Origin of the sequence: Herbidospora solisilvae, from assembly GCF_009901565.1 — a bacterium.
Lineage (GTDB): Bacteria > Actinomycetota > Actinomycetes > Streptosporangiales > Streptosporangiaceae > Herbidospora > Herbidospora solisilvae.
Genome location: NZ_WXEW01000006.1, coordinates 1 through 56,731, shown reverse-complemented (window position 1 = coordinate 56,731; position 56,731 = coordinate 1). Strand labels below are relative to the sequence as shown.

Genomic DNA, 56,731 nt, shown 5'->3' with positions numbered 1-56,731 from the left:
TGTTCCTCGACGAGGCGCCGGAGTTCCCGGCCAGGGTGCTCGACTCGCTGCGCCAGCCGGTCGAGTCGGGCCAGGTCACGGTCTCGCGGGCGAGCGGCTCGGTGACGTTCCCGGCCCGCTTCACGCTGGCGCTGGCCGCCAACCCCTGCCCGTGCGGGCTCAGCGGCGAAGCCGGGCGGTTCTGCACCTGCACCCCGGCCGTCCGGCGGCGCTATCTGTCCCGTCTGTCGGGGCCGCTGCTCGACCGGGTCGACGTGAAGGTACGGCTCTCGCCCCCCACCCGGGCCGAACTCCTCGCCGACCGCGCGCTCACCGAATCCAGCGCCACCGTCGCCGAGCGGGTCGTGGAGGCCCGGGAACGTGCGGCCCGGCGCCTGTCCGGCACCCCGTGGCGGCTGAACGCCGAGGTCCCCTCGTCGCTGCTGCACGGCGGATGGCGCCTCGACCACAACGTGCTGGCCCCGCTGCACCGGGCCGTCGACCTGGGCACCCTCAGTGCCCGCGGGGTCGACCGCGTGCTCCGGGTGGCCTGGACGATCGCCGACATCAGCCGGCGTCCCCGGCCGTCGGCCGACGAGATCTCACTGGCACTCACGATGTGGATGGGAGAGGAACTGTGACCGGTGACCGGGCCGCACGCGCGGCCTTGACCCGGATCGCCGAGACCGGCGACGAGACCATGGGCCGCCAGATCGCCGCTCACGGCGCGGAGGCCGTGTTGGCCGGGATCCGCGCCGGGACCCTGGAGGGGGTCGACGAACGCAAGGCGGCGGCCTGGCGGATGAGGGCCCTCGCCGCCGGCGACCCCGACGACGACCTGGCGCGGTTCCGCTTCGTCGTCCCCGGCGACCCCGACTGGCCGGAGCAACTCGACGACCTGCGCGACGCCCGTCCGACCGGCCTCTGGGTGGACGGCAACGGCGATCTACGCCGGGCCTGCGCCCGCTCGATCGCACTGGTCGGGTCGCGGGCGGCCAGCGCCTACGGGGTCAACGTGGCCTCCGAACTGGCCTGCCGCCTGTCCGACCGGGGCTACTCGGTGGTCTCCGGGGGCGCGTACGGCATCGACGCCGCCGCCCACCGAGGCTGCCTGGCGGGTCCGTCGCCGACGGTCGCGATCCTGGCCTGCGGCGTGGACGTCCCCTATCCGGCCGCCCACCAGGAGCTGTTCGCCGCCATCCGTGAGGAGGGCCTGGTGATCAGCGAATCGCCGCCGGGGGTGAACCCGACGCGGTTACGCTTCCTCGTCCGCAACCGCGTCATCGCGGCGCTGTCGCGGGGGACCGTGGTCGTGCAGGCCGCCCCGCGCTCGGGCGCGCTGAACACCGCTCACCACGCCTTCCAGCTGAACCGGCAGCTGATGGCCATACCGGGCCCGGTGACGAGCGACGTCTCGGTCGGCTGCAACAACCTGATCCGTCTCGGAAAAGCCGTGTGCGTGACGTCGGCCGACGAGATCCTGGAACAGGTCGGCCAGGCCGGAGACGACATCGCCCCCATCCCCCGAGGCGCGGTCACCCGTCGCGACCTGCTCAGCCTGGAGTCCAAGCGCGTCCTCGACGCGATGCCGGGCGGGGCGGCCGTGATCGGCCCGGCAGAGGTGGCGCTCAAGGCCGGTCTGCCCCTGCCGGCGGCACTGGGCTGCCTGGGCAACCTGGAGGCCGGCGGCTACCTGAAGCGGGAGGGGAACGGCTGGCGGCTGACCGCCAGAGGAAGGGGAAGATAGACGGATATGTCGGGAGATCTTGAGGACGCGATCCAGGCCTTCGAACGCCACCTCCGGGTCGAACGCGGCCTGGCGGCCAACACCGTGCGGGCCTACATGGGCGACATGTCGTCCCTGGCGGACCACCTCATCGACGTGGGCGTCGACCGGGTCGAACTGATCGACGTGCGGGTCCTGCGCGACTGGCTGGGCGAGCAACACGAGACGGGCAAATCCCGCGCGACCCTGGCCCGCCGCACCGCCTGCGCCCGGTCATTCACGGCCTTCTGCCACCGCGCGGGCTGGCTGACGGCCGACCCGGGCCTCCTCCTCGGCACCGCCAAGGCCAGACGCACCCTGCCGAAGGTCCTTGACCAGGCCGAAGCGATCCGGATGCTGGATCCGCGGTTTGGCGCAGCCCAGGCGGCCGCTGGATCTGACGGCCCTCCCGTCGCCGGCGACGATCTCGGTTTTCGGCCGGCTCCCCCTGCTTGGGAGGGTGAGGGGCCGCTTTCCAGCAGCGGGCGGACCGCTTCCCACGGTTCTTCTGGTCATGGAGGGCCGGTCTCTGGGAGTGGGTGGACCGCTTCCCACGGTTCTTCTGGCCGTGGAGGGGCGGTCTCCGGCAGTGGGGGGACCGCTTCCCACGACGCTTCTGGCCGTGGAGGGCCGGTCTCGGGCAGCGGGTGGAGCGCTTCCCCCGGTTCTTTTGGCCATGGAGGGCCGGTCTCTAGGAGTGGGGGGACCGCTTCTCACGGTTCTTCTCGTGATGGGGGGCTCGTTTCCGGCAGTGGGGGGACCGCTTCCCACGATTCTTCTCGCCAGGCGAGGCCGGTCTCGGGCAGCGATTCGGAGCCGGTCCACGACGACCCCCTCGTCGTGGCGAAGGAGCTCCGGGATCAGGCTCTCCTGGAGGTGCTCTACGCCACCGGAATCCGGGTCGGCGAACTCTGCGGACTCGACGTGGACGACGTCGACCGGGAGCGGCGCACCATCCGCGTCCTCGGCAAAGGCGGCAGGGAGCGGGTCGTGCCGCTGGGAATGCCCGCGCTCGACGCGGTGGACGCCTGGTGCGTACGCGGGAGGCCGAGCCTCGTCGGCGGGCGCTCCGGCGCGGCGCTGTTCCTCGGCGTCAGGGGCGGTCGCATCGACCAGACCGCCGTGCGGCGAGTGGTGCACGCCCGGCTGGGCGCGGCGGGGGTGCCCGACATGGGACCCCACGGCCTGCGCCACACGGCCGCCACCCATCTCCTGGAAGGCGGCGCCGATCTCCGCAGTGTGCAGGAACTGCTCGGCCACGCCTCTCTGGGCACCACCCAGATCTACACGCACGTCTCGATCGAGCGCCTCAGGGCCGCCTACCAGCAGGCCCACCCCCGGGCTTGATCCCTGAGCACTCGCCGCGACACGTCAGCTCGGCAGCAGCCTGACCTGGCCCAGGCCCAGCAGGAGCAGCGGATCCAGATAGAGGTCTCCGCTCACCAGCCCCCAGTGCAGGCACGTCGCCGGACAGTGCCCATCAGGCCCGCCCACCCTCCCCAGCACCTCGCCCGTCCGCACCCGCTGCCCCTCGGTCACGGTCGCGTCGACCGGCAGGTACGTCGTCCGCAGCCCGTCGGCATGCGTCACGGTCACCACCCCGCGCCCGGCCACCTCGCGGGCCACCGTCACCACCCCCTCGCCGGCCGCCAGCACCTCCTGTCCTGCCACCGCGGGCAGGTCGACCCCGCGATGGCCGGACAACCAGCGTTCCGGCGGGGGAGTGAAGAGGCGGACGGGCCGGGGTTCGCCCGCCAAGGGCCACCCCCACTGGGCCGCGATCACGAGCGCCATGGAAGCTGGGAACAACATGGACCACAGCTTGGCGAAATCGTCGCGCTCGGCGACTCCCCGGCGACCGTCTGTGGAAAAACCCGTCCCACGTATGGCCGTAGGTGAGGAGTCGCGAGCTTCCGCGCGGCCCCTTGGCCCGCCACCAGATGAGAGACGACATGGGATGCGATGACCGGCCACGTCATCCTGCGGAAACCCGTCGCACGTATGGCCGGAGATGAGGAGTCGCGAGCTTCCGTGCGGCCCCTTGGCCCGCCATCAGATGAGAGACGACATGGGATGCGATGACCGGCCACGTCATCCTGCGGAAACCCGTCGCACGTATGGCCGGAGATGAGGAGTCGCGAGCTTCCGTGCGGCCCCTTGGCCCGCCATCAGATGAGAGACGACATGGGGATGCGATGACCGGCGACGTCATCAGGGAGCTGGGGCGGCTCGCCGGGGTGGACCTCGGCCACGTCACGGTCACCGGCCGGGAGCCGGTAATGCCCTCGCCGTTCCGCATCGGGACCGCCGCCGCGGCCGCCGTCGGGGCGGCGACGGCGGCCGTCGCGGCGCTGACCGGGGAGCACGGGCGGGCGGAGGTCGACGTGAGGCACGCCGCCGTCGCCTTCCGCAGTGAGCGGCACTTCCGGATCGGCGACGAGGCGATCCCGCTGTGGGCGCCGCTCAGCGGTGACTACGCCTGCGCCGACGGCCGGGTCAGGATCCACGCCAACTTCGACCACCATCGGGACGCGGCGCTGGTCGCTCTCGGCCTGCCCCTGAACGCCACCAGGGAGGAGGTGGAGAGGGCGTGCACAACACGTACAGGCCTGGAGATCGAGGAGACGGTCACCCGGGCTGGGGGATGCGCGGCCGCGATGCGGAGCGGGCGCGAATGGGCGCGGCACCCGCACGGGCGGGTGGTGGCCGGGCGGCCGCTGCTCACGCTCGACCGGCTTCCCGGGCCGCCGCCGGGCGAGACGGGGATGCGGGTGGTCGACCTGACCCGGGTGATCGCGGGGCCGGTCGCGAGCCGGTTCCTCGCCTCGCGCGGGGCCGAGGTCATGCACGTCTGCGGGAGCCGGATCCCCGAGGTTCCGGGGCTGGTGCTGGAGACGGCCGCCGGGAAGCGGTCGTGCCTCGTCGATCTGCCCGCCGACGCCGAACGGCTCAGGGAGCTCGTCAGGGGGGCCGACGTCGTCATCCGGGGCTATCGCCCGGGGGCGCTCGACCGGCTCGGGTTCGGGACGGCCGATCTCTTCCGGCTGCGGCCCGGTCTCGTCGTGGTGGACGTCTCCGCCTACGGGCCGGGGCCGTGGCTGGGGCGGCGCGGGTTCGACAGCCTCGTGCAGACGGCGACGGGGATCGTGGCCGAAGCGGGTCCGCTGCCGTGTCAGGCGCTCGACCACGCCACCGGCTATCTGGCCGCCTTCGCGGCGGCCGCAGGGCTGCTCCGACGACGGCGGGAGGGCGGGTCGTGGCACGCGACCCTCTCGCTCGCCGCCACCGCCCACTGGCTCGACACCCTGGGCCGCACTCCGCCCGGCGGCGAACCCGAGGTGGACGACCTGCTGGAGACGCGCGACGGCTACACCTTCGTCAGGCCACCCGGTCTCATCGCCGGGCGTCCTCCAGCGTGGTCGCCTCCGCCGCGTCCCGGGGAGCACGAGCCCGTCTGGTGACCTGGCCCACCAGCGGCGACAACCACAGGCACGGGATGGTCAGCAGCGCACCCGCGAAGCACGCCCACATCGCCGGCCGCAGGCCCAGGAGTTCTCCCGCCACCCCGCCGAGCAGGCCGCCGATCCCCAGCGCGCCCTGCGTCAGGAAGTTGATCGAGGCGTTCACCCGGCCGATCAGCCCGGGGGCCGTCTCCTGCAACGACATCGCCCCGGAGCACACGCTGAAGCAGACCACGGCCACGCCCACCACGGCCTCGGCCGCGCCGATCAGCAGCACGCACCACCACACAGGGCCGCTCACGGCCGCCATGACCAGGAACCCGAGCGGGAAGAACAACACGGCCCCGAGCAGCACCGCCGGGCCTCCATAACGCCGCGACAACGTGGGGGCCACGAACGCCCCCACGAGCCCGCCGGCGCCGAAGCCCATCATCATGATCCCGACGAGCCCGCCCGGCAGCCCGAGCACGTGGACGGCGTACAGGACGTAGACGGCGAGCTGGGCGGCGGCGAACAGATTGACCGTCATCCCGCACAGGGCCAGCGCCCGCAGGACCGGGTGGCGGGCCAGCGCGGACATGCCCTCGGCGACCTCGCGCCGCAGCGACCGTCTCGGGGAGGCCGGGCGGGGCGGCTCCTCGGCGCGGATCGAGCGCAGGAGCAGGGCCGAGGTCACGAACGTCACGGCGTTCACCACGAGGGCCAGCGGCGCCGACAACACGCTCACCAGGACGCCCGCCAGGCCCGGGCCGCCGAGCTGGGCGATGGAGAAGACCGACTGCATGCCGGCGATGGCCTCGGTCCGCTGCGGTTCGGCGACGACGCTGGTCAGGTGGGGCATGGTGAAGTTCCGGAAGGTCACCGTGCAGGCGCCGACCACCAGGGCGACGCCGATCAGCCAGTGGACGGTCAGCAGGCCGAGCAGCCAGGCGACGGGGACCGTCGCGACGGCCGTACCGGAGATCAGTTCACACAGCACCAGGACCGGGCGGCGGCGGCGGACGCGGTCGGCCCAGACCCCGACGGGGAGGCCGACGAAGAGGAACGGCAGAGAGGCGGCGGCGGTGAGCACGCCCATCTCCATCGGCGAGGCGGCGAGCAGGGTGACGGCGGTGAGCGGGACGGCCAGGCGGGAGACCTCGCTGCCGGCTTCGGTGACGGCCCGGGCGGACCAGAGGAGGCGGTAGTCGCGCTGACGGCGGAGGGGGATCATATTTATGAAAGTACTCTTTCAGAGTTATGAAGGCAATGCTTCACATCTGCCGACGCCCTACCGTGGAGCCCCATGAAGAGCCATCGGATGGTCACCGACGACGTCGGGCTGCTGCGCGCCATGGCCCACCCGGCGAGGCTGGCGATCCTCGGCCGGCTCCAGGAGGAGGGCCCGGCGACGGCCACCGAGTGCGCCGAGGTCGCCGGGTTGTCCCCGAGCGCGTGCAGCTACCACCTGCGCACCCTCGCCAAGCACGGCCTCATCGAGGAGGCGCCGGCGCGGGGCGACGGCCGCGAGCGCGTGTGGCGGGCGCTCCAGAAGGGCTGGGGCATGAAAGACCCCGAGAGCGGCGAGCTCACCGCCGAGCTGCTCGCCGCCCAGAGCGCCGTCATCCAGACCGTCCTCGACGAGGCGTCCCGTCGCCTGTCGGAGTACCTGGCCCAGTCGTCGCGGGAGTCGGCCGACTGGCGTCAGGCCACCCGGCTCGCCCACATGGTCCTCTACATGGACCCCGACGAGATCCGCGCCCTGGCCGGGCGCGTCGACGAGCTCGTCGCCCCCTACCGCATCGCCGACCGCGACCCGGAGACCGCCCCCAACGGCGCGCGCGTCACGGAGTTCCAGCTGCGGATCTTCCCCCGGGCCCCGAAGAGGTCCTGAGGGCCCGCCCGGGTGCGCGGGCAGGTCAAGTCGTCCACCGGTTCCGGGTAGACTGTCCGGTGGTCTCCGTTGGTGAGGCCGAATTCGCACGCCCGTTCACGAAACGTCCTCTCGGTCCGCCGGTAAGGCGGCTGGAACGGTTCGGGGCGTCAGGGCGCGGGCCGCCGGCCCGTGCGTATAACCGAGATCGTGGAGGACCATTTCATGGCCACCCCCGTCGTCACCATGCGACAGCTCCTGGAGAGCGGCGTTCACTTCGGCCACCAGACCCGCCGGTGGAACCCGAAGATGAAGCGCTTCATCTTCACCGAGCGCAACGGCATCTACATCATCGACCTCCAGAAGTCGCTGTCCTACATCGACAGGGCCTACGACTTCGTCAAGGAGACGGTCGCCCACGGCGGCACGATCATGTTCATCGGCACCAAGAAGCAGGCGCAGGAGTCGATCGCCGAGCAGGCGGCGCGCGTGGGCATGCCCTACGTGAACCAGCGCTGGCTCGGCGGCATGCTGACCAACTTCTCGACCGTCCACAAGAGGCTCCAGCGCCTGAAGGAGCTCGAGGAGCTCGACTTCGAGAACGTCGCCGCCTCCGGCCTCACGAAGAAGGAGCTGCTGCTCCGCCGTCGTGAGAAGGAGAAGCTCGAGCGCACCCTCGGCGGCATCCGGGACATGTCCCGCGTCCCGAGCGCGGTCTGGGTCGTGGACACCAAGAAGGAGCACATCGGGATCTCCGAGGCCAAGAAGCTCGGCATCCCGGTCGTCGCGATCCTCGACACCAACTGCGACCCCGACGAGGTCGACTACCCGATCCCGGGCAACGACGACGCCATCCGCGCCGTCAGCCTGCTGACCCGGGTGATCGCCGACGCGGTCGCCGACGGTCTCATGACCCGCGCCGGCGCCTCGCGCGGCGGCGACGACAAGCCGGCCGGTGTGGCCGCGGCCGAGCCGCTGGCCGAGTGGGAGCGCGAGCTGCTCGAGGGCACCCCCGCCGCCGAGGCCGCGGCTGAGACCCCGGCCGAGGCCGCTGCCGAGGCGCCCGCCGCCGAGGCCCCCGCCGCCGAGTCGCCGGAGGCCCCGGCCGACGGTGACGAGTCGAAGGCGTAGTCCTTCCCCAAAGCTCTTCCGGGTGGGCGTGTCGGCACGATGACACGTCCACCCGCTCCACGACGAAACCCATGAGGAAATGACAATGGCTTCCGTGAACATGGCCGACGTCAAGCGGCTTCGCGAGCTGACGGCCGCCGGCATGATGGACTGCAAGAAGGCGCTGGAGGAGTCCGAGGGCGACTTCGACCGCGCGGTCGAGCTCCTGCGTCTCAAGGGCGCCAAGGACGTCGGCAAGCGCGAGGCCCGCACCGCCTCCAACGGCCTGGTCGCCCTCAAGCAGGACGGCGACTCGTCCGCCGCCCTCCTTGAGCTCAACTGCGAGACCGACTTCGTCGCCAAGGGCGAGCGCTTCCAGGAAGTGGCCGCCCAGGTCGTCGCCCACATCCTCGCGACCAAGCCGGCCGACGTGGCCGAGCTGCTCGAGTCCAAGCTCGACGGCAAGACCGTCAAGGAGCTGCTCGACGAGACCAACGCGGCGCTCGGCGAGAAGATCGAGATCCGTCGCTTCTCGGTGCTGGAGGGCGGCTACATCGGCGCCTACATGCACAAGACCGACCCGCAGCTGCCGCCGGCCGTGGGCGTCCTGGTCCAGCTCGACTCGGCCAACGCCGAGGTCGCCAAGGACATCGCGCAGCACGCCGCCGCGATGGCGCCGAAGTACCTCGACGCCGACGCCGTGCCCGCCGAGGTCATCGAGAAGGAGCGCGCGCTCTTCGAGGAGATGACCCGCGAGGAGGGCAAGCCCGAGGCCGCGATCGCCAAGATCGTCGAGGGTCGCGTCAACGGCTGGTACAAGGACTTCACGCTGCTCCAGCAGGCGTTCGTGAAGGACAACAAGAAGTCGATCAAGAAGTACGCGGACGAGGCCGGCGTCAAGGTCCTGGCCTTCACCCGCTTCAAGGTCGGCCAGGCATAGTCTGGGGCTGTCACCCGAGGTCGTCCCGTAATCATGCGGGACGACCTGTTCAGCCCGAAATCCACTGAGGAGGCCGCCGCCGTGCAGGAGAACACCGAACCCGCCCCGGCGGCTTCGTCGTATGACGGGCCGCTGCGCTGGAAGCGGGTCATGCTGAAGCTTTCCGGCGAGGCGTTCGCCGGCGGGGATTCCCTCGGCATCGACCCGGTAGTCGTGGCCAAGATCGCCGACTCGATCGCGGAGGCGGTCCGTGACGGCGTCCAGGTCTCGGTGGTCGTCGGCGGCGGCAACATGTTCCGGGGCGCCGCGTTGTCCGAGCGCGGCATGGACCGGGCCCGCGCCGACTACATGGGCATGCTGGGCACCGTCATCAACTGTCTCGCGCTGCAGGACTTCCTGGAGAAGCGCGGCGTGGAAACGCGCGTGCAGACCGCCATCACGATGCAGCAGGTCGCCGAGCCGTTCCTGCCCCGCCGGGCGATCCGCCACCTGGAGAAGGGCCGCGTGGTCATCTTCGGGGCCGGGCTGGGCTCGCCCTTCTTCTCCACCGACACCTGCGCCGCCCAGCGCGCGCTGGAGATCGGCGCGGAGGCCCTGCTCAAGGGCACCCAGGTCGACGGCGTCTACGACGCCGACCCCCGGAAGAACCCCGACGCGGTCCGGTTCGACCGGCTCGAATACGGCGAGGTCCTCACACGTGACCTCGCGGTGATGGACGCCACGGCCATCAGCCTGTGCAAGGACAACGGCCTGCCCATCGTGGTGTTCGAGCTGATGGGCGAAGGCAACATCCTGCGGGCGGTCCGCGGAGAGAAGATCGGCACGCTGGTGAGTCCGGCAGGGAAATAGGGAGCCAACAGTGATCGAGGAAACCCTCTTCGAGGCCGAAGAGAAGATGGACAAGGCGGTGACCGTCGCGAAGGAGGACTTCGCGGCCATCCGCACCGGCCGGGTCACCCCCGCGATGTTCAACAAGATCAATGTTGACTACTACGGGTCGCTGACCCCGGTCCAGCAGCTCGCCTCCTTCCACGTCCCCGAGGCGCGCATGGTGCTGGTGCAGCCCTACGACAAGGGCTCGATGAGCGCCATCGAGAAGGCGATCCGCGACAGCGACCTGGGCGTCAACCCCGGCAACGACGGCAACGTCATCCGCGTGGTGTTCCCCGAGCTCTCGGGTGAGCGCCGCAAGGAATACATCAAGATCGCCCGAACCAAGGCCGAGAACAGCCGCGTGTCCATCCGGAACATCCGGCGCCACGCCAAGGAAGTGCTCGACAAGCTCGTCAAGGACAGCGAGGCGGGCGAAGACGAGGTCCACCGCGCGGTGAAGGAGCTCGACGACCTGACCCAGAAGCACGTCGCCAAGATCGACGAGCTGCTCAAGCACAAGGAAGCCGAGCTGCTCGAAGTCTGACGAGCACCATCGCGATCCTTGCCCCGATGACGCAAGGGGCAGGGATCGCGCGCATGTAGGGAGTAGGACATCTTGGACGGAACGGTGTCACCCCCGGCGGGCGGGAGCCGTACCGGCCGGAACCTGCCGGCGGCGATCGCGTCCGCGCTCGGGCTGGCGGCGGTGATCCTCGGATCGCTCTACCTGTACAAGCCCGCGTTCCTCGTGGTCGTCATCGCCGCCGTCGGCGTGGGGATGCACGAGCTGGTGAAGGGGCTGGCCACCCGCGACATCCACGTGCCGCTGGTCCCCGTGCTGGCGGGCATGGCGGCGATGGTGTCCGGTGCCTACTACTTCGGGCCGGGGGTGTTCCTCGGCATCTTCGCGATCACCGTCATGGGCGTGCTGGGGTGGCGGCTGTTCCAGGGGTCCGACGGGTTCGTCCGCGACGCCACGGCGACGGTGTTCATGGCGGTCTACCCGGCGCTGTTCGCCGGGTTCGTCGGCCTGCTGCTGGCGCCGCCCGACGGCGCCAACCGGGCGCTCATCTTCGTGGCCGTGACGGCCTCCTCCGACATCGGCGGGTACGCCGCCGGGGTCCTCTTCGGCCGCCACAAGATGTCGATCATCAGCCCGAAGAAGACCTGGGAGGGCTTCGCCGGTTCGGCCATCGCCTGCGTCGCGGTCGGCGGCTGGCTGGTCGCCTGGTTGCTGAAGGGTCAGATCTGGCAGGGCGCGCTGCTCGGCGCCGTGGTCGTGATCTGCGCCACGGTGGGCGACCTGATCGAGTCCGTCATCAAGCGCGACCTCGGCGTCAAGGACATGGGCTCGGTGCTGCCGGGCCACGGCGGCATGATGGACCGCATCGACTCCCTGCTGTTCACGCTGGTGCCCTGCTGGCTGCTGCTGGCGGCCTTCGTCCGCTAGATGCGGTGAGCGGCGCTCAGCCGCGCCGCGATGACGTCGTGGCCGCGCTCGGCGGCGACCTTGAGCTCGCCGTCGGTCACCGGGACCAGCCAGAGCCACCGCACCACGTCTCCGGCGACCTGGAACCCCGACAGGTCGGGCAGGCCGTGCGGCGCCGCCAGCATCATCACACCTTCGTAGCCGCCGGGTATCGGGAAGGTGCCGGGCTGGTGATACCAGCGGGCCGTGTGGCCGTCGCCGAGCCAGGTGACCGAGCGCCACGGATACTGGCCCAGCCAGAGGAACAACCGGGCCGCCGACCGGGGGTCGCCCCGGGTGGCGACGGCGAGTTCGACGCGGGTCGGGGTGTCGTAGAGCTCGGCCGAGGGCATGCGCTGGCAACTCATCCCGACCGTCGACAGGACCGTGAAGTCGCGGCCGTAGGCGGGCGGGCGCTCGGTGACCCCGAGGGCGGGCAACCGGCCGCCGCTCGCGTCCCAGAACCGGCCCGGAGGGCCCAGCCGCCCGTCGAGGTGGCCCATGACGAACTGCTGGAACGACGCCCACGACGCCTCGCCGGCCCGCCACTGCCAGTAGGCCTCGGCCTTGGCGACCCGGGGGCTCAGGCCTTCGAGCGCCTCCGACAACGCCCAGGCGAACGGCCACTCGCCGACCGCGTCGCGCGCGTAGCCGGGCATGCCGCGTTCCAGATCGGCCCAGCCGGGGATGACGGCCAGCAGGCCCTCGTCGTCGTAGAGGGCGACGCCGTCGCCCTCCTCGAACCACAACACGCGCAGCCGGGCCGCGTCGAGGTGGGCGGTGCCGAAAGGGCGGCGGGTGCCCGCTCTGGGCATGACCGGGGGGCGGCCGGTGTTGAGACGGGCGAGGTCGAGTGACATCGGGGCCGTCACGTGGTTGCCGAGCCAGACGGCTCCACGGACGGATCCGGCCGGGTCGCGCAGGTAAGCTACCGAGGACACCTGATCGCGCTCGACGGTAAGGACGCGGCTCCCGTAGGGATTGGTGCTGGTGAGCACGATGGTGCTGTCCACGCCTCACCTCCCAGATCAGGACTCTAAGCCCGGTGCCGCCCGGCCGTAAGAGCAGTCGTCGTTTTGAGATCGTGAGGGTTCGTTATGTCCGAGGCCGCCCCCAAGGCCGGTCAGCTCACGTTCGTCGCACCGCGACGGGCGAAGCCGCAGCGCCATCTGGCCGACCTGACCATGGCCGAGCGCCGTGCCGCCGTCGCGGAACTCGGTGAGAAGCCGTTCCGGGCCGACCAGCTCTCGCGCCACTACTTCGCCAAGCTGACCGAGTCGCCGGATGACATGACCGACCTTCCGGCCGCCTCCCGCGAGACGCTCGGCCAGCTGCTGCCGTCGCTGCTGACCTCGGTCCGTGAGATCACCTGCGACGACGGCATGACCCGCAAGACCCTCTGGAAGCTGTTCGACGGCTCCCTGGTCGAGTCGGTCATGATGCGCTACCCCGACCGGGTCACGATGTGCGTCTCCTCGCAGGCCGGCTGTGGCATGAACTGCCCGTTCTGCGCGACCGGCCAGGCCGGGCTGACCCGCAACATGTCGACCGCCGAGATCGTCGAGCAGGTCGTCGCCGGGCAGCGGGCGCTGGCCAGGGGCGAGGTGCCGGGCGGGCCCGGCCGGGTCAGCAACATCGTCTTCATGGGCATGGGCGAGCCCATGGCCAACTACAAGGCCGTGATCGGCGCGGTCCACCGTATGGTCGACCCGTCGCCCGAGGGCCTGGGCATCTCCGCGCGCGGCGTGACCGTCTCCACGGTCGGCCTCGTCCCGGCGATCGAGAAGTTGTCGAACGAGGGCCTGCCGGTGACGCTGGCCGTCTCGCTCCACGCCCCCGACGACGAGCTGCGCGACACGCTGGTCCCGATCAACACGCGCTGGAAGGTGGCCGAGGTCCTCGGCGCGGCCTGGGACTACGCCGCCAAGACCAAGCGCCGGGTCTCGATCGAGTACGCCCTCATCAAGGACGTCAACGACCAGGAGTGGCGGGCCGACCTGCTCGGGAAGCTGCTCAAGGGCAAGCTCGTCCACGTCAACCTGATCCCGCTCAACCCGACCCCGGGCTCGAAGTGGACGGCCTCCCGGCCGGAGGACGAACGGGCCTTCGTCCGGCGGCTGGAGTCCCACGGGGTCGCGGTGACGGTCCGCGACACCCGGGGACGTGAGATCGACGGCGCCTGCGGCCAGCTCGCCGCGGCTAACCCCTGACCCGGCGCACCGCCGCGTAACCGGCCAGCCCGGCCGCGCTCCAGGCCAGCGCCGAGGCCACGATGACCCCCAGCCGGTCGGGCAGTTCGTGGTGGTGGGCGGCGTTCATCCAGTCGAGGACCGGCACCGACGCCCACGGGCCGGCCGAGCTGAGCAGCAGGATCGCCATGTAGCCGCCGACCAGCACGGCGGCCGAGGCGGCGGGGGAGGCCAGCACCGGGCGGCTCGTCAGCGCGCCCAGAGCGGTCCCGGCCAGCACGGCCAGCAGGTGCAGCCCGGCGCCGTAGCCGAGGTCGGCCCCGCCGGGCGTCTCGGCGAAGCCCACGAACAGCGGGAACACCACGGCGACCAGTGCCAGCGCGCCGGTCAGCAGCAGCGCCGCGAGCAGCCCGGCCACGAGTTCGCGGCGGCGGCCCACGGCGGTGATCGCGATGAGGCGCTGTTCGTCGGGCTCGTTGTCGAGCAGGCCCCGGGCCGCCCACGCGAAGACCAGCATCAGGATGCCGGCCGAGTCGGAGTAGCTGGGGAGTTCGCCGCCGGCGGGCACCCCGGTGGCGTAGATGATCGACAGCACGGCGAGCAACCCGAGCACGGGCTGGAAGATCCGGTGCGACCGGACATAGCCCGAGAGCCGGAACGTGACCAGGGGAATCATGAGACCTCGTGGCCTTCCGCCCGCAGCCGGGCCGCCAGCGCGTCCGCCTTCGACTGCGGCAGCTTGATCGTCAGGGTGGTCAGGGGATCGTCCACGACGATCGGAACGGCTTCGGCGATCTTCCCGTCGCGCACCTCGTAACGGGTCACGCCCGGCACCGACCGGAGGTCGCCCTGGTGGTCGCTGGCGACGACGATGCCGCCACGCGCGGCGACCTCGGCGACGATCACCGACAGTTCGGCTCGGGCCGTCGCGTCGAGCCCGGCGAACGGCTCGTCGAGGATCAGCAGTCCCGGCTCCCCGGCGAGGGCCTGGGCGAGGCCGACCTTGTGGGCGCTGCCCTTCGACAGGTCGGGCAGCTTCTGGCCGAGCAGGTGGTCCATGCCGAGCCGCGCGGTCAGCTCCTCGGGCACGGCCACCCGGCGGACCGCCGCCATGTGCCGCAGGTAGGCCGCCACGGTGAACGGCTGGGCCGAGGGGAACCGTTCGGGGGCGTAGCCGATGACCGCCGGACGCTCCTCGATCCGGCCCCTGACCGGCCGCAGCAGGCCCGCGAGCAGTCGCAGGAGGGTCGACTTGCCGGTGCCGTTGGGCCCGGTGATCTCGGCCACCGAGCCGGGGGCGAGGTCGAGGGAGGCGTCGGAGAGCACCCAGGGATCGCCTCGCCGGTAACGGAAGGAGACGTTCGTCGCACGCACTTCACCGATATTAGGTTGATTGTGTCCGTTGCCGGATTCATCTCGATAATGTGCGGCATGCTTCGCACACGAATCTCCGGCGCGGCGCTGCTCGCGGTGGCCGCGTTAGTCGCCCCCTCAGCCCCGGCATGGGCCGACGCCCACTCCCCGGGCTCCTCCGGTGTGGGCGACCCCTACTTTCCGCACGCCGGCAACGGCGGTTACGACGTCCAGCACTACGACCTGAAGCTGCGCTACACCCCCAAGTCCGGCCGGCTCGACTCCACCGCGACGATCACCGCCAAGGCCACCAAGGGCCTGTCGCGCTTCAACCTCGACCTGTCGGGGCTCACCGTCCGGTCGGTCGCCGTCGACGGGAAGAAGGCCAAGTGGTCCCGCAAGGGCCAGGAGCTGACCGTCACCCCGAAGAAGGTCATCGACGACGAGGCCTCGTTCACGGTGGTCGTCGAGTACGACGGCACCCCGAAGCCGGTCGACGACTCCGACCTCGGCGTCACCGGGTTCATCCGCACCAAGGACGGCGCCGTCGTCGTCTCCCAGCCCGACGGCGCCCGCACCTGGTTCCCCGCCAACGACACCCCGCGCGACAAGGCGACCTTCTCCTACGAGATCAGCGCCCCCGTCGGCCTGACGGTGCTGGCCAACGGCGAGCCGCAGAACTCCGGCATCGTCCGGGTCAAGAAGGGCTACGTCGTCTCCCGCTGGAAGATGAAGCAGCCCATGGCCCCCTACCTGGCCATGATCGCGATCGGCAAGTACAAGGTCAGCGAGGGCACGGCCGGGGGCGTCCTGAACATCACCGCCTACGACCCCGCCCTGGCCAAGACCTCCAAGCACCTCCACAAGGAGACCGCCGAGGCGACGAAGTGGGGCGTCGAGCACTTCGGCCCCTACCCGTTCGACTCGACCGGCGGCATCGCCGACAAGCTCGACGTCCACTACGCCCTGGAGACCCAGGGCCGCCCGGTCTACGACGGCGACGCCAGCGACGACCTGCTGATCGTGCACGAGATCGCGCACCAGTGGTTCGGCAACAGCGTCGGCCTGGAGTCGTGGAACGACATCTGGCTGAACGAGGGCCTGGCCAGCTACGCCGAGTGGCTCTACGAGGAGACCCACAACGGCCCGAAGGCCCAGACGACCTTCGACAAGTACTACAAGAACACCGGAAAGTTCTGGGACGTCAAGACCGGCGCCCCCGGCAAGAAGAACATGTTCGACTGGGAGGCGATCTACCTGCGCGGCGCGATGACCGTCCACGCCCTGCGCACCGAGATCGGCGACGAGACCTTCTTCGGCCTGCTGAAGGAGTGGGCGGCCCGCAACCGGCACGAGACCGCCACCACCAAGGACTTCATCGCGCTCGCCGAGGAGCTCAGCGGCAAGGACCTCGGCCCGCTGTTCAAGAAGTGGCTGTACACGGCCAAGAAGCCCGCGCTGTAGCGCGCACGGGGGCGGGCCGCCGGGAAGGGGCCCGCCCTCAGCCGGTCAGCTTGCCGATCTGGTCGATCAGCGTGAGCACCGAGAAGAACCCGAAGAAACCGAAGGCCAGCAGCACCGCGACCATGCGGTAGCCGCGGATCCTGATCGCCTGGGGCAACATCTTCCGGTTGAGGACGGCCAGCAGCGCCGAATAGACGAACATCATGATCCCGCCGACGCTGGAGGAGATCACCAGCAGCGTGATCGGCTGGTCGAAGCCGATGGTCAGCATCACGATCCCGAAGATCACCATGAACCAGACGACGAGCGAGTAGATCCGGCTCTCCGTCCACCGCGCCGAGGCGGGCAGGTAGACGGTCTTCACCACGTCGGCGACCATCCGCCCGACGTAGTCGCAGATGCCCATCGACGCGGCGAACAGCGACAACGCGCCGATGGCCCAGAAGAACGTGCCGAACCAGCTCAGCCGCTGGTTCAGCACCTCGCCCTCGGCCTTGAGGAAGGTGATGTCGTTGGTGGCGCCCGAGCCGAAGACGGTCGAGTAGGCCAGCATCGACATCAGGAAGATCGTGAAGATGGTGATCGCGACGAACGAGACGAGCTGCTCGGCGTTGGCCACCTTCCACCAGCTCCGCCACCGCGACAGGTTCTCCTCGGTCGGCTCGAAGGTGTAGCCGGTGGCGGGCGCGGCCTGGTCCTCTCCGGTCACCGGCGAGACCAGCCGGGGGATCCGGGCGCCCATGCCCATGTTCTTGTCGCGGACCCAGTTGCTCTGCACGAGGTTCTGCCCGCCGCCCGCCCCCGCGAAGGCCAGCGCGCCCAGCACCAGCGCCGTGCCGAGCTGGCTGGGCACCGTCCCGATGCTCGTCACCGCCTCGCCCAGTCCCCGGTACGCCTCTCCCGAGATCGCCACGAACAGCGCGACGACCAGGAACACGAGCACGGCCGCGACCTTGACGAACTGGGTGGCCTCGACGGTCCGGTAGACGACGGGGGAGAGGGTCAGCGCGATCCCGATGATCACGAGCTCGATGACCGCGATGACCGTGACGTTCCCCTGGCCGACCGCGTAGGTGAACACGGTGGCGCTGGAGGTGGCCCACCCCGGCCAGATGTTGGCCAGCAGCGCCATCAGGGCGAACACGATCCCCCAGTGGCGCCCCAGCCGCGAGAACCCGGTGAGCGCGGTCTCCCCGGTGGCCAGGGTGTAGCGCTCGATCTCCATGTTCAGGAAGAACTGCGCCACCACCCCGACGACGGCCGCCCACAGGAACACCAGGCCGACGTTGGCGGAGATGTAGGGCCAGATGACGAACTCACCCGAGGCGAGCCCGACCCCGGCCGCGATCACTCCAGGACCGAGGACGCGGCGGAGCGGCTGGGGCTCGGGTAACTGCGCGACCTTGAACGCGGGCATGCTGCTCATGGCCGCCGTCGCTACCCGCACAGACGCCTTTCAGGCGTGCCGGGAAGGTGCGGTCAGTGGGTTCCCCAGGAGTACGTTTGTTTGTGCAGCTTCAGGTAGACAAAGGTCTCGGTGGCCCTGACCGCAGGGATCGCCCGGATTTTGCCAAGAATTTCCAGGAGGTGTTGATCGCCCTCACACACGACCTCGACCATGATGTCGAGCGAGCCGGCCGTCAGGACGACGTAGTCGACCTCTTCGATCGAGCCGAGCTCGTCGGCGACGGCCTCCAGGTCGCCTTCGCACTTGATGCCGATCATGGCCTGCCGGGGGAACCCCAGGGTGAGCGGGTCGGTTACCGCCACGATCTGCATGACACCGGCGTCGAGCAGGCGCTGGACGCGCTGGCGGACGGCCGCCTCGGAGAGCCCGACGGCCTTCCCGATGGCGGCGTACGGTTTGCGGCCGTCGGCCTGCAGTTGCTCGACGATCTGCTTGGAGATCTCGTCGAGCACCACGGGGCCGTTCCTGGTGGTCCGAACCTTCGGCGTGGTCATCCCCGCATAAGCCCTTCATGTTTCCGACATGTTGCCGCCTAGGTGCGACATGTTGTCAGTTCAGCGTCCCTTGTCAAGCGATTCCGTAGCAATTTGATATCTTTCGCTACGAAATCCCTTGTCGTTGTCTGATATGTCTGTCAGAGTCGCGACAACTTTGAACACCTTCACAGGAGGTCGAAGTGACCACCCGCCTGCAGAACTACATCAACGGGAAGTTCGTCGACGCCCGGAGCGGGCGCTTCTCCGACGTGGTCGACCCGAGCACCGGCGAGGTCTACGCGCAGGCCCCCCTGTCCGGACAGGAGGACGTCGACGCGGCCTACGAGGCCGCCGCGGCGGCGTTCGAGACCTGGGGACAGACGACTCCGGGTGAGCGTGCGAACCTGCTGTTGAAGATAGCCGACGCCATCGAGGCGCGCGCGGACGAGATCAACCAGGCCGAGTGCCGCAACACCGGCAAGCCCTACGCCCGCATGAGCGAGGACGAGACCCCGGTCGCGGCCGACCACTTCCGCTTCTTCGCGGGCGCGGCGCGCACGCTGGAGGGCCCGACGGCCGGGGAGTTCCTCGCCGAGCACACCTCGGTCATCCGGCACGAGCCGGTCGGCGTCATCGGCCAGGTCACGCCGTGGAACTACCCGATGATGATGGCCGTCTGGAAGATCGCCCCGGCGCTGGCCGCGGGCAACACGATCGTGCTGAAGCCGTCGGACACCACCCCGGTCTCCACCGTCAAGCTCGCCGAGATCATCGGCGACGTGCTCCCGGCCGGCGTCTTCAACGTCGTCACCGGCGACCGCGAGACCGGCTCGCTGGTCGTCTCCCACCCGACCGCCTCGATGGTCGCCATCACCGGCTCGGTCGGCGCGGGCATGGCCGTCGCCAAGAGCGCGGCCGACGACCTCAAGCGGGTCCACCTGGAGCTGGGCGGCAAGGCCCCGGTCGTGGTCTTCGACGACGTCAAGGACATCAAGGCCACCGCCGAGGCCATCGCCGGCGCGGGCCTCTACAACGCCGGGCAGGACTGCACCGCGGCCTGCCGCGTGCTCGTCCAGGAGTCGATCCACGCCGAGTTCGCCGAGGCCCTCAAGGAGGCCGCCGCCGCGACCGTCACCGGCACCGGCGAGGACGCCTTCTACGGCCCGCTCAACAACCCCAACCAGCTCGCCCGGGTGCAGGGCTTCTTCGAGCGCCTCCCCGAGCACGCCACCGTGCTCACGGGCGGCGAGCGGGTCGGCGAGGCGGGCTACTTCTTCGCCCCGACCGTGGTCGACGGCCTGAAGCAGGACGACGAGATGATCCAGACCGAGGTCTTCGGCCCGGTCATCACCGTCCAGACCTTCACCGACGAGGCCGACGCCCTGGCCAAGGCCAACGGCGTGCAGTACGGCCTGTCGGGCTCCGTCTGGACCTCCGACCACGGCCGCGCGATGCGCATGTCGAAGCGGCTCGACTTCGGGGTCGTGTGGGTCAACACCCACATCCCCTTCGTGTCGGAGATGCCCCACGGCGGCTTCAAGCACTCCGGGTACGGCAAGGACCTGTCGGTCTTCGGCCTGCACGACTACACCCGCGTGAAGCACGTCATGCACTACATCGGCGAATGACAAGCGAGACGCGGCCGGCCGGAGGCCGGCTGTGTCTCGCGTTCTGAATCTGCCCAGAATGAAGCGAGAGGTGATATGCCCGAGGATGTCCCCGCCATCGAGCTTGACGGCGTCGTCAAGGAATACCTCGCGCACGGCGAGACGGTTCAGGCGGTAAAAGGTGTCAGCCTGACGATCGGGGAGGGTGAGTTCTTCTCCCTCCTCGGCCCGTCCGGCTGCGGCAAGACGACGACGATGCGCATGATCGCGGGGTTCGAGGAGCCAACGAAGGGCCTCGTCAAGCTCCTCGGGCAGGACGTCACCAACGTCCCGCCCAACAAGCGCGACATCAACATGGTCTTCCAGTCGTACGCGCTGTTCCCGCACATGAACGTGTGGGAGAACGTCGCGTTCGGACTGCGCCGCAAGAAGGTGGCCGAGGCCGAGATCAAGCAGCGGGTGGGCGACATCCTGGAGATCGTCGACCTCACGGGCCGCGAGAAGCGGCGTCCACGCGAGATGTCCGGCGGCCAGCAGCAGCGGGTGGCGCTGGCCCGCGCGCTGGTCAACCGGCCCCGGGCGCTGCTGCTCGACGAGCCGCTGGGCGCCCTCGACCTGAAGCTGCGCCAGCAGATGCAGACCGAGCTCAAGCGCATCCAGCGCGAGGTGGGCATCACCTTCGTCTACGTGACCCACGACCAGTCCGAGGCGCTCACGATGAGCGACCGGATCGCCGTCATGAACGACGGCCTGGTCGAGCAGCTCGCCGACCCGCGCGAGATCTACGAGAGGCCGGCGTCGAAGTTCGTGGCCGGGTTCATCGGGACCTCGAACCTGCTGTCGGGCACCGTGGACGCCGTCGACGGCGACCTGCTGGTGGTCCGGCTCGGCGAGCAGGACCGCATCCTCGTACCCGGGCAGGCGGCGGCGGGGGACACCGTCGACCTGACCGTTCGGCCGGAGAAGATCACGATCTCGACCGAGCAGCCCGAGGCCGGGCTGAGCCTGGTCAAGGGCACCGTGGGCGAGCTCACCTATCTCGGCACCTACAACAGCTACGCGGTGGCGCTGGCCGACGGCACGGAGATCACCGTCTTCCAGCAGAACGCCATCGACAGCTCGACGACGGCGGAGCGCGGCGACACGGTGTGGCTCTCGTGGCGTCCGCAGCACTCTTACACGTTGTCGTAAGCGGGGGAATTTTGCGGATAACTTCAGCTACGTCCAGATAGAAACCCCCTCGGAGCTTCGATGAACAATCCCCTCCTGCGCGGTATGACGCAGTCCCGATACTCCCGCCGTGACGCCCTCCGCTTCGCCGGTTACTCGGCCGCCGGGCTCGCCCTGGCCGCCTGCGGCGTGCAGGGCCAGAAGGCGGCGGCGCCCTCTCCCAGCGCCGTCGCCGACTTCTGGTCCACGCAGAAGAAGAACGGCCGGGTCGTCTTCGCCAACTGGCCCGAGTACATGCCCGAGGACCAGGGCCCGCTGAAGCAGTTCCAGCAGGCGACCGGGATCTCGTACGAGTACAAGGAAGTCATCCAGGAGAACGCCGAGTTCTTCGGCAAGTCGGAGCCGCAGCTCCGGGCCGGGCAGCCGCTCGGCTACGACATCGTCGTGATGACCAACGGCGTCCACCTCGGCAAGATGATCCAGCTCGGCTACCTGACCGCGCTCGACCACAAGCAGCTGCCCAACTTCGCCGCCAACGCCGGGGCGTCGTACAAGAACCCGGCCTACGACGCGAACAACACGTACACGATCCCCTACCAGGCCGGTGTCACGGGCATCGCGTACAACACCAAGTACGTCGACGAGGACATCACCAGCATCCAGTCGATGTTCGACAAGAAGTACGAGGGCAAGGTCGGCATGATGGCCGACGCCCAGGAGATCGGCAACTTCGGCATGTTCGCCGTCGGCGTCGACCCCGACAAGTCGACCCAGGCCGACTGGGAGAAGGCCGCCGCCAAACTCAAGGAGCAGCGCGACCAGGGCATCGTGCGCAAGTACTACGCCCAGGACTACATCGACGCCGTCGCCAAGGGAGACATCTGGATCAGCATGGCCTGGTCGGGCGACGTGTTCCAGCGCCAGCTCGCCGGGGAGCCGGTCAAGTTCGTGGTGCCCCAGGAGGGCGGCACGATCTGGATCGACAACATGGCCATCCCGAAGGGCGCCGCCAACCCGGTCGACGCGCTGATGCTGATGGACTTCCTGTACAAGCCCGAGATCGCCGCCGAGCTGACGTCCTACATCCAGTACGTCACCCCGGTGCCCGGCGTGCAGCAGATCCTGGCCGCGAAGAGTGACGACGACTCCAAGGCGCTGGCCGAGAGCCCGCTCATCTTCCCGACCGAGGCCGACTACGCCAAGCTGCGGCCCTACCGCACCCTCACCAACGCCGACGAGCCGGTCTACAACGGCCTCTTCCAGACCATCACCCAGGGCTGATCGAATGAGACGCTGGACGCCTTACTGGCTCGCCCTGCCCGCGTGGTTGTGGCTGGCCATCTTCCTGGTCGTGCCCATTGTGGCCATGGCCTCGGTGTCGCTGACCACGGGCAACCTCATCGACGGGTTCTCACAGACGTTCAGCGTCTCCAACTATTCGGACGCGATCGCCAAGTACAGCACCCAGTTCGTGCGCTCCCTGGTGTACGGCGGCGTCGCGACCGTGATCATGCTGGTGCTCGGCTATCCGGTGGCGTACTGGATCGCCTTCAAGGCCGGGCACCGCAAGTCCATGTTCCTGTTCCTCCTGCTGCTGCCCTTCTTCGTGTCGTTCGTGCTCCGGACGATCTCGTGGGGCTTCCTGCTGGCCGACGACGGCATCCTGTTCGGCACGCTGAAGGGCTGGGGCGTGCTGCCGGAGGACTTCCACGTGCTGGCCACGACGGTGGCGGTCATCGGCGGCCTGGTCTACAACTTCCTGCCGTTCATGATCCTGCCGATCTACGTCGCGCTGGAGCGGGTCGACCCCCGCGTCATCGAGGCCTCCTACGACCTCTACGCCTCGCGCTTCTCCACGTTCCGCAGGGTGGTCCTGCCGCTGTCGCTGCCCGGCGTGTTCGCCGGGGTCCTGATGACGTTCGTGCCGGCCACGGCCGACCCGATCAACGCGCAGATCCTCGGCGGCACGTCGAACACGATGATCGGCAACATCGTGCAGACCGAGTACATGGTCAACAGCAACTACCCGACGGCGTCGGCGATCTCGTTCACCCTGATGGCCGTGCTCCTGATCGGCATCTTCATCTACGCGCGTGCCCTCGGAACCGAGAACGTGCTGGAGGCGGCGGCCAGATGAGAACCCGGCTGGGGGACAAAGCCCTCTATCTGTACACCTGGCTGATCATCCTGTGGCTGGCCTCGCCCATCGCCGTGATGATCCTGTTCGGGTTCAACGACAAGCAGTCGAAGTCGAACACCTCCTGGCAGGGGTTCACGTTCAAGTGGTACCAGCAGTTGTTCGCCATCGACGGCCTGACCGAGGCGCTGGTCAACTCGCTGGTGATCGCGGTGATCAGCACCGTCCTGGCCACCGTGCTCGGCACCCTGCTGGGCCTGGCCGTCGGCCGCTACCGCTTCCGCGGCAAGGGCGTCACCGACTTCCTGATCTTCGCCGCGATCAGCACGCCCGAGCTCGTCATGGGCGCCTCGCTGCTGTCGCTGTTCGTGTCGGGCAACGCCCCGCGCGGCCACACCACGATCATCATCGCGCACACGCTCTTCTCGCTCGCCTTCGTCGTCGTGACGGTGCGCGCGCGGGTGGTCGGCCTCGACCCCTCATTGGAGGAGGCCGCCCGTGACCTGGGCGCCGGCACGTGGACCACGTTCCGGCTGGTCACCCTCCCCTCGATCATGCCCGGCGTGGCGGCGGGCGCGATGCTCGCCTTCGCCCTGTCGATCGACGACTACGTCGTGACGAGCTTCGTCAACGGCTCGACCCAGACGTTCCCCCTGTGGATCGTGGGCGCCGTGAAGGTGGGCATCCCGCCACAGGTGAACGTCATGGGAACCCTTATCTTTGGTATAGGCGTCCTGCTCGCCGTCGCCAACGCAATATCCGCCCGCAGGAAGACGACCCACTAAAGGGACGTGAAATGTGTGACCCCCTCGCACAGCCGCACTCCTAGCACCGCGAAGGGCAAGTGCCCGCACCACTCCGCTCGCGCCGTTCTGATTCGGCGCGAGCCCGGCGTGACCGCCGCCCCCACCTGATCTGATCTCTTGAGCCCCGTCGAGTCGTGCTCCGGGGCCGATCGGCGTTTCCTCCACCGGCTTGTCATTCCGTCATGCCGGGATTTTCCGTACCCCCAAGAAAGAGGCCTTGATGATGAGGTGCACGAGAAAAATTGTCGGGATCCCCGCCGGTGACGAACCAGTTTTGAGGCGATGATGGATCCGCGACGCGCGCTCGCCGACGCCGAGCGCAAGCCCTACTGGCTGCACGAAGACCCCCTGGAGCCCGAGACGCTGCCGCGGCTGTTCGGCCACACCACGGCCGACCTGGCCATCGTCGGCGGCGGGTTCTCCGGTCTGTGGACGGCCCTGCTGGCCAAGGAGCGCGACCCCAGACGCGACGTCGTCCTGCTGGAGGGACAGACGGTCGGCTGGGCGGCGACCGGCCGCAACGGCGGTTTCTGCCACGCGAGCCTGACCCACGGGCTCGGCAACGGCCTGGAGCGGTGGCCCTACGAGATCGCCGATCTCCACCGGATGGGCATCGAGAACTTCAACGAGATCGAAGAGACGATCAAGCGCTACGGCATCGACTGCTCCTTCGAGCGGACCGGCGAGATGAACGTCGCCACCGAGCAGTGGCAGATCGACGAGATGCGCGAGATCCACACGATCGGCCGTGAGCTCGGCATGGACATCCAGTACCTCGACCAGGACGAGGTGCGGGCCGAGGTCAACTCCCCGACCTACATCGCCGGCGTCTGGGAGCGCGGCGAGTGCGCCATGATCGACCCGGCCCGGCTCGCGTGGGGCCTGCGGCAGGCGTGCCTGAAGCTCGGGGTGCGCATGTACGAGCACTCGCCGGTCCGCGAGATCTCCTCGCTCGGCCCGTCGTTGCAGCTCAAGTCGATGTACGGCACCGTTCGCGCCCGCCGGGTGGCGCTGGGCACCGGCGTGTTCTCGCCCCTGCTGCGGCGGCTCAAGTACTACGTCGTCCCCGTCTACGACTACGCCCTGATGACCGAGCCGCTCACCGAGGCGCAGCTCGACTCGATCGGCTGGAAGAACCGGCAGGGCATGGGCGACTCGGCCAACCAGTTCCACTACTACCGGCTGACCGACGACAACAGCATCCTGTGGGGCGGCTACGACGCCGTCTACTACAACGGCGGCCGGGTCCGCCCGACCTACGACCAGCGCGACACCACCTTCCACACGCTGGCCGAGCACTTCTACGAGACCTTCCCCCAGCTGGAGGACGTGCGGTTCTCCCACAAGTGGGGCGGCGTCATCGACACGTGCAGCCGCTTCTCGGCGTTCTTCGGCACCGGCTACGGCACCCGGCTGGCCTACGCCGTCGGCTACACCGGCCTCGGCGTGGCGGCCACCCGCTTCGGCGCCAACGTCATGCTCGACCTCCTCGACGGGCGCGACACCGAACGGACGCGGCTCGACATGGTGCGCCAGAAGCCGGTGCCGTTCCCGCCAGAGCCCGTCAGGTCGGGGGTGATCCAGCTGACCCGGTGGTCGCTGGCCCGGGCCGACGCGAACGGCGGGCGCCGCAACATGTGGCTGCGTACCCTCGACCGGCTCGGGCTGGGATTCGACTCATGAGATCTTTACGTCAACACTGAGGGAATGAGAGTCGAGTTCACCGCAGGCACCCTCCGGCTCGCAGGCGAGCTGAGGGTGCCGACGGGCCCGGGCCCCCATCCGGCGCTCGTCTTCACCGGCCCCTTCACCGGGGTGAAAGAACAGGTCACGGGCCTGTACGCCGCCCGCCTCACCGATCTCGGCTACGTCACGCTGGCCTTCGACCACCGGAACTGGGGTGAGTCCGACGGCCAGCCCCGGCGGCACGAAGACCCCCAGGGCAAGCTGGAGGACCTGCGCGCCGCCGTGAGCTACGTGCGGTCCCGCCCCGAGGTGCGCGCCGACGCCATCGGGGCGGTCGGCATCTGCCTCGGTGGCGGCTACGCGCTGAAGTTCGCCGCCTTCGACCCCCGCGTGCGGGTGTTCGTCGGCATCGCGGGCGGCTACAACAGCCCCTACACGATGCGGACCGGCGACTGGTGGCCCGGCGCCCTGAAGTCCTTCACCGAGGTGCTGGAGCGGCAGGACCTCGGGGCGCGGCCCGAGTACGTTCCGGCGGTCGGCGGCCCCGACGCCGCGATGGCCGGCGACGAGCCGTTCCAGTACTACGGCACCGCCCGCGGTCAGACCCCCGGCTGGGTCAACGAGGTGACGAGGGCCTCGTTGCGCGAGCTGATCACGGTGGACAACATGATGGGCGCCGACTTCCTGTCACCGAAACCGGCGCTGCTGGTCCACGGCGTGGTCGACGCCTACTGCGCCCCCGAGGGCGCCCACGAGGTGCACGCCCGTCTGTCGGAGCCGCGGAAGCTGGTCTGGCTCGACGCGAAGCAGCACGTCGACCTCTACGACACCGAGCCCTACGTCACCCAGGCGGTCGAGGCCGTGGGCGAGTTCCTCAGCGTCCACCTGCCAGCCACCGCACGGGGTTCACACGGGTGACCAGGTCGGGCACGCCCTCGACGTCGAACAACTTCGCGTAGCCCTCGCCGCCGTAGGGGCCGAGCTGGTCGCGGCGGGAGACCCCCGAGGTGAACAGCACCCGCTCGCCGTGCCCGGCGTCGAGCAGGGTGAACACGTCGTCGGGGCAGGTGACCGTGACGTAGGCGCCGGTCTCGCAGATCTTGCGCTGGGTCAGCGGGTCGGCGGTCCTGACGTTGACCCGCTGCGGCGGCACCCGGTGGTGCAGCAGCGTCTCCAGCAGCGCCAGCCCGGACGCCGCGACGGGCAGGTCGGTCCGGAGCGACGCGCGGGCGGCGGCCACCGTCGCCCGCTCCTCGGCCGGGGTGGGCGTCTCGTCGTGGGCGGCGGCGATGATGAGGCCGGGCCGGGCGGAGGTCCCGTCGAGCCCGACGCCGATCTCCCGCAGCAGGTCCCCGGTGAGGTCGTCGACCCCGGCGCGCTTGATCAGCTCACCGGCGAAGGGTTCGGCGCCGAAGCCGGTGGCGGCGACGATCGCGACCCGGCTGCCCGCGGCCATGCGGGTGAGGGCGGTGGTGTCGCGTCCCATGCCGAGGCCGGTGTGGTCGACGATCAGCGACAGGCCGAACTCCCGGTTGAGGCGGGTCAGCTCGGCGGTGACGTGGCCCTCTTCGTCCAGCCAGCGCTCCGGATCGGACTCGACCCCGACGCCCCAGCGGGTGTCGGCCCGCAGGGTCTCCCAGGGGAGCACCGGGCCTTCGACGGAACTGACCGGGACGGTCCCGGCGACGGTCTGGATACGAGCCTCGAACATGACCGGACATTAGCCGATTTTGAGGCGTGATCAGGCCGTTCTTGGGATTCCTTTACCCCGGAGTGTCAGCGTTTGTCGGCTCCGGGGACACACAGGCCAGTCTGGCGGGGTCCTTCACGACGGTGATCTCGTCGAGCACACGCCCCTGCGCGGGGATCGCCGGCGGCCGGCTCCCGGCGGGCACCCAGTAGACCCGGATGTCGTACTCGCGGTCGGCGTCGCGCGGGTCGTCGGCCCCGACGCGGACCGGCACCCGCCAGCCGCCGTCGTCGCCGGTGGTCAGTTCGCGGACGACCGCGCCGCCGACGACCAGCCACAACTTCCCGGCCCCGGGCGGGATGGCGGTGCCGGTGACGGTCGTACAGGTTGGGCTGAAGCCGCCGTCGACCGGCCGGGTGATGTGCACCATCCCGTAGTTGACGGCGAGCGGCGCCCGCGTCACGGCGGCGACCGGGGGAGCGAACCCGGTCTGCCGCACGAGGGAGATGACGAGGCCCGTGACCGTCAGGGCGAATCCGGCGATGGCGAACGGCAGGAATTCTGGTTTGCCGCGAAGCCCGATGATGAAAAGGGCCGAAGCGGCGAATCCGGCGAATATGCTGACCGGTCCGAGGTATTTTCCGGATAAGTCCGGATTTGCGAACGCCCAGGTCGCGGCGGCCGCGATTCCGCAGGCGGCGGCCGTGATCCGGGTGGCGATCGGCGCGTGTCCCATGAACGGGAGTATCCATCGCCGCCGATGCCGGATTCGCGGATTCGGCCGAGTTCGCCGCGATCGAATACGTCGAGCCGGTCATGCTGTAACAAATGCCGGAAATGAGGCACCGCCCCTTTCTGGGGAAAAAGGGGCGGTGAAAGGGTCAGCCGTTCAGCGCGTGTTCCGGCCGCTGCGCGGGGGCGACCGCCCGCTGCGCGACCTTGCCCGCGGTCGCCAGGGCGATCACCAGCAGGATCTCCAGCACCACCACGACCCGCTCCAGCAGGCCGAAGTAGGCCTCGCCGCCGATCAGCGCCGACACCGGCGACGTCGGGTGGCTCAGCAGGTAGGCGGCCAGGACGGCCCCGCTCACCCGGGCCAGCACGCCGACGGCCCCGAGCGGCCCCCGCCGCGTCAGGATCCAGCCGGCCACCGGCAGCGAGGTGAAGACCACGGCCGTCGACCAGCGGTGGATCTCCCCGGCCAGGCTGGTCACGTCGGCCGACAGGTCGGTCGGGAAGATGGTGGCGAGCACCAGCCCGGCCGCCGCGACGATCAGCAGGACGCGGGTGGCCGCCGTCCGCGAGGGGTCGGGTTCGGTCAGGGACCAGGCCGTGGCCACGCACCCGGCGGCCAGGGCCATCATGCCGAGGGCGAAGAGGGTCTCGGTCGCCGTGTTCGTCACGGCGTAGTCGCTCAGCAGGCCCGTCATCGGGCTGATGAGGTCGGGGAAGAAGACGTGCAGGGCCAGCATCAGCAGCAGGGCCGTCGCCGGGCCCGCCGTGGCCATCAGGATCATTGGTCCCCCGTTCAGTGGACAGCGGATATGGGTGCGCGGTGCACGAGTTCCCCGTAGATCGACTCGAAACGGGCCAGCGACTGCTCGTGCGTGTGGGTCGCGGCCAGAGCCAGGCTCGCCTTCGACATCGCGGCGCGTTCCTCGGGCTGGGTGAGGATCGAGGAGAGGTGCCGGGCCAGCTCGGAGACGTCCCCGGGCGTGTAGAGGTGGCCGTTGCCCTCGACGAGGTGCGGCAGCGCCATCGCGTCGGCGGCGACGACCGGCAGGCCGCTCGCCATCGCCTCCAGGGTGGCGATGCTCTGAAGTTCGGCCGTGCCGGGCATGCAGAACACGTCGGCGACGGCGTACGCCTGGGGGAGGTCGGCGTCCTCGACGAAGCCCAGGAACCTCACGTGGTCGCCGGCGCCGACCCGGTGGGCCAGCCTCTCCAGCGCCTCGCGGCGGTTGCCCTGGCCGACGAAGACGGCCTGGCAGTCGAGGTCGTTGTGCAGCTTCGGCAGCGCCAGCACGATCTCTTCGAGGTGCTTCTCCTCGTCGAGGCGGCCGACGAACAGGATGGTCGGACGCTCCGGCACGCCGAACCGGCGGCGGGCCCAGGTCTGCGGCTGCGGGCGGAACCGGGACAGGTCGATGCCGCACGACACCGGCTCGACCTTCTTGCGCAGGCCCTTGGCCGCCAGCAACTCGGCGGCCAGCGGGGTCGGCGTGGTGACGTGGTCGGCCCGCTCGAAGATCCGGTTGAGGTCCTTCCACGCCAGCTCGCCGACGCGGCGACGGAGCCGGTTGGGCACCCCGGTGAACTGGAAGAGGTTGTCCGGCATGAAGTGGTTGGTGGCGACCACGGGCAGCCCGGCCCGCTTGGCGGCGGCCACGGCCGAGCGGCCGACCACGAAGTGGCCCTGGGTGTGCACGACGTCGGGCGCGATCCGCCGGACCAGCCGGTCCATGGTGCGGCCGAGCCCGGCCGGGACGGTGAACCGCATCGTCGGGTGGACCAGCAGGCGGGCCGACCGGAGCCGGTGCACGAGCACCCCCTCGATCACGTCGGTTACCGGGGGTCCGTCGTCGGAGCTGCACACGACGTGGACCTCCGTCCCCCGCGCCGCCAGGCCCGAGGCCAGGCGGTGGGTGAAGTAGGCGGCGCCGTTGACGTCCGGCGGGTAGGTGTCGGTCGCGATCAGCACCCGGCGGGGGCGCGAGTGCGCGACGGACGCCTCGGCGAGGGTGAGGCTCATGGGGGCTCCGTTCACCTTGACAGGGGGGTGGTTCTGGCGAGCGCGACCGTGCCGGCCGCCGCGAGGGCCGCGGCCGCCGTCGCCGCCAGTCCGTTGGCGGGAAGGGGTTCACCGAGCAGCAACGCGCCGAAGGACACCGCGGTCACCGGGTCGGTGACCTGCAACGCCGCGAAGGCCACCCCGAAGTGCCCGATCGCGTACGCCTTCTGGAGCAGCATCAGCGCCGCGACCAGCGGGATCGGGAGGGCCAGGAGGAACCACAACTGGGCGGGCCAGCCGTCGGCGACGACCCGCATCAGGGTGGAGGCGGCGCCGTACATGACACCGGCGGAGACGGCCAGCAGGGCGGTGCGCCCCGGCGGGCCGATCCGGGCGGCGGCGGCCAGGCAGATCAGGGCGGCGGCGCCCGCCAGGCTCAGCATCAGGGTGACCTCGGCGGCGGTCATGCTCGGTGGCCGGGTCGGCACCGGAACCATCAGGACCAGCGCGATCAGGCCGATCGCGACCATCGCCCCCGCCGCCAGCTCGTTCCTGGACGTCCTGCGTCCGTGCAGTGCGGCGGCGATGGGAAGGGCGAAGAGCAGACTGGCGACACCCATGGGCTGCACGATCGTCAGCGGGCCGATGCTCAGGGCGTAGACGTGCAGCAGGCCGCCCGCGGCGATCACCGCCCCGCCGAGCAGCCAGCGCGGCCGGCGCAGCAGCACCCGCATGCGGGGCTCGTTGCCGGTGGCCGCGACGTGCTGCTGGAGGGCGGCGCCGAGGGCGAAGAAGAGCGAACCGACGAGGGCTACGGCCGCCGACGGCGCTGCCGCGAGCATGGTCATGGTGCGGACTCCTCTCCCCTGGATGAAGCCATGGCACGGTGGCCGGAACGCCGCGAAATGGCGTCCGGTTCGGGAACTCGTGGGAGATTTCCGCTGTCGTGCCTGACTGCTAACCGCAGCCTGGTTCAAACGGGAGGGAGATCCATCCGGGATCGCCCCTGAGATGCCGACCGGTCATCCCTGGGGCGACCCCGGGCGAATGCCGCATCTCAGCTCATGGTCTTGCCGCCGTTGACCGCGATGCGCTGCCCGGTGACGAACCGGGAGGCGTCGGAGGCGAAGAAGGCCACCGTGTCGGCCACGTCGGCGGGTGTGCCCATGTGGGGGAGCGCGAGGCTGTTCCGGTACGTCTCGTAGTTCTCGGCCGCGACGGTGGCGTGGCGTTCGACCGGGATCCAGCCGGGCTCGACGGTGTTGACCGTGATCCCGTGGGGCCCGAGGGCGCGGGCCCACGACCGGGTCAGGCCGTGCATGGCCATCTTCGCGGAGACGTACTGGCTGAACTCGGGGTTGCCCAGGTCGGCGACCTCGCTGCCGATGTTGATGATCCGGCCGGTCCCGGCGGCCTTCATGGCGGGCAGCACCGCCTGCAGGATCAGCAGCGGCGCCTTGACGAAGAACCTGAGCTGGTCGAGGTGGTCGTCCCAGGTCAGGTCCTCGACGGGGATCTCCGGCTGCGGGCCGGTGGCGTTGTTGACCACGACCGCGACGGGCCCGGCGGCGGCCAGCGCCGCGGCGACCTGCTCCTCGGAGGTGACGTCGAAGCGGGAGATCTCGATCGAGTGGCCCCGGGCGCGCACCCGGTCGGCGACGGCGGTGGCCCCGGCCGTGTCGTGGGCGTAGTTGAGCAGGACGTGCCATCCGTCGGCGGCGAGCCGTTCGGCGATGACGGCGCCGAGCCCGCGGCTGGCACCGGTGACAAGAGCGGTTCCGAGAGACAAGAGACTTCCTTTCACGCCGGGACGGGGACAGGTGCCGATACTCGTGGACGCAGCACCGGCGCCGCCAGGGCGATGGCCGCGACGGCCGCGGTGACCAGCAGGAACGAGACACGGGGAGAGAACGCGTCGGCGACCACGCCGAAGAGGGTGGGCCCGCCGAGCCCGGCGAACAGCGTCATCATGGCGATGCCCGAGACGCCCTCCCCGGGGGTGGGCGCGGCGTCGGCGGCGGCGCTGAACGACTGCGGCACGACGGTGGCCAGGCCGAGCCCGATCAGCGCGAACCCGAGGGCGGCCACCCAGGTCAGCGGTGCGAGCACGGCCAGCAGGCCCCCGGCGAGCGCGGTCAGCGCGCCGGCCCGGACCGTCGTCACGATCCCGAGCCGGACGATCACCGCGACCGAGCCCAGCCGCGAGAACGCCGAGGTGCAGGCGAAGGCGACGTAGGCCAGCGCCGCCGCCACGGCGTCGGCCCCGGTCACGTCGCGCACGTAGATGCCCGACCAGTTGACCACGGAGCTCTCGGCGAAGGAGGAGCAGAAGGCCACCAGCCCGATCGCGACCACCGGCCGGGACGGCAGGCCGAGCCGTCGTTCGGGGGCGGGCGCGGAGGGGCGTACGGGAAGGGACCGGGCCGACAGCAGGGCGGCGCCGGCCGTCACGACCGCGACGGCGGCCAGGTGGAGCGGCGCGGCGACCGCGAAGGAGGCGGCCAGGGCGCCGATGCCGGCCCCGGCCAGCATGCCGACCGACCACATGCCGTGCAGCCGGGTCATGATCGGCTGACCCGCGGCCTTCTCGATGCCGGACGCCTCGGCGTTGACGGCGACGTTGGAGGTCCCGGCCATCGCCCCGTAGAGGGCGAGGGTCAGGCAGAGAACGGGGACACTGGGGGACAGGGCGGGCAGCCCGAGGGTGAGGCAGTAGATCGGGACGAGGATCGCGGTGGCGTCCCGCGCCCCGAACCGGGCCAGCAGCGGCCCGGCGGCGAGCAGGCCGGCGACCGACCCGGCCGCCGTGGCCAGCAGGACGAGACCGAGGGTGGTGGCCGACAGACCCAGGTGCTCCTGGATCCAGGGGATGCGCGTGGACCAGCTTCCCGCCACCATTCCGTGGCTGAGGAAGACCAGTGAGATCGCGCGACGCATGTCGTACTCCGTTGTCGAGGGGGTACGATCAAATTAACAGTTAGGCTTCCTGATGATTAAGGCGACCCCCCGCACCGCCCGGGCGATCAACGACCGGATGGCGCTCGACCTGCTGGTCGAGATGGGCCCCCTGACGGCCCCGCAACTGCGCGAGCTGACCGGCCTGTCCCGCCCGTCGGTCTCCGACCTGGTCGAACGGCTCCACGACGCTCGGTTGATCGAACCGGCCGGCGAGACCGGCGCCGACCGGCGCGGCCCCAACGCCCGCCTCTGGCGGGTCGCGGCGGCGCGTGCTCACGTGGTCGGCATCGACGTGCGCCCGGGTCACGTGAGCGCGGTCTGCGCCGACCTGGCGGGCGAGACGGTCGGCGAGGCGGAACTGCGGGGCCGGCCCGGCATCGTGGCGGCCGTCCGGGCGGTGGCGCGCGGCCCGCTGCACACCGTCGTCGTCGGCGCCCCCGGCCACGGCTCCCGCGACGGCCACGCCGAACAGCGGGAACTGGGCGCCCGCGTGGTGATCGAGAACGAGGTCAACCTCGCGGCCATCGCCGAGCACCGCGCCGGGGCGGCGGTGGGCCGCGCCGACTTCGCCCTGTTGTGGCTCGACTCGGGCACGGGCGGCGCGCTGGTCCTCGACCACAAGCTGCGCCGGGGCGTCTCGGGCGCGGCGGGTGAGGTCGGCTTCCTCCCGCTGCGCGGCGGTGACCTGCACGACCTCGTCTTCGACGCCCCCGTCGACGTGCTGGCCGAACGGGTCGCGCTGGGCGTCGCCGCGATCGTCGAGGTGGTCGACCCGGGCCTGGTCGTGCTGGGCGGCGGCGTGGGCCACCAGGGAGGATCAGAGCTGGCGGTACGCGTCCAGCACGCCGTCGAGGAGATCTGCCCGGTCCCCGTGGAGGTCACGGCGAGCACGGTCGCCGACAACCCGGTGCTGCTCGGGGCCACCCTGCTGGCCCTCGACGCGGCCAGGGACGAGACGTTCGGCTAGTTCGCCAGCCAGATCGACAGGTTGAGCGCGGCGGCGAAGGTCACCCAGAGCAGATAGGGCACCAGCAGCCAGCCCGCGACGCGGTGCCTGCGCAGGAACATCACGATGGTCACCACGATCGCCACCCACAACAGCGTGATGTCGGCGAACGCCGCCCCGAAGAGCCCCGCGCCGAAGAAGAGCGGCGTCCAGAGTGCGTTGAGCACGAGCTGGACGACGTAGGGGGTGAAGGACCGGTCGAGCCCGCGCGACTGCCAGACCAGCCAGCCGGAGATCGCGATCAGCGCGTAGAGGACCGTCCAGACCGGCCCGAACAACCACTGCGGCGGCGCCCACGAGGGCAGGTCGAGCCGGGCGTAGACGGCCCCCGCGTTCGAGGCCGCGAGCCCGCCGGTCACCGCGACCAGGGCCACGGCCAGTGCGAACACGAGGAGGGCGGGCCAGCGATACCGGGTCAGAGTGCTCATGGCGAACCCCTGCCCGCAGGAGCTCAGGTCAAGCGGCGGGCTCGGCGTGCATCCGGTGGAGCACCCGCTTGAACGCCCACACCGACCCCGCGAACGCCACCCCGGTGATCGCCGCGACGGCGGCGGTGCGAACCAGGAGGTAGCCCTCCAGGCTCTGGTGCAGCACCAGCCAGATGCTGACCGCCGAGTTGCACATCAGCACGAACGCCCACAGCAGGGTGATGCGGGCGAAGAACTGCCGCATCCGCTCGTGCTTCAGGATGAACGCCGGCAGGTGGATGTAGTCGAGCGTGAGCTTCTGGACCAGCGGCTTGTTGAGGCGCACCGAGGCCAGGAACGCCAGCGCGATGCAGACGGTGCCGATCTCCGGCTGGATGAAGTAGACCACCCAGTCGCCCGTCCACGCGCTGATCAGCCCGCGCGCCGTGACCGCGATGGCGGCCAGCAGCATGGTGCCGGGCACCGGGTGGCGGCGGATCAGCCGGTAGACGATGCCCAGGTACACCCAGGTGGTGACCGCGACCAGGCCGCCGATCAGGCCGAGGAGCGCGAAGAAGGTGTAGAAGACCACCATCGGCGCGACCACCCCTTCGAGCAGCCGCGGGATCGCCTGCCGGAACAGGGCGGTCAGCCTCGGCAGGGTGAATTGAGGGTGGTTCATGCTGCTCCTTCAGGCGTCGGAGCACCGACGCTAAAGCTTCCGCGCCTACCCCTGGGCTGGAGTGTGAAAACCAGTTTGGGAGGCCGTGGCCGATTCGTTACAGTACCCGACCCCTAAGGGTGGTCGGGCTTACCCCCTAAGGGACATCGGCTGAGTTAGAGGGATCTAACCCTCAGGACAACAGGGCGTTCTCGGCCCTTTATCCGGCTTGTCCCTGATGCCAGGAAGGCGGCCGCTCCGCTGAGGTGGACGTAGCCGCAGCCAGGAGGGACCACGTGACGGTCGAGCACATGAGACAGGACATCCGCACGGGGGAGGAGTACGCCGCCGGCGTCCGCCGCCTGCTGGAGAACCCCGATCTGCCCGACGAGCTCGGCCCGGCCGTGGCCCGCGCCCGCGACCAGGCGGGCCGGCTGCTCGACGCCACCCGGCGCCCCTACCAGCTCGGCGTGCTCGGCGAGTTCAGCGCCGGCAAGACGATGTTCATCGCCTCCCTGCTCGGCCTGGAGGGCCTGCTCATCGGTGACCAGCCCACGACGGGCAACGTCACCGCCTACTGGGTGCGCCAGGGGCCCTCCGGCACCCGCACGGTCATCACCGGCCGGCACGCGAGCTACCTCACCGAGACCGCCGCCGCCCAGCGCCGCGAGTCGATCGGGCAGGAGCTGCACGCCGCCGGCCGCACCCTGTCGGGCCCGGCCGCCGCCGGGTTCGAACAGGCCGTCTGGGAGGCCGCCGCCCGCGACGGCGACGGCCAGGCTCTGCTCCGCTGGCACCGGACGTACGCCGACCAGGCCCCCAACCAGGTCCGCCGCCTGTCGGCCCAGCTCGTGGCCGTCGCGCTGGCCGTCAGGGAGTTCGGGAGCCGGCTCGGCGCGCGGCCGGGCGTCTCGCAGGCCGAGGCGGACGACCTGCTGCTGATCTCCGAGCGGCGGCCGGTCTCCGAGCCCGACCCCTTCTGGATCGTCGACCACATCGCGGTGACCGTCGAGGTCGCCCCCGAGGTGCTCGACCTCGACCGGCTGCTCGGCGACGCGTCGTGGAACCACGAGGTCTCCAAGGACCGCATGGTCGTCTACGACTTCCCCGGCTTCCTCAACGACATCTCCGGCGAGCGTGACCTGACGCTCACCAGGACGCTGCTGCCCGACATGGACACCGTGATCGCCCTGCTCAAGGGCGGCAACCCCGACGGCATGGCCTCCGACGAGCTGACCTCGCTGCTCCGCGAGGTCTATCCCGCTGACCGGCGCGGGCGGGTGCTGGTGGGGGTGGGCAACCTCGGCGACGTCCAGGACATCAGGCGGTTCGAGACGGCGGCGCTGCGCCAGGCGCAGTCCGACGACGAGGTGCTCGACCAGGTGCCGACCCTGCGCAAGCTGCTCGACACCGCCGGGAGGCTCAACCCCGACGACGACCCCTTCTTCTACTCAGGGCTGGTGGCCCTCGACCACATGGGTCTCTCAGGGTCGCTCGACAACCGGGTCGGGGAGGCGGTCAGGGTCGTCGCGGCCGCGGGGTCGGTCGCCGCCGGGTTGCCGCAGTCGAGCCGGTTGCGGACCCTGCTGACCGAGGCCGCCCGCGACGGCGGCAAGGAGCTGGTCCTGAACCGGCTGGCCGACCGGCTGGCCGGCTACGGCCTCACCGCCCGCCACAGCCGGGTCATGAAGGAGCGCGCCGCCCTCGACCTGGCCGAAGGCGATCTGGAGGCCGCGCTCGACCAGGCCTCCCGGACCGTCTTCGCCTCGGCCGGCGCGGAGGCGGAGAACCTGGTGAACCAGGTCAAGACCGTGCTGAGCAGCCTCAAGGCCGACCTGCCGCCGCTGCTGGCCGAGACGCTCGGCGGCGGCAACCCCTCCCTGATGGACGAGATCCGCGCCGACCTCATCGCCCGCGTCTTCGCCTGGCCCCAGTGGTGGGCGATCATGTCCACGGCGACCGGCACCGAACTGCGGGCCGGGCCCGAGTCGACCGAGGAGTTCGTCGGCCCCTTCACCACGGTCTGCCACGAGGTCTACGCGACCTCCCGGAACCTGGCGCTGGTCCGGTGGGAGCAGGCGGTGCTGGCCAAGGCGCAGACCCTCGTCACCGACGACCTGCGCCGCCGGCTGGCCGCCGTGGACCTGCCCGACCAGGAGCGCGAGACGCTGGCCGCGCTGATCCGGCCCGCCGAGTGGCGCGGCATCCTGACCAACGCCGCCGCCGACCTGCCCCGCCCCGACACGGGCGGCGTCGAGCACGCCTTCCCGATGCGCCGCCCCCACCGGTTCGCCTGGTCGATCCCCCACGACGACCGGCCCGCCGAAGACGCCTGGTTCGTGCACCAGCTGCACCCCGTCCACGTGATCCGGCTCCGCCAGCAGGTCGTCGACGCCGCCGACATGGTGGTGCGGGGCTGGCTCGACGCCCTGCGCCCGCTGGCCGACGCCCAGATCAGATCGGGCCTGGAGACCCTGGAGGACATCCTGGAGCAGATCCGCGCCGACGTCGTCCGACGCCCCGCGCAGGCCAAGGGCGCCCCGCTGCTGGAGGAGCTGCGCAAACTCCGCGCCGCCTACCCCAGCGGCGGCGTCAACCTCGGGTTCGCCCGGTTCGCCGACTGGAAGCGGGGCGCGTAGATGGAGCTCTACCTCGCCGGCCCCGACGGCGGCCGCGTGACCGAGGTCCGGGTGCCCGGACCGCTGCCCCTCCCGATCGTCGTCCCCGAGCGGGACGCCGTCATCAGGGAGATCACCGTCGAACCCGCCGGGGCGCTCGCCACCCGCTGGACGCCTCGGGTGCCCCCCGGCGGCCTGAGCGTGCGGGGCGGCAGCGCCTGGCGGCTGCTCGGACCGGTGTCGGCCGAGCCCTCGGACGCGCCCGCCGAACCGGCCGTCCTCACCTGGACCATCACCTACGAGTACGAGGGCGGGAACCGCCGCATGGCAGAGAGCCGCGTCACCGTCACCCCCGAGTCCCGCCCCGACCTCGACGCCAACAGCGGCTGGATCGCCCTGGACTACGGCACGAGCACGACCTCGATCACCCTGTTCGACCAGCGCCGTCAGCACGCCCTGATCGGCTTCCCGCCCTCCCAGCGGGAGGTGCTGCGCCGGGAGCTGACCCTGCGCTTCGACGGGCACGCCGGGTTCGGGCTCGACGGCCAGAGCTGGCAGCGTTTCCTGGCCGCCACCGGGAGCACCCTGGCGACCGCCGGAGGGACCGCCGACCCGCTCCAGGCGGCCAGGGCCGTGCTCGACAACGACACCTCCACCAGTGGGGCGGGGCTCTACCGGCTGCTGCTGACGATGGAGCGCCAGGCCGCCCAGGTGCGGCAGCCCATCGTTTCCCAGGCGCTCCAGGGTCTCTACCGCGCGGCCTTCGACGTGCCGCCGATCCGGGAGCAGCGCATGATCAGGATCCCGCTGCACGCGGGGGAGGAGACGATCGACAGCGAGATCGCCGTCCACGGGCTCGACCCGCTGACCGTCAGCATGGCGGCCGACGGGCGCCGGTCCGGCGGATCGGCCGAGCCGCTGGCGCCGGAGGTCCGGTCGCAGCGCAGCCTCAAGCAGTTCATCGGCTCCTCCCGGTCGCTGCCGGGCCTGCCGGCGGGCCACCCGGTGACGCCCGACGACGTGATCGCCGCCGCCTGGGCGGGCCTGATGACCGAGAAGGTCGCCAAGTACTGCCACGACCATCCCGACGAGGTGTCGACCAAGCCGATCACCCACGCGGTCGTGACCTACCCGACGGTGTCGCCGCCGCGCATCCGCCAGGACGTCGAACGGCTGGCCCGCCGCATCGGCATGCGCCAGGTCGTGACCGCCTACGACGAGGCGACCGCCGCCGCGATGTTCTACCTGATGCGCGACTTCGCCGGCGACCAGGCGGTCGGCATCGAGGCGTTCCGGGCGCACACCCGGCGGGTGGGCGACAAGCAGTGGCACCGCAACATCCTGGTCGTCGACATCGGCGGCGGCACCACCGACATCGCGCTGCTCGGCATCACCCTGTTCGACCAGACCGTCTACGGGACCGGCCGCGACGAGCGGGTCCAGGGCCGCTACTACGCGCTGCGGCCCGCCGTGCTGGCGAAGGCGGGCCGGGCCCAGCTCGGCGGCGACCGCATCACGCTGGGCGTCTTCAAGCACCTGAAGGCGCTGCTGGCCGACGCGGTGCTGACCCGCTCGCCCCGGCTGGTGCGCGAGGAGTACCCCGGCTACCTGACCGGCGGCGTCTACCACCCCGGCTCGCTGCTGGCCCCGGCCGCCGACTCCGACGCCGAGCAGCGCAGGGCCGACCTGATCGAGAAGGTGGTGCCGACCCGCTGGGCGAGCGCCGCCGGTGACCGGCACGCCGCCGAGGAGCGGTTCCGGCGCCTGTGGAGCCAGGCCGACCTGGCCAAACGCCAGCAGTCCACGCACGAGGGCGACTATGTGGTCCGCCGGGTGCCCGAGCTGCTCCAGCTGGAGGGCCGGGCCCGCGAGATCACCGAGCCCGCCGAGGTGGTCGTCAAGCAGGAGGAGATCAACCGGATCATCGAGGAGGTGGTCAGGGACGCCTTCGCCATCGCCCTCAGCGTGGTCAAGCGGCGGCTGGGCCGCGATGAGAAGGGCGTGCCCGACGTCCTGGACAAGGTCGTCATCTCCGGCGGCACGTCGGCGCTGCCGCAGGTGCGCCGGGTCCTGCTGGAGACGTTCGCGCAGGCCGGCGACCACGTGAACTGGAACCCCCTCGACGTCGTGTACGACCCCGTCTTCGCCAAGACCGGCACCTCCATCGGCGCCTGCTGGGCCGAGCACGTGCGGCAGAAGGGCTACGCCAGCGCCTCCCAGGCGACCCAGCGGGTGCGGCGCGGCCTGACGGAGCTCTACATCGACGTGGACAACCTGTTCCACGCGCTCCCCAACACCCTCGTCTTCGACGCCACCGGCGGGCAGCTGTTCCCGATCTTCCAGGTCGGCGAGCGGTTCGACCGCATCCAGGTCGACGGCGAGATCGAGGGCCGCCGCCGCCACGGCGACTGGATCCCCGTGCCGCAGGACATGGCGATCTACCGCCAGCCGTTCGCGGTCGAGGAGGAGCGCAGCCTGTGGAGCCACCTGAGCACGCACGGCCTGCTCGACGGGCGGGTGCCCGCCGAGCAGCAGGCCGACTGGTACCGCCAGGTCATGGTGACCTTCGAGGTGAACGAGCGGGAACTGGTCACCGCCCACTTCTGCCACCAGTCCGGTCCCGTGTACGCCCCCCGCTTCGGCTCCGCCCCGGCCACCTGCGGCCTGGTGGCCAAGGACGAGGCGGGCCGCTTCGTGCTCCAGCGGGACATCGTGGTCAACCCGTACACGGCGGGCGGCCTTGCCTCGGCCCCGCAGCCGATCTTCGCGGCCGGGACGGTGCTGACCGAGCGCCTGCTGACCGACAACGGCCGCCACGCCGCCGGTCTCATCGGCCGGCCGCTGCCCAAGGACGTGCCCGGCGACGGGCTCTGGACCTTCTACACGCCCGTGCCCGGCCGTCCCGACGCCCTGACCCAGATCGGCGAATCCGTACGCGCTCCCAAGGCGGGGCTGCTCGGCGCCGACATGGTGCCCGTGCTCGACTCCGAGGGCAGGCTGACCGTGGAGCCCGGTTACGTGCGCTTCCGGGAGGCCAGGTCCCCGGCCGACGTGGTCGCCGACCCCGGGTCGGTGTTCAGCGTCGCGATGACGCCGGGCGACCCCGACGTCGACGAGAAGCTCAACCCGTTCACCGGCGGCCACTGATGGCGCTGGAGGAGACGCTGCGCGCGGTCCTGGCCCAGGCCGGGACCGCCCCCGCCACGCTGACCCGGGGTTTCCTGACCGGGCTGCGCGCGGCCCTGGACGACCTGCCGGCCGGCCCGGGGACGGCGGAACTGGCCGCCGACCTCGCCGCCCTGCTGGCGGTCCCGGCGGCGGAGCGGCCGGTCGCGGTGACGAGCACCCCGCTGCGGGACGACCTGCGCGACCTGGCCGAGCGGATGGCGCCCGGCTCGACCACGCCCGAGCAGGACGCGGGCGCGTTGTGGACCGCCGTCCACCTCGACGCGCTGCGGTTGTCCCGGCGGGAGGCCGACCTGGTGCGCCGGGCCGCAGAGGAGGCCGCCGTGCGGTCCAGGGCCCGGCTCGGCCGGCCCGGGGCGGCGGTCACCCTGCCCGGGCCCAAGGACGAGCGCCTGATCCCGTCGCTGAAGGTCGACGGGCGTGTGGTCGCGCCCGGCCTGGCGGTCTCCACCGCCGGCGCGCCGACGGCCACCGGTCCCGTCCCGGCCGAGATGGCGGCCTTCGCGGCGATGGTGCCGGTGCTGGCCGGGCTCGACCCCGCGCTGCACCACTGCCTCCAGGCGCTGGAGTTCTCCGGCCTGCGCGGCCTGGCCGAACCGGCCGTCCGGACCGGCTACGTCGGGCACCTGAACAGCCGCCTTGCGGAGGTCGCCGCCCGGCGGAGGCACTCGGGCCCGTGGCTGGAGTCGGTGGTCCGCCTGCACGAGGCGCTCTGCTCGGTGGTGCACCTGCCGCCCGCGCCGGAGGACTCCTGGTGGGGCGAGTGGCGGGCCGCCTGCAACGACGCCCTGTCGGACGCCGCGCTCGACTCGGGTGCGGGCACGGTCAAGTTCCCGCCCGGCCGCTACCGCGCGGCCGACGACCTGACCCGCCACGACATCGCCGTCCACTATCCGGACCGGCCCGGCCAGGTGCTGGCGTGCGTGCGGGCGTGGTCGAGCGTGCACGGCGTCGAGACCCCGGGGCGGGTCGTCTATGCCAGCTGACCTGGTCGCCTGGCCGTCGGACGACGACTACGTCCGGGCGCTGAGCCGCTCGGCGGAGTTCGGCGCGGGGGAGCTGCGCGGCGCGTGGGTGGCCATGGACGGCGCGGCCCGGCCGCGCAGCTTTCGCTGGCCGGGCGGGATCGGGTTCGAGGTGAGCGCCGAGAGCGAACTCGTGCTGCTCTGCTTCACCTCGGCGGCGGCCTCCGACCGCTGCCACCGGCTGGCGGCCGAGGGCGGCGGGGCGCTGCACTGGCACCACCGCGGCATCGCGATCGGCGGGCGGTGGATCCCGGTCGCCACCCACGACCGGGACGCCTTCGATCCCCGGACGGACTTCTGGGCCGAACCCGCCGAGGACACCCGGGAGCTGCGCATCCCGCGCATCCCGACGGCCACCACGGTCGAACCGGCCGCGCCGCCGCCTCCGCCGGTCGTGCCCCGGCCCGCCCTGCCGGTGTGGCTGGTGCCGGTCGTGGCCGTGATCGTCGCCCTGGCGATGGCCGGGCTCGTGCTCGTGTCGCTGGCATGACGCGCGCCCGCGTGCTCGTCGCGCTCGTCTGCGTGCTGGCCGCCCTGGTTGTCGCCCAGACGCTGGTCGCCCGCGCCAAGGTCGCCGGGCTGCGCGACACGATCGAGGTCTACCAGACCAAGGGGACCGTCTCCGCCGCCACCCTGTCCGGCGCGACCGTCCGCGAGAAGATCGTGGTCGACCTGGCGAACACCCGCTGCGCCGGCCCGGCCGGGTGCCCGCCGGCGAAGCGGGTCACCGTCGAGCCGTGCGCCGGCGGCCTGTGCGTCTCGTACGACGGGTCCCGCCGGAAGAAGGTCGCCGTCGCCGGCGGCTGCTGGAGGTTCTCCTTCACCCCGACCCGGGCCGCCTTCGACCCCGGAGCGGGGCGGTGGTTCGTCACCGAGTTCGACGCCCGCCTGGAGACGAAGGGCGGCGGCTCCTGCGGGAAGGTCAAGGCGGTCTGGGAGGTGACGGGGCGGCCGGTCTAGAGGCTCGTCGTCGCCAGCTTCGCCCCGAAGCCCACGAACACCGCGCCCACACCGGTCGTCAGCCCCGCCGACAGCACCCTGCGCCGCCGGAACTGCCCGGCCAGGAACGTCCCGCCGAAGATCAGCGCCGACAGGTAGAGCACCGAGAACACCTGCAGGATCGCGCCCAGGATCAGGAACGACAGCGCCGGGGCCGCGTAGGTGTGGTCGACGAACTGGATGAAGAACGACACGAAGAACAGGATCGCCTTGGGGTTCAGCAGGCTGATGATCAGCGCCTTGCGGAACGGGTCGGGGGAGAGCGCGGGCGTCTCGACCTCGCCGGTGACGGACCGGTTCCGCCACGCGCCCCAGATCATCGAGAGCCCGATGTACGCGAGGTAGGCGGCGCCCGCGTACTTCACGACCGTGAAGACCAGCTCGTTGGACATGAGCAGCGAGGCCGCGCCCGCCGCCGAGGCGAACATGAGCACCGAGTCGCCGATGAAGACGCCGGCCGCCGCGCGGTAGGCGTCGCGGACGCCGCGCTGGGCGGCGGTGGAGAGCACGAACAGGGAGTTCGGGCCGGGGAGGAGGACGATCAGGAACGCGCCGATGACATAGGTCCATATGTCGGTGATGCCGAAGAACACGCGGTCACGATACTCCTGCTGCTTTACCCGTAATTCCTATATGTTTAGTATGAAATCATGACCGAACCCCCCACTCGGCAGGAGAGCCGGACCCAGTTCAACGAGGACTGGGCCGCCACCCTCATCGGGCTCGTCCTGCTCGTGCTCGTCATCATCGGCGTCATACCGCCGGGGCTGATCCCATGACCCAGACCCAGGCGTCCGTGCGAACCAACGTCGTCCTCGGCGTCGTCGTCGTGCTGGTGCTCGGCGCGGCCACCCGGTTCCTGGAGAAGAACGTCCCCGTCTGGTTCGAGGGCGACGTCGCCAAGGCCGTCGAATATCCCGTCTACGCCATCGTCCTCGGGCTCATCGGCAACGCGGTCCTCACCGCCACCGGGTGGCGGGAGCGGCTGGAGGGCGGCTTCCGGACCGAGTTCTTCATCAAGACCGGGCTCGTGCTGCTCGGGGCGTCCATCAACCTCAAGGTGATCGTCACCGCCGCCGGGCCCGCCATCATCCAGGGCATCCTGCTCATCTCCAGCGTTTTCCTCTTCACCTGGTGGCTGGCGGGGCGGCTCGGGCTCGACGACAAGCTGCGCGCGTTGTTGTCGGCCGCGGTGTCGATCTGCGGGGTGAGCGCGGCCATCGCGGCGGCGGGGGCCGTACAGGCACGGAAGGAGCAGCTCGCCTACACGGCCAGCCTGGTGATCGCGTTCGCGCTGCCGTCGATCTTCCTGGTGCCGTGGCTGGCCTCGGTGTTCGGGCTGACCGACGAGGTCGCGGGGGCCTGGATCGGCGGCAACATCGACACCACCGCCGCCGTGACCGCGGCCGGCGCGCTGGTCGGCGAGGACGCCCTCGCGGTCGCCTCGATCGTCAAGGTCACCCAGAACGCGCTGATCGGGGTCGTGGTGATCGCGCTGACCGCGTGGTTCGCCTTCCGGGTCGAGCGGGCCCCGGGCGCCAGGGCGCCGGGAATCGGGGAGTTCTGGACCCGGTTCCCGAAGTTCGTGCTCGGGTTCGTGGCCGCCTCGGTGATCGCCACCTGGTATCTCGGCACGGTCTCCGGCGCCGAGGGCAAGGAGGTCATCGCGGTCGCCAACGACCTGCGGGTGTGGTTCCTGATCCTGGCCTTCGTCAGCATCGGCCTGGAGTTCAAGGTCAGCTCGCTCCGCGAGGCCGGCTGGCGGCCGGTCGCCGTGTTCGCCTCGGCCGCGGTGCTCAACCTGGTGCTCGCGCTCGGGCTGGCGCTGCTGCTCTTCAGCGGCTTCACCGTGTGATGTAGGTCACAACCGGTTGGAACGTGCCTGAGGGTGACGCCCCTTGTTCGGGGCGTCACCCTGCCGGTAGCTTCACACCCCGACGTCGCGGCGGCGGAAGCCCCACAGGCCCGCCGCCGTCAGGGCCACGGCCACCAGGGCGAGCACGACCAGCGGAAGCGCGGTCACCTCGCCGCCGGGGAGGCGGGGCGTGTGGGTGAACGGCGACAGGTCGAGTACGGCCTCGCTGAGCTGGAGCAGTGCGCCGATCTGTCCCAGCAGCAGGCAGATCGCCAGGATCCCCCACGCCACCGCCGACAACCGGGGCAGCAGGCCGAACAGGGCGACCGTCAGGCCCGTCAGGGTGGCCGCCGCCGGAGCCTGCGCCAGCGCCGCGCCGATCAGCCTCGGGACCTGGCCCATGTCGCCGACGTCCGCGCCGAAGCTGAGTCCGAGACCCACGCCGATCATGAACAGCGCCACGACCGGGCCGATCACCGCGAAGACGACGTGACCGAGCGCCCACGGCACCCGCGCGGTCGCGGTCGCCAGCACCGGTTCGGCCCGCATCGCGCTCTCCTCGGCGCGCATCCGCGACGCCGCCTGGATCCCGTACGCGGCGGCGGCGATGGCCGCGATGCCGAACAGGGTGGCGATGAACGTGTCGGTGAGCGAGGCCCCGCCGCCCAGGCGGGCGAACAGCTCGGCCAGCTCCGCGTTATCGCGGAACGCCTCGGCCGCGCCCGAGGTGGCGCCGCCGAAGGCCAGTCCGAAGACCAGGAAGCCGGTGCTCCAGCCGATCAGCAGCCCTCGCTGCAGCCGCCACGCCAGGGCGAACGGGCCGGTCAGCGAGGTCGAACCGGCCGGGCCGAGCCGCGTCGGCAGGAGGCCGCCGCCCACGTCGCGGCGGACCGACAACCATCCGGCCGCCACGGCAAGCACGGCCGTCAGGCCGAGTGAGGCCAGCAGGGGCCGCCAGTCGTCGCCCGCGAACGCCTTGGTGTACTGGCTCCACGCCAGCGGCGAGGCCCACGACAGATCCGAGCCGGTCGCGTCGCCGGCCGCCCTGACCAGGTAGGCCACGCCGAGCGCGGCCAGCGCCAGCCCGCGTGCCGGTCCGGCGTTCTCGGTGAGCTGCGCGGCCACCGCGCCGACGGCGGCGAACACGATCCCGGCCGACGCCACCGACATGCCCAGCAGCAGCGAACCGCCCGAGAAGCCCAGGAAGGCCGCCGTCAGCAGGCCGATCACCAGGTCGGCGCAGGCCGCCACGATCAGCGCGGCGGCGAGCGGGGCGTGCCGTCCGACGACGGTCGCGGCGACCAGTTCGCGCCGCCCGGCGTCCTCCTCGGCGCGGGTGTGCCGGATCACCACCAGCACGTTGATCAGCGCGACGATCAGCAGGGTCAGCCCGGCCCGCTGGGTGGCCAGGGCCTCGACGCTGTGGCCGTAGACCGGGCCCAGCATCGCCTCGATCGACGGGATGCCCGCCGTGGTGCGCGCGTAGAGCAGGCGCGACTCCTCGGTGGGGGTGAGCTCGGCGAAGCTGGCCGCGTACACGGCCGGGAGGGCGGCCAGAATCAGCACCCACAGGGGGAGGAGCACCCGGTCGCGCCGCAGGATCAGGCGGATCAGGTGCCGGACGCCGGTCATCGTGCCGCCCCCTGGTAGTGACGCATGAAGAGCTCTTCGAGAGTGGGCGGCTGGGAGGTGAGGCTGCGGATCCCCGCCGTCGTGAGGTGCTTGAGCGTCTCGTCGAGCCGGTCGGTGTCGACCTCGAAGCGCACGCGGGTGCCGTCGACGACCAGGTCGTGCACGCCGGGGATCGACGTGAGGGGGGTGGCCAGGTCGGCGCTGATCGACGTGCGGGTCAGGTGGCGCAGGTCGGTCAGGGTGCCGCTCTCGACGGTCTGGCCGTTCCTGATGATGCTCACCCGGTCGCAGAGCTGCTCGACCTCGGCCAGGATGTGGCTCGACAGCAGGACCGTGCGGCCCGACGTCTTCTCCTCGGCGACGCACTCCCGGAAGACCTCCTCCATCAGGGGGTCCAGGCCCGAGGTGGGCTCGTCGAGGATGAGCAGCTCCACGTCCGAGGCGAGCGCCGCGACCAGGGCGACCTTCTGCCGGTTGCCCTTGGAGTAGGCGCGGCCCTTCTTGCGCGGGTCGAGGTCGAAGCGCTCCAGCAGTTCGGCGCGGCGCTTGGGGTTCAGCCCGCCGCGCAGCCGGCCGAGCAGGTCGATGACCTCCCCGCCCGACAGGTTCGGCCACAGGGTGACGTCCCCGGGCACGTAGGCGAGGCGGCGGTGGAGCGCGGTGGCGTCCTTCCACGGGTCGCCGCCCAGCAGGCGGGCCGACCCGGAGTCGGCGCGCAGCAGCCCGAGGAGGACACGGATCGTGGTCGACTTCCCCGATCCGTTCGGGCCCAGAAAACCGTGCACCTCCCCGGTCCTGACCGTGAGGTCGAGTCCGTTGAGCGCGTGCGTCCGGCCGAAGGTTTTGTGGAGGCCGGACACCAGGATGGCGTTTTCCATGGTTCGGACCGTACGCTCATTTCACAAACTTGTGAAATCTATGACCCGTATGAAACGCGTATATATTTTGGCGGGGAGGGTGGATGCGAGACGAGGAACAGGTGCGGATGGCCACCGAGCGGATGGCCATGGTGTTCACGAGCTGGGGTTTCCCGCGCATGGCCGCACGGGTGCTGATGACGGTGATGACCGCCGACGAAGACGCGCTCACGGCCGGCCAGATCGGTGAGCGCCTGGCGGTGAGCCCGGCGGCGGTGTCGGGCGCGGTGCGTTACCTGATGCAGGTGGCGATGCTGGAGAAGGAGCCGCAACTCGGCTCCCGCAGCGACGTCTACCGGCTGCCGGACAACCCCTGGTACGAGGCGACGGCCCTGAAGAACGACCTCTTCATCACGCTGGCCAACATGGCCGAGGAGGTCGCGCTGGCGCTGGGTGAGGACACCCCGGCCGCCCGCCGGGTCCAGACGATGAACGAATACTTCAAGTTCATCCACGAGGCCCTGCCGAAACTGATCGACCTCTGGCGGGAGTACAAGGTGGAACACGGCCTTGACTGACCCTGTGACTGACAGGGTGGACTGACACCTTTTGACATAGACCGCCTCGGGGTTCCGGGGCGGTTTCGTCATGTTTCACCGGATAACGGGATGGGCCTTGTGACGGGGGGATCGGCGGGCTACGATCCCCACAACTCTTAGGAAACTTTACTAAAAGAAGCTCCCACTCACAGCGTCAAGTCACCGGACGCATCCACAGCCTGTCCTCCCACCCCCCTCACCCGAGGTTGTGACATGCAACGTAGGTATGTCTGGCGAACGCTGACGGCGGTCTTCTCGCTCGCGCTCGCCTTCGTCGTGATCCCCTTCGCCGCGAGCCCGGCCAGCGCCGCCGCGACCGCGACCTTCACCAAGACCTCCTCGTGGGGGTCGGCGTTCGAGGGCAAGTACGTCATCACCAACAGCGGCCCCACCGTGGTCAACGGCTGGTCGCTCGCCTTCGACCTGCCCGCCGGCGGCGCGGTCAGCTCCCAGTGGGACGCCACCCTCACCCGCAACGGCCAGCGCTTCACCTTCGGAAACGTCGGCTGGAACGGCACCATCCCGGTCGGCGGCTCGGTGAGCTTCGGCTTCATCGCCAGCCCCGGCGGCGCGACCCCGGCCAACTGCACCATCAACGGCGTGTCCTGCGGCGGCGGCACCAACCCCTCGCCCTCCCCGTCACCCTCACCGTCGCCGCAGCCGGGCGTGCCCGGCAAGCCGGGCACCCCGTCGGTCACCGGCACCACCGGTTCGTCGATCTCGCTGAGCTGGGGCGCCTCGTCGGGCACCGTCACCGGCTACCGCGTGTACGAGGGCGCCACCCAGCGCGCGCAGGTCACCGGCACCAGCGCCACCGTCTCGGGACTGGCGGCGTGCACCGCGAAGACGTACACGGTCAAGGCCTACAACGCGCAGGGTGAGTCGGTCGCCAGCGACGCCGTGAGCGGCTCCACCACCGGCTGCCCGATCGGGCCGCTGCCCAAGCACTTCCTGACCGGCTACTGGCACAACTTCGTCAACCCCGCCACCGAGCTGAAGCTCTCGGCGGTGCCGAACGAGTACGACCTGATCGCCGTCGCGTTCGCCGAGGCCACCAGCACCCCCGGCCAGGTCACCTTCGCCCTCGACCCGGGTCTGGCCACCGCCGTCGGCGGCTACACCGAGGCCCAGTTCAAGGCCGACATCCAGGCCCTGAAGGCGCGCGGCAAGAAGGTCATCATCTCGGTCGGCGGCGAGACCGGCCGCGTGCAGGTCGCCAGCAGCGCCGCCGCGGCCCAGTTCGCCGACTCGGTCTACTCGGTGATGCAGAACTACGGCTTCGACGGCGTCGACATCGACCTGGAGAACGGCCTCAACGCCCAGTGGATGGGCGAGGCGCTGCGCCAGCTCCGCAGCCGCGTCGGCTCGTCGCTGATCATCACGATGGCGCCGCAGACGATCGACATGCAGTCGACCGGCATGGAGTACTTCAAGCTGGCCCTGGCCATCAAGGACATCCTGACGGTCGTCCACATGCAGTACTACAACTCCGGCTCGATGCTCGGCTGCGACCAGGCCTTCGCCTACGGCCAGGGCTCGATCAACTTCCTGACCGCCCTCGCCTGCATCCAGCTCGAGAACGGCCTGCGCGACGACCAGGTCGCCCTCGGCCTCCCGGCCGGTCCCGGCGCGGCCGGCGGCGGCGTGGTCGCCCCGTCGATGGTCAACCAGGCCCTCACGTGCCTGGCGACCCGGACCAACTGCGGCAGCTTCGTGCCGCCGCGCGCCTACCCGGGCATCCGGGGCGCGATGACCTGGTCGATCAACTGGGACGCCAGCAACAACTGGAACTTCTCCCGCACCGTCCGCCCCCACCTGAACACCCTGCCGTAGATGAAGATCCGCAGCCTCATAGCAGCCGCGGCCCTCGTGCTGGGCGGCGCCTTCGTGGCGTCGCCCGCCCAGGCCGCCAACATCGCCACCAACCCCGGCTTCGAGTCGGGCCTGACCGGCTGGACCTGCTCCTCGGGCGCCCAGGCCGTCACCACCCCCGTCCGTTCGGGCTCCGGGGCCCTGGCCGCCACCCCGGCGGGCAGCGACTTCGCCCGGTGCTCCCAGACCGTGACCGTCCAGCCGAACACCGCCTACACGCTCTCGGCGTGGGTGCGCGGCCCCTACGTCTTCCTCGGCGCGATCGGGTTCTCCGAGACCTGGGCCGCGCCCGGGGCGACCTGGGCCCAGCTCACCCGGACCTTCACCACCGGCGCCTCCCAGACCTCCGTGACGATCTACCTGAACGGCTGGTACGGCCAGGGCACCTACTACGCCGACGACGTCGTGCTCGACGGTCCCGGCGGCAACCCGCCGGGACCGCAGCCCCCGGCGGCGCCGGTCCTGTCGCTCAGCCAGACCACCACCGACGTGAACCTGTCGTGGCCCGCCGTCTCCGGCGCCACGGGATACCGCGTCTACCGCGGTGGTGCGCTCATCTCCTCACCGACCGGCACGACATACACCGACCGGCCCGCCGCCGGGACCTACGGCTACCAGGTCAGCGCGGTCAACGCCGCCGGTGAGTCGGCGAAGTCGAACACGGTCACCGCCGTCGTCGGCAGCGTGCCGCCGCCGCCCACGGGCCTGCCCAAGCGGGTCATGGTCGGCTACCTGCACGCCTCGTTCGCCAACGGCTCCGGCTACACGCGGATGGCCGACGTGCCGAACGAGTGGGACGTCATCAACCTGTCGTTCGGCGAGCCGACCTCGGTCACCTCGGGCGACATCCGCTTCACCCAGTGCCCGGTCGCCGAGTGCCCCAACGTGGAGACCGAGGCGCAGTTCATCGCCGCCATCCGAGCCAAGCAGCAGGCCGGCAAGAAGGTGCTGATCTCGATCGGCGGCCAGAACGGCCAGGTGCAGCTCACGACCACGGCCGCGCGCGACAAGTTCGTCCAGTCGGTCGGCGCCATCATCGACAAGTACGGCCTCGACGGTCTCGACATCGACTTCGAGGGCCACAGCCTGTCGCTGAACGCCGGTGACACCGACTTCCGCAACCCGACCACCCCCGTGATCGTCAACCTGATCGCGGCGCTGCGCTCGCTGAAGGCCCGTTACGGGAGCCGTTTCATCCTGACCATGGCTCCGGAGACGTTCTTCGTCCAGCTCGGCTACCAGTTCTACGGCTCGGGCCAGTGGGGCGGCGCCGACCCGCGCGCGGCCGCCTACCTCCCGGTCATCCACGCGATGCGGAACGACCTGACCCTGCTCCACGTGCAGGACTACAACTCCGGGCCGATCATGGGCCTGGACAACCAGTACCACACGATGGGCGGCCACGACTTCCACGTCGCGATGACCGACATGCTGCTCGCCGGGTTCCCGATCCAGGGCAACACGAACAACGTCTTCCCCGCGCTGCGGCAAGACCAGGTCGCCATCGGCCTGCCGTCCTCACCGCAGGCCGGCAACGGCTTCACCACCGTGGCCGAGGTGCAGAAGGCGTTCGACTGCCTGGCCAAGGGCGTCAACTGCGGCCCCTACCGGCCGCGCGGCGTCTACCCGAACCTCCGGGGTCTGATGACCTGGTCGATCAACTGGGACCGGTTCAACAACTTCGAGTTCTCCCGCAGCCACCGCTCCTACCTCAACGCGCTCGGATAGGACCTGTTCCGATGAAACGCTTACGCGTGCTCCTCGCGGCCTCCATCGCCTTCGCGGGTGTCCTCGTCGCCACCCCCGCCCACGCCGCCCCCGCCACCGCCGTCTTCACCAAGACCTCCGAATGGGGGTCCGGCTTCGAGGGCAAGTACGTCATCACCAACGGCACCACCTCGACCATCAACGGCTGGTCGGTCGCCTTCGACCTGCCCTCGGGCGGCAACGTCAGCTCCCAGTGGGACGCAGTGCTCTCCCGCAGCGGCCAGCGCTTCACCCTCAGCAACGTCGGCTGGAACGGCTCCATCCCGCCCGGCGGCACCGCCAGCTTCGGCTTCATCGCCTCACCCGGCTCGGCCGCGCCCGCCAACTGCACCCTGAACGGCGCGCCCTGCGCCGGCGGCCCGACCAACCCGCCCGGCACCCCGGGCACCCCCGGCACCCCGACGGTGACCGGTACGACCGGCTCGTCGATCTCGCTCTCGTGGGGCGCGTCCTCGGGCACGGTCGTGGGCTATCGCGTGTACGAGGGCTCGACCCAGCGCGCGCAGGTCACCGGCACCTCGGCGACCATCTCCGGGATCGCGGCGTGCACCTCCAAGACCTATGTCGTGAGGGCGTACAACAACGTGGGTGAATCGTCCTCGTCCGGCTCGGTCACCGGCTCCACGACGGGCTGCCCGACCGGCGGCCCGCGCATGCCCGGCGCGCCCTACCTCTACATGGGCTGGGGCGACCCGCCCGCGCCCGCCTCGGTGATGGCGGCGACCGGGGTGAAGTCGTTCACCATGGCCTTCATCCTGTCGTCCGGCGGCTGCAACCCGGCCTGGGACGGCAACCGCCCGCTCAACAACGCGGCCGACATCAACGCCATCAACGCGATCAAGGCGGCCGGCGGGTCGATCCAGGTCTCGTTCGGCGGCTGGTCGGGCAACAAGCTCGGGCCGAACTGCTCGACGCCGCAGGCCTACGCGCAGGCCGTCCAGACGGTGATCAACGCCACCGGGCCGGCCGTGGTCGACTTCGACATCGAGAACACCGACGAGTTCGAGAACTACACCGTCCAGGACCGCATCCTGAACGGCCTCAAGATCGTCAAGCAGAACAACCCGAACATCAAGATCGCGGTCACCTTCGGGACGTCCACGAGCGGCCCGACCTCCCACGGCGTGCGCCTGATCAACCAGGCGAGGGCCCTGGCGGTGCCGATCGACAACTTCACGATCATGACGTTCGACTTCGGCAGCTCGAACATCCAGCAGGACACGATCAACGCGTCCGAGGGCCTGAAGAACGTGCTGAAATCGGCGTACGGCTACACCGACGCACAGGCCTACGCGAAGATGGGCATCTCGGGCATGGTCGGCCTCTCCGACCAGCTGGAGACCACCACCCCCGCGGCCTGGACGGCGATCCGCGACTACGCCGTCCAGCGCGGCCTGACCCGCTTCGCGACCTGGTCGGTCAACCGCGACCGCCCCTGCCCGGGTGGCGGCGTGGTGTCGAACTGCTCCGGCATCAGTCAGTCGAACTGGGACTTCACCAGAATCACCGCGGGCTTCTGAGCCGCCTCGGAGGCTGAAGGCGGTGCCGTACCCATGCCGGGACGCCGGGGTGCGGCACCGCCTTCTTCATGTCATCTCTCATGTCGTCACGGGGCGAGGCGGGAGCGGGGGCCGGCGCCGGACGCGGCGTGGGCCGGGAGCGGCGGGCGGGGCCGGGGTGGGCGGAGCCGTAACGGAAGCCGGATCTGGCCCGGAGTGCGGCGCGGGACGAGACGACGGCGGGATCGCCAGTCTGTCGCGGGGCCCTCCTATGTCACGGGGAATGGCTAAGGTTGGCGCGTCATGGACTACGCAATCCCCACGGGAATCCTTCTCGTCACCGGTGTCGTGCTCGCGGTCCTCGCCCAGCGGAGGGGGTGGCAACCCTCACTCCTGGCGATCCTCGGCGTCGGCGTCGTGGTCCGGGTGCTGATCATGGCATTCTCCGCCGCCGACTCGTGGCAGCCGATCGACTTCGTGAACAGCTTCCGCCCGGCCGGTGAGGCGATCCTCGAAGGGCGCAACCCGGTCAACAGCGGATGGCACTTCCTGCCCGCGATCCCCTATGTCTACGGGTCGCTGATGTGGCTGGGCATCCCGTGGGAGATCGCCGGACGGCTCGTCACCGTCGTCGCCGACCTGGCGCTGATCCCGCTCGTCGGCAGGCTGGCGGGCGGCGGGCAGCAGCGGCTCCGCGCCTTCCAGTACGCCTGCAACCCCCTCGCGGTCCTGGTCGCGTCGGTCCACGGGCAGGTCGAACCGGTTTCGCTGGTCTTCGCCGTGGCCGCCTACGTGGTGGCGCGGGGGCCGGGGGAGTTCCGGGGGAGCGAGCCGCTGCTCGACCGGCCCGACCGGATGGTGCGCAGCCTCCTCACGCGCGACGCCGCAGGGGTGACCCGCCGCGCCGTCTACGCCGGTCTGCTCATGGGGCTGGCGCTGTGCGCCAAGAGCTGGCCCGTGATCCTGGTGCCGGGCATGTTGATGTTCCTGCCGGGGGTGCGGGCGCGGATCGTGTCGGGGCTGGCGGTGGCCGTGCCGCCGATCCTCGTGCTGCTGACCATGCCGCTCGGCGGCTGGGTGCGCTGGGACCAGCTCGTCGACGTGCTCAAGGAGATCAGCCTGCGGCCGAGCGACGTGCGGCCGATCACCGGCGACTGGGGCTGGACCGCCGTGATCAACGGCGGCAACTGGGACCTCACGCCGTGGAAGCTCGTCGTCGGCCAGTACATGATCTACGCCGTGGCCGCGTTCTGCCTGTGGTGGTGGCGCAAGGCCGACCCGATCGACGTGTCGATCGCGATCCTGCTGGGCTTCATGGTCGTGACGCCGCGCCTGGGCGCGCAGTATCTGCTCTGGTTCATGCCGTTCCTGGTCGCCCGCCCCACCAAGTGGGCCTGGCCGGCGATCATCGGCAGCTCGTTGTGGGCCGCGACCGGCTATCTGGTGCTGACCCAGTTCCGCGGCCAGGACTGGGGCGCCCTGCACGCGCCGTGGGCGATCAGCTCGATCGTCCTGTTCCCGCTGCTCATCGCCGCGATGCCGTGGGCCCGCCGGTCATTCGACGATCAGGCGGACCAGGTGCCCGTGACTCTTGAACCCGGGCGGGTCGCCGTCGAGCACCCCCGTGACGCAGTCGAAGACCCGGGGCTCGCTCTGCCGGACGAAGAAGACCGGCTCGGCGACGGCCGTGAGAAGTCCGACAGCGGCGCGGTGCAGCGCGACACCTGACAGCTCCTCTTCGAGCGTCAGCGTCAGCTCGTACACCCCGTCGTCGAGGAGCCGGTCACGCACGATCCGCCACCGGTCGCCGCACGCCTTCCTCAGGTGCGGCAGCAGGTGGACCTCCGGCTCCTCGGTCACCCAGCCGTCGCGGCGCATCGACGCCAGGAGGGTCTGGACCTGCGGATCCATCGCCGTGCCGTCGGCGATCCCGGTCTGCCGCTCATCGATGTCCCATCTGCGCACGCCGTGACCCTATGCCGGGGTACGCCCCTGCGGAGGCGCTTCTCCCGAAACCAGCGCTCGGGCGAACCGGGCAGCAGGATCGCTGTCGATGACCAGCGCCCGCACCAGCAGCGAGAGCGGAATCGCCAGCAGCGCCCCCAGCGGCCCGATCACGAAGGCCCACACGATCAGCGACACCATCGTCATCGTGGTCGACAACCCGACGGCGTCGCCGAGGAACTTCGGCTGCACGAACGACTGCACCACCACGTTGATCACGATGTAGGCGAGGATCACCAGCAACATCGTCGAGAACCCCCCGTCCAGCAGCGCGAGCAGCGCCGGCGGCAGCAGCCCGAGGATGAAGCCGATGTTCGGCACATAGTTCGTGATCAGCGCGAGGATGCCCCAGAGCAGTGGCAGCGGCACGCTGAGGACGATCAGCGCGATCACGTCGAGCACCGCGCAGATGATCCCGAACACGGTGGAGACCAGCAGATAGCGCCGGATCCGCGACGCGAAGGTGGTCAGCGCCCCGTGCAGCTCGGGCCGCTCGACCTTGGCGACCCGCAGGATCCGGGTGAACGCCGGCGCGTCGAGGTTCATCGTCAGCGACAACACCACGATCAGGAACAGCGCCGACCCGGCCCCCAGCGCCCCCGCGAGCAACCCCTGCGCGACCGGCAGCAACCGGCTGGGATCAAAGGAGTCGATCGCCTTGTCGATCTGGTCGGCCCCCAACCCGATCCCGGCCGCGAAGGCCCGCGCCTCCGCCGCCAGCGCGGCGAACTTGTCGGTGTACGTGGGCGCGATCGTCGCCAGCTGCGTCGCCGCCACCGCGACGATCGCCAGCATCCCGGCGAGCACCAGCAGCACGACGAGAAAGGGAACCGCCACCTGAAGCCAGGTCGGCGCGCCCTTCCTCTCCAGCAGACCCCGGATGGGCGCCACCGCCACGACGAGCACCAGCGCCAGCATCACCGGACCGGCAATCGAACCCACGGCCTGGATTCCGGCCAGTGTCACGACCGCCGCCGCCGCGGTCAGCAGGACGACCAGTGCGCGCGGCAGCTCGATCATGAGCGGTTCCTACCCCGCTGACCGGCGGAGATCCACTGTTGGCGATCAACTGACCGAGCCATGACCTCGTGGCCGTGCGGAAGCACTCCGGTGAGCTGTTAATCTTTAACTCGTCGACCTGGTTCGGCAAACTCCACTCAACAAGATCCGGAAATCCGGTCGATTTGACATCGCCTGGAACCTGGCTAAGTTGGAGGGGTTGCTCTTCAGCAGGAACCGCAAGAAAGTGCCGAGTTTGACACTAGCGGGAAACGCTGAAAAGATAAAGGCACAACAGCAAGACAAAAGAAAAAACAAAAGCAAGTCCGTTTCTTGAGAACTCAACAGTGTGCTAAAAGCCAGTGCATGATGCACAACCCCGTCATTTGATGACGGATTCCTTTGGTTGACATTCATGTGAATGTTGGCCAGGAGAAATTCTGCAGACATTGTTTGGAGAGTTTGATCCTGGCTCAGGACGAACGCTGGCGGCGTGCTTAACACATGCAAGTCGAGCGGAAAGGCCCTTCGGGGTACTCGAGCGGCGAACGGGTGAGTAACA

General features: G+C 70.5%; 51 protein-coding genes, 1 rRNA gene and 2 pseudogenes (1 of these 54 cut by a window edge). 34 read left to right on the top strand and 20 right to left on the bottom strand.

Features of this window, described 5'->3' with window-relative positions; all coding sequences use genetic code 11:
- The 4 genes and pseudogenes from GT755_RS20275 to GT755_RS39800 form a co-directional block, all read left to right on the top strand.
- A protein-coding gene (locus GT755_RS20275; RefSeq protein WP_161481265.1) for a YifB family Mg chelatase-like AAA ATPase crosses the window boundary here: on the top strand, positions 1–620 show its 3' portion. 916 nt of this gene lie to the left of the window's left edge; 620 of the gene's 1,536 nt are visible here — the last part of the coding sequence; its start codon lies beyond the left edge, outside the window; the stop codon is at positions 618–620.
- Positions 617–1,726 (top strand): DNA-processing protein DprA, encoded by a 1,110-nt coding sequence (gene dprA, locus GT755_RS20270; RefSeq protein WP_328794432.1) that lies wholly within the window; start codon positions 617–619, stop codon positions 1,724–1,726. Before GT755_RS20275 ends, dprA begins: the two co-directional genes overlap by 4 nt.
- Before the next feature lie 6 nt (positions 1,727–1,732).
- Positions 1,733–1,993, top strand: a pseudogene (locus GT755_RS39805) (site-specific integrase); the annotation flags it as partial.
- Positions 1,994–2,593: 600 nt separating this feature from the next.
- Positions 2,594–3,091: pseudogene (locus GT755_RS39800) on the top strand (tyrosine-type recombinase/integrase); the annotation flags it as partial.
- Between the two features lie 24 nt (positions 3,092–3,115).
- Here the strand turns inward: GT755_RS39800 and GT755_RS20260 are convergent.
- Complete coding sequence (locus tag GT755_RS20260; protein ID WP_161481264.1) at positions 3,116–3,556, bottom strand: M23 family metallopeptidase; 441 nt, start codon at positions 3,554–3,556, stop codon at positions 3,116–3,118.
- Between the two features lie 383 nt (positions 3,557–3,939).
- Between GT755_RS20260 and GT755_RS20255 the strand changes: the two genes are divergently transcribed.
- On the top strand, positions 3,940–5,205 hold the full coding sequence (locus GT755_RS20255) for a CoA transferase (RefSeq protein ID WP_161481263.1): 1,266 nt from the start codon (positions 3,940–3,942) through the stop codon (positions 5,203–5,205).
- Here the strand turns inward: GT755_RS20255 and GT755_RS20250 are convergent.
- Positions 5,138–6,418: an MFS transporter gene (locus tag GT755_RS20250; protein WP_161481262.1), complete on the bottom strand. Its 1,281-nt coding sequence runs from the start codon at positions 6,416–6,418 to the stop codon at positions 5,138–5,140. The genes GT755_RS20255 and GT755_RS20250 overlap by 68 nt on opposite strands.
- A 72-nt stretch (positions 6,419–6,490) precedes the next feature.
- On the opposite strand from GT755_RS20250, the gene GT755_RS38635 reads away from it, so the two are divergent.
- The 6 genes from GT755_RS38635 (at position 6,491) to GT755_RS20220 (ending at position 11,430) form a co-directional block, all read left to right on the top strand.
- Positions 6,491–7,078, top strand: coding sequence for a helix-turn-helix domain-containing protein (locus GT755_RS38635; RefSeq protein WP_202610318.1), 588 nt, complete (start codon positions 6,491–6,493; stop codon positions 7,076–7,078).
- Between the two features lie 204 nt (positions 7,079–7,282).
- Entirely contained in the window at positions 7,283–8,188 is a 906-nt protein-coding gene (rpsB, locus tag GT755_RS20240; RefSeq protein WP_161481261.1) for a 30S ribosomal protein S2, read from the top strand.
- Between the two features lie 85 nt (positions 8,189–8,273).
- Positions 8,274–9,107 (top strand): translation elongation factor Ts, encoded by an 834-nt coding sequence (gene tsf, locus GT755_RS20235; RefSeq protein WP_030455679.1) that lies wholly within the window; start codon positions 8,274–8,276, stop codon positions 9,105–9,107.
- Positions 9,108–9,140: 33 nt separating this feature from the next.
- Entirely contained in the window at positions 9,141–9,956 is an 816-nt protein-coding gene (gene pyrH / locus GT755_RS20230) for a UMP kinase (protein WP_202610317.1), read from the top strand.
- 10 nt (positions 9,957–9,966) lie between these two features.
- Positions 9,967–10,524: a ribosome recycling factor gene (gene frr, locus GT755_RS20225; RefSeq protein WP_030455681.1), complete on the top strand. Its 558-nt coding sequence runs from the start codon at positions 9,967–9,969 to the stop codon at positions 10,522–10,524.
- A 72-nt stretch (positions 10,525–10,596) separates the two neighbouring features.
- Positions 10,597–11,430, top strand: a complete 834-nt coding sequence (locus GT755_RS20220) for a phosphatidate cytidylyltransferase (protein ID WP_202610316.1) — start codon at positions 10,597–10,599, stop codon at positions 11,428–11,430.
- Here GT755_RS20220 and GT755_RS41235 read toward each other — a convergent pair.
- A complete protein-coding gene (locus GT755_RS41235) occupies positions 11,427–12,461 on the bottom strand; it encodes a suppressor of fused domain protein (RefSeq protein ID WP_328794430.1) in 1,035 nt (344 codons plus the stop codon). The genes GT755_RS20220 and GT755_RS41235 overlap by 4 nt on opposite strands.
- 84 nt (positions 12,462–12,545) lie before the next feature.
- Here GT755_RS41235 and rlmN point away from each other — a divergent pair, with 84 nt between their 5' ends.
- Positions 12,546–13,658: a 23S rRNA (adenine(2503)-C(2))-methyltransferase RlmN gene (gene rlmN / locus GT755_RS20210; RefSeq protein WP_161481260.1), complete on the top strand. Its 1,113-nt coding sequence runs from the start codon at positions 12,546–12,548 to the stop codon at positions 13,656–13,658.
- On the opposite strand, the gene GT755_RS20205 is transcribed toward rlmN, so the two are convergent.
- The gene (locus GT755_RS20205) at positions 13,648–14,313 is read right to left on the bottom strand and encodes a hypothetical protein (RefSeq protein WP_161481259.1); all 666 of its coding nucleotides are present in this window, start codon (positions 14,311–14,313) and stop codon (positions 13,648–13,650) included. The genes rlmN and GT755_RS20205 overlap by 11 nt on opposite strands.
- Entirely contained in the window at positions 14,310–15,011 is a 702-nt protein-coding gene (locus GT755_RS20200) for an ABC transporter ATP-binding protein (protein ID WP_161481258.1), read from the bottom strand. The genes GT755_RS20205 and GT755_RS20200 overlap by 4 nt, the downstream gene beginning before the upstream one ends.
- A gap of 57 nt (positions 15,012–15,068) precedes the next feature.
- On the opposite strand from GT755_RS20200, the gene GT755_RS20195 reads away from it, so the two are divergent.
- On the top strand, positions 15,069–16,454 hold the full coding sequence (locus GT755_RS20195; RefSeq protein WP_202610315.1) for a M1 family metallopeptidase: 1,386 nt from the start codon (positions 15,069–15,071) through the stop codon (positions 16,452–16,454).
- Positions 16,455–16,491: 37 nt separating this feature from the next.
- Here the strand turns inward: GT755_RS20195 and GT755_RS20190 are convergent, their stop codons facing one another.
- Together GT755_RS20190 and GT755_RS20185 are read right to left on the bottom strand one after the other, a co-directional pair.
- Positions 16,492–17,880, bottom strand: coding sequence for an Nramp family divalent metal transporter (locus GT755_RS20190; RefSeq protein WP_161481256.1), 1,389 nt, complete (start codon positions 17,878–17,880; stop codon positions 16,492–16,494).
- A 53-nt stretch (positions 17,881–17,933) separates the two neighbouring features.
- Complete coding sequence (locus GT755_RS20185; protein ID WP_137251043.1) at positions 17,934–18,416, bottom strand: Lrp/AsnC family transcriptional regulator; 483 nt, start codon at positions 18,414–18,416, stop codon at positions 17,934–17,936.
- Positions 18,417–18,598: 182 nt separating this feature from the next.
- Between GT755_RS20185 and GT755_RS20180 the strand changes: the two genes are divergently transcribed.
- The 7 genes from GT755_RS20180 to GT755_RS20150 all read left to right on the top strand — a co-directional run bounded on the left by GT755_RS20180 (position 18,599) and on the right by GT755_RS20150 (position 26,722).
- Positions 18,599–20,026, top strand: a complete 1,428-nt coding sequence (locus GT755_RS20180) for a gamma-aminobutyraldehyde dehydrogenase (protein ID WP_161481255.1) — start codon at positions 18,599–18,601, stop codon at positions 20,024–20,026.
- Between the two features lie 75 nt (positions 20,027–20,101).
- On the top strand, positions 20,102–21,196 hold the full coding sequence (locus GT755_RS20175) for an ABC transporter ATP-binding protein (protein WP_161481254.1): 1,095 nt from the start codon (positions 20,102–20,104) through the stop codon (positions 21,194–21,196).
- A 60-nt stretch (positions 21,197–21,256) separates the two neighbouring features.
- Positions 21,257–22,456, top strand: coding sequence for an ABC transporter substrate-binding protein (locus GT755_RS20170; protein WP_202610314.1), 1,200 nt, complete (start codon positions 21,257–21,259; stop codon positions 22,454–22,456).
- A 4-nt stretch (positions 22,457–22,460) separates the two neighbouring features.
- Positions 22,461–23,312 (top strand): ABC transporter permease, encoded by an 852-nt coding sequence (locus GT755_RS20165; protein ID WP_161481253.1) that lies wholly within the window; start codon positions 22,461–22,463, stop codon positions 23,310–23,312.
- Positions 23,309–24,097, top strand: a complete 789-nt coding sequence (locus tag GT755_RS20160) for an ABC transporter permease (protein ID WP_161481252.1) — start codon at positions 23,309–23,311, stop codon at positions 24,095–24,097. Before GT755_RS20165 ends, GT755_RS20160 begins: the two co-directional genes overlap by 4 nt.
- Before the next feature lie 306 nt (positions 24,098–24,403).
- A complete protein-coding gene (locus tag GT755_RS20155; protein ID WP_030455695.1) occupies positions 24,404–25,801 on the top strand; it encodes an NAD(P)/FAD-dependent oxidoreductase in 1,398 nt (465 codons plus the stop codon).
- A gap of 24 nt (positions 25,802–25,825) precedes the next feature.
- A complete protein-coding gene (locus GT755_RS20150; protein ID WP_161481251.1) occupies positions 25,826–26,722 on the top strand; it encodes an alpha/beta hydrolase in 897 nt (298 codons plus the stop codon).
- Here GT755_RS20150 and GT755_RS20145 read toward each other — a convergent pair.
- The 7 genes from GT755_RS20145 to GT755_RS20115 all read right to left on the bottom strand — a co-directional run bounded on the left by GT755_RS20145 (position 26,679) and on the right by GT755_RS20115 (position 33,162).
- Positions 26,679–27,515 carry a phosphotriesterase family protein gene (locus tag GT755_RS20145; RefSeq protein ID WP_161481250.1) on the bottom strand — a complete coding sequence of 279 codons (837 nt, stop codon included), beginning with the start codon at positions 27,513–27,515 and terminating at the stop codon, positions 26,679–26,681. The two genes, GT755_RS20150 and GT755_RS20145, sit on opposite strands and share 44 nt — an antisense overlap.
- Positions 27,516–27,567: 52 nt before the next feature.
- Entirely contained in the window at positions 27,568–28,230 is a 663-nt protein-coding gene (locus tag GT755_RS20140) for a hypothetical protein (protein WP_161481249.1), read from the bottom strand.
- 145 nt (positions 28,231–28,375) lie between these two features.
- Complete coding sequence (locus GT755_RS20135) at positions 28,376–29,011, bottom strand: DUF998 domain-containing protein (RefSeq protein ID WP_161481248.1); 636 nt, start codon at positions 29,009–29,011, stop codon at positions 28,376–28,378.
- Positions 29,012–29,022: 11 nt separating this feature from the next.
- Positions 29,023–30,246, bottom strand: coding sequence for a glycosyltransferase (locus tag GT755_RS20130; protein ID WP_161481247.1), 1,224 nt, complete (start codon positions 30,244–30,246; stop codon positions 29,023–29,025).
- Between the two features lie 11 nt (positions 30,247–30,257).
- On the bottom strand, positions 30,258–31,073 hold the full coding sequence (locus GT755_RS20125; RefSeq protein WP_235966998.1) for a DMT family transporter: 816 nt from the start codon (positions 31,071–31,073) through the stop codon (positions 30,258–30,260).
- Positions 31,074–31,282: 209 nt separating this feature from the next.
- A complete protein-coding gene (locus GT755_RS20120) occupies positions 31,283–32,014 on the bottom strand; it encodes an SDR family oxidoreductase (protein ID WP_161481246.1) in 732 nt (243 codons plus the stop codon).
- Between the two features lie 11 nt (positions 32,015–32,025).
- Positions 32,026–33,162: an MFS transporter gene (locus GT755_RS20115; protein WP_161481245.1), complete on the bottom strand. Its 1,137-nt coding sequence runs from the start codon at positions 33,160–33,162 to the stop codon at positions 32,026–32,028.
- Between the two features lie 52 nt (positions 33,163–33,214).
- Here GT755_RS20115 and GT755_RS20110 point away from each other — a divergent pair, with 52 nt between their 5' ends.
- A complete protein-coding gene (locus GT755_RS20110) occupies positions 33,215–34,150 on the top strand; it encodes an ROK family transcriptional regulator (protein WP_202610313.1) in 936 nt (311 codons plus the stop codon).
- Here the strand turns inward: GT755_RS20110 and GT755_RS20105 are convergent.
- Together GT755_RS20105 and GT755_RS20100 are read right to left on the bottom strand one after the other, a co-directional pair.
- On the bottom strand, positions 34,147–34,617 hold the full coding sequence (locus GT755_RS20105; protein WP_161481244.1) for a TspO/MBR family protein: 471 nt from the start codon (positions 34,615–34,617) through the stop codon (positions 34,147–34,149). The two genes, GT755_RS20110 and GT755_RS20105, sit on opposite strands and share 4 nt — an antisense overlap.
- Positions 34,618–34,645: 28 nt before the next feature.
- Positions 34,646–35,278 carry a VC0807 family protein gene (locus GT755_RS20100; RefSeq protein WP_161481243.1) on the bottom strand — a complete coding sequence of 211 codons (633 nt, stop codon included), beginning with the start codon at positions 35,276–35,278 and terminating at the stop codon, positions 34,646–34,648.
- A gap of 290 nt (positions 35,279–35,568) precedes the next feature.
- Here GT755_RS20100 and GT755_RS20095 point away from each other — a divergent pair, with 290 nt between their 5' ends.
- From GT755_RS20095 to GT755_RS20075, 5 genes are read left to right on the top strand one after another with little or no spacing between them, the layout of a single operon-like run.
- Positions 35,569–37,896: a hypothetical protein gene (locus GT755_RS20095; RefSeq protein ID WP_161481242.1), complete on the top strand. Its 2,328-nt coding sequence runs from the start codon at positions 35,569–35,571 to the stop codon at positions 37,894–37,896.
- Positions 37,897–41,022, top strand: a complete 3,126-nt coding sequence (locus tag GT755_RS20090; RefSeq protein WP_161481241.1) for an Hsp70 family protein — start codon at positions 37,897–37,899, stop codon at positions 41,020–41,022.
- A complete protein-coding gene (locus GT755_RS20085; RefSeq protein ID WP_161481240.1) occupies positions 41,022–42,047 on the top strand; it encodes a hypothetical protein in 1,026 nt (341 codons plus the stop codon). The genes GT755_RS20090 and GT755_RS20085 overlap by 1 nt, the downstream gene beginning before the upstream one ends.
- Positions 42,037–42,576 (top strand): hypothetical protein, encoded by a 540-nt coding sequence (locus tag GT755_RS20080; RefSeq protein ID WP_161481239.1) that lies wholly within the window; start codon positions 42,037–42,039, stop codon positions 42,574–42,576. Before GT755_RS20085 ends, GT755_RS20080 begins: the two co-directional genes overlap by 11 nt.
- Positions 42,573–43,046 carry a hypothetical protein gene (locus GT755_RS20075; RefSeq protein WP_161481238.1) on the top strand — a complete coding sequence of 158 codons (474 nt, stop codon included), beginning with the start codon at positions 42,573–42,575 and terminating at the stop codon, positions 43,044–43,046. The genes GT755_RS20080 and GT755_RS20075 overlap by 4 nt, the downstream gene beginning before the upstream one ends.
- On the opposite strand, the gene leuE is transcribed toward GT755_RS20075, so the two are convergent.
- On the bottom strand, positions 43,043–43,678 hold the full coding sequence (gene leuE, locus GT755_RS20070; RefSeq protein ID WP_161481237.1) for a leucine efflux protein LeuE: 636 nt from the start codon (positions 43,676–43,678) through the stop codon (positions 43,043–43,045). The genes GT755_RS20075 and leuE overlap by 4 nt on opposite strands.
- A gap of 57 nt (positions 43,679–43,735) precedes the next feature.
- Between leuE and GT755_RS40650 the strand changes: the two genes are divergently transcribed.
- Both GT755_RS40650 and GT755_RS20065 read left to right on the top strand, forming a co-directional pair.
- Complete coding sequence (locus GT755_RS40650) at positions 43,736–43,864, top strand: hypothetical protein (protein WP_268903404.1); 129 nt, start codon at positions 43,736–43,738, stop codon at positions 43,862–43,864.
- Positions 43,861–44,940, top strand: a complete 1,080-nt coding sequence (locus GT755_RS20065) for a YeiH family protein (RefSeq protein ID WP_161481236.1) — start codon at positions 43,861–43,863, stop codon at positions 44,938–44,940. The genes GT755_RS40650 and GT755_RS20065 overlap by 4 nt, the downstream gene beginning before the upstream one ends.
- A 72-nt stretch (positions 44,941–45,012) precedes the next feature.
- Here the strand turns inward: GT755_RS20065 and GT755_RS20060 are convergent, their stop codons facing one another.
- Both GT755_RS20060 and GT755_RS20055 read right to left on the bottom strand, forming a co-directional pair.
- Entirely contained in the window at positions 45,013–46,572 is a 1,560-nt protein-coding gene (locus tag GT755_RS20060; RefSeq protein WP_161481235.1) for an ABC transporter permease, read from the bottom strand.
- Positions 46,569–47,450 carry an ABC transporter ATP-binding protein gene (locus tag GT755_RS20055; protein ID WP_161481234.1) on the bottom strand — a complete coding sequence of 294 codons (882 nt, stop codon included), beginning with the start codon at positions 47,448–47,450 and terminating at the stop codon, positions 46,569–46,571. Before GT755_RS20055 ends, GT755_RS20060 begins: the two co-directional genes overlap by 4 nt.
- A gap of 83 nt (positions 47,451–47,533) precedes the next feature.
- Between GT755_RS20055 and GT755_RS20050 the strand changes: the two genes are divergently transcribed.
- The 5 genes from GT755_RS20050 to GT755_RS20030 all read left to right on the top strand — a co-directional run bounded on the left by GT755_RS20050 (position 47,534) and on the right by GT755_RS20030 (position 54,894).
- Positions 47,534–48,007 (top strand): GbsR/MarR family transcriptional regulator, encoded by a 474-nt coding sequence (locus GT755_RS20050; protein WP_161481233.1) that lies wholly within the window; start codon positions 47,534–47,536, stop codon positions 48,005–48,007.
- Positions 48,008–48,241: 234 nt separating this feature from the next.
- Entirely contained in the window at positions 48,242–49,861 is a 1,620-nt protein-coding gene (locus GT755_RS20045; RefSeq protein WP_161481232.1) for a chitinase, read from the top strand.
- Positions 49,862–51,628, top strand: coding sequence for a chitinase (locus GT755_RS20040; RefSeq protein ID WP_161481231.1), 1,767 nt, complete (start codon positions 49,862–49,864; stop codon positions 51,626–51,628). It begins immediately after the preceding gene.
- 11 nt (positions 51,629–51,639) lie between these two features.
- On the top strand, positions 51,640–53,187 hold the full coding sequence (locus GT755_RS20035; protein WP_161481230.1) for a cellulose binding domain-containing protein: 1,548 nt from the start codon (positions 51,640–51,642) through the stop codon (positions 53,185–53,187).
- A gap of 282 nt (positions 53,188–53,469) precedes the next feature.
- A complete protein-coding gene (locus GT755_RS20030) occupies positions 53,470–54,894 on the top strand; it encodes a hypothetical protein (protein ID WP_202610312.1) in 1,425 nt (474 codons plus the stop codon).
- A 246-nt stretch (positions 54,895–55,140) separates the two neighbouring features.
- Here GT755_RS20030 and GT755_RS20020 read toward each other — a convergent pair whose 3' ends face one another.
- A complete protein-coding gene (locus GT755_RS20020; RefSeq protein WP_161481228.1) occupies positions 55,141–56,190 on the bottom strand; it encodes an AI-2E family transporter in 1,050 nt (349 codons plus the stop codon).
- A 429-nt stretch (positions 56,191–56,619) separates the two neighbouring features.
- On the opposite strand from GT755_RS20020, the gene GT755_RS20015 reads away from it, so the two are divergent.
- Positions 56,620–56,731 (top strand): 16S ribosomal RNA (locus GT755_RS20015); the annotation flags it as partial.

Coding starts and splice junctions, on each gene's coding strand:
- GT755_RS20260 (WP_161481264.1), bottom strand. CDS start 3,556: ATGTTGTTCCCAGCTTCCATGGCGCTCGTGATCGCGGCCCAGTGGGGG.
- GT755_RS20255 (WP_161481263.1), top strand. CDS start 3,940: ATGACCGGCGACGTCATCAGGGAGCTGGGGCGGCTCGCCGGGGTGGAC.
- GT755_RS20250 (WP_161481262.1), bottom strand. CDS start 6,418: ATGATCCCCCTCCGCCGTCAGCGCGACTACCGCCTCCTCTGGTCCGCC.
- GT755_RS38635 (WP_202610318.1), top strand. CDS start 6,491: ATGAAGAGCCATCGGATGGTCACCGACGACGTCGGGCTGCTGCGCGCC.
- rpsB (WP_161481261.1), top strand. CDS start 7,283: ATGGCCACCCCCGTCGTCACCATGCGACAGCTCCTGGAGAGCGGCGTT.
- tsf (WP_030455679.1), top strand. CDS start 8,274: ATGGCTTCCGTGAACATGGCCGACGTCAAGCGGCTTCGCGAGCTGACG.
- pyrH (WP_202610317.1), top strand. CDS start 9,141: ATGCGGGACGACCTGTTCAGCCCGAAATCCACTGAGGAGGCCGCCGCC.
- rlmN (WP_161481260.1), top strand. CDS start 12,546: ATGTCCGAGGCCGCCCCCAAGGCCGGTCAGCTCACGTTCGTCGCACCG.
- GT755_RS20205 (WP_161481259.1), bottom strand. CDS start 14,313: ATGATTCCCCTGGTCACGTTCCGGCTCTCGGGCTATGTCCGGTCGCAC.
- GT755_RS20195 (WP_202610315.1), top strand. CDS start 15,069: ATGCTTCGCACACGAATCTCCGGCGCGGCGCTGCTCGCGGTGGCCGCG.
- GT755_RS20190 (WP_161481256.1), bottom strand. CDS start 17,880: ATGAGCAGCATGCCCGCGTTCAAGGTCGCGCAGTTACCCGAGCCCCAG.
- GT755_RS20185 (WP_137251043.1), bottom strand. CDS start 18,416: ATGACCACGCCGAAGGTTCGGACCACCAGGAACGGCCCCGTGGTGCTC.
- GT755_RS20175 (WP_161481254.1), top strand. CDS start 20,102: ATGCCCGAGGATGTCCCCGCCATCGAGCTTGACGGCGTCGTCAAGGAA.
- GT755_RS20170 (WP_202610314.1), top strand. CDS start 21,257: ATGAACAATCCCCTCCTGCGCGGTATGACGCAGTCCCGATACTCCCGC.
- GT755_RS20165 (WP_161481253.1), top strand. CDS start 22,461: ATGAGACGCTGGACGCCTTACTGGCTCGCCCTGCCCGCGTGGTTGTGG.
- GT755_RS20160 (WP_161481252.1), top strand. CDS start 23,309: ATGAGAACCCGGCTGGGGGACAAAGCCCTCTATCTGTACACCTGGCTG.
- GT755_RS20155 (WP_030455695.1), top strand. CDS start 24,404: ATGGATCCGCGACGCGCGCTCGCCGACGCCGAGCGCAAGCCCTACTGG.
- GT755_RS20150 (WP_161481251.1), top strand. CDS start 25,826: ATGAGAGTCGAGTTCACCGCAGGCACCCTCCGGCTCGCAGGCGAGCTG.
- GT755_RS20145 (WP_161481250.1), bottom strand. CDS start 27,515: ATGTTCGAGGCTCGTATCCAGACCGTCGCCGGGACCGTCCCGGTCAGT.
- GT755_RS20140 (WP_161481249.1), bottom strand. CDS start 28,230: ATGGGACACGCGCCGATCGCCACCCGGATCACGGCCGCCGCCTGCGGA.
- GT755_RS20135 (WP_161481248.1), bottom strand. CDS start 29,011: ATGATCCTGATGGCCACGGCGGGCCCGGCGACGGCCCTGCTGCTGATG.
- GT755_RS20130 (WP_161481247.1), bottom strand. CDS start 30,246: ATGAGCCTCACCCTCGCCGAGGCGTCCGTCGCGCACTCGCGCCCCCGC.
- GT755_RS20125 (WP_235966998.1), bottom strand. CDS start 31,073: ATGACCATGCTCGCGGCAGCGCCGTCGGCGGCCGTAGCCCTCGTCGGT.
- GT755_RS20115 (WP_161481245.1), bottom strand. CDS start 33,162: ATGCGTCGCGCGATCTCACTGGTCTTCCTCAGCCACGGAATGGTGGCG.
- GT755_RS20110 (WP_202610313.1), top strand. CDS start 33,215: ATGATTAAGGCGACCCCCCGCACCGCCCGGGCGATCAACGACCGGATG.
- GT755_RS20105 (WP_161481244.1), bottom strand. CDS start 34,617: ATGAGCACTCTGACCCGGTATCGCTGGCCCGCCCTCCTCGTGTTCGCA.
- GT755_RS20100 (WP_161481243.1), bottom strand. CDS start 35,278: ATGAACCACCCTCAATTCACCCTGCCGAGGCTGACCGCCCTGTTCCGG.
- GT755_RS20095 (WP_161481242.1), top strand. CDS start 35,569: ATGAGACAGGACATCCGCACGGGGGAGGAGTACGCCGCCGGCGTCCGC.
- GT755_RS20090 (WP_161481241.1), top strand. CDS start 37,897: ATGGAGCTCTACCTCGCCGGCCCCGACGGCGGCCGCGTGACCGAGGTC.
- GT755_RS20085 (WP_161481240.1), top strand. CDS start 41,022: ATGGCGCTGGAGGAGACGCTGCGCGCGGTCCTGGCCCAGGCCGGGACC.
- GT755_RS20080 (WP_161481239.1), top strand. CDS start 42,037: ATGCCAGCTGACCTGGTCGCCTGGCCGTCGGACGACGACTACGTCCGG.
- GT755_RS20075 (WP_161481238.1), top strand. CDS start 42,573: ATGACGCGCGCCCGCGTGCTCGTCGCGCTCGTCTGCGTGCTGGCCGCC.
- GT755_RS40650 (WP_268903404.1), top strand. CDS start 43,736: ATGACCGAACCCCCCACTCGGCAGGAGAGCCGGACCCAGTTCAACGAG.
- GT755_RS20065 (WP_161481236.1), top strand. CDS start 43,861: ATGACCCAGACCCAGGCGTCCGTGCGAACCAACGTCGTCCTCGGCGTC.
- GT755_RS20060 (WP_161481235.1), bottom strand. CDS start 46,572: ATGACCGGCGTCCGGCACCTGATCCGCCTGATCCTGCGGCGCGACCGG.
- GT755_RS20055 (WP_161481234.1), bottom strand. CDS start 47,450: ATGGAAAACGCCATCCTGGTGTCCGGCCTCCACAAAACCTTCGGCCGG.
- GT755_RS20050 (WP_161481233.1), top strand. CDS start 47,534: ATGCGAGACGAGGAACAGGTGCGGATGGCCACCGAGCGGATGGCCATG.
- GT755_RS20045 (WP_161481232.1), top strand. CDS start 48,242: ATGCAACGTAGGTATGTCTGGCGAACGCTGACGGCGGTCTTCTCGCTC.
- GT755_RS20040 (WP_161481231.1), top strand. CDS start 49,862: ATGAAGATCCGCAGCCTCATAGCAGCCGCGGCCCTCGTGCTGGGCGGC.
- GT755_RS20035 (WP_161481230.1), top strand. CDS start 51,640: ATGAAACGCTTACGCGTGCTCCTCGCGGCCTCCATCGCCTTCGCGGGT.
- GT755_RS20030 (WP_202610312.1), top strand. CDS start 53,470: ATGGACTACGCAATCCCCACGGGAATCCTTCTCGTCACCGGTGTCGTG.
- GT755_RS20020 (WP_161481228.1), bottom strand. CDS start 56,190: ATGATCGAGCTGCCGCGCGCACTGGTCGTCCTGCTGACCGCGGCGGCG.